This is a genomic window from uncultured Dysosmobacter sp. (assembly GCF_947631635.1).
Classification (GTDB): domain Bacteria; phylum Bacillota; class Clostridia; order Oscillospirales; family Oscillospiraceae; genus Oscillibacter.
The window spans coordinates 1-50,634 of record NZ_CANRMB010000027.1; the positions used below are offsets into that span (position 1 = coordinate 1).

The window sequence follows — 50,634 nt, forward strand, 5'->3', positions numbered from 1 at the left end:
TTTGGTTCGGAATAGTGTAGTGCTGGCGGTCTATCTCTTGTTTTCGGTTGCTTGCTTCCTTACCGTACATGAGCATTCTTTCCGGAAGTTCAAGTGGTCCCAGAGGGTGATTTCCTCTGTTATCGCTGTCCGATATTGGACGCCGAAGCAGATGTCTCCATATTCTCTCAGTTGTTGGCGGACTGCAGGCAGCAGAACCGGCTGGTTTTGGCCAATGAGTGGGAGCAAAATCTGGATGACTCGGTCGGCGCCTTTGAGCGGTCTTTTTTTGAAATTCAAATCTCCCTTTAAAACCGGGACCCGTTTAACGGGTCCCGATTTTATCCTCAAAGCAGCAGGCGTCACTGTAGCGGTAGATGGCGACCCGGCGGGGCTTCGGTCCCAGCTTCTCCATGATCCCGCTCCACTGTCTGGCGAAAATATTACCGTCCTCGTTTAGGTGGTAAGAGGAGCTGGTGCCAAAGTCCGGATACTGTGTGAACACGAAAAAGCGGTTGACATTGGAGGGGATCCGCCATTGTTTGCGGTACATGCAGCCGCCAATGCCGGAGTCTCCCCATTTGCCCCAGACATAGTGGCACGCGCAGCCCTGCGGGGAGTGATAGGAGAGGCAGATATCCCCACCGGGGCGGATGGTCTCCAAAATGCCCATCTGCACAATGGCCACATTGGGTTCTGTGGGCTTGAAATAGTTATTGGCGATCACAAAGTCCACATCCGGAATGTGCCGGGTGGCAAAAAACTGCTGGATTTCATCATAGTGATCCTGTAAGTTGCGCTCGCAGTCGCCCGCATAAAGCCGGGCGATCTCGCCCTTGCCGTTCATCAAAACGTCGATCTTCATATTCAGTCCCAGCATCCGGGCCGCCTCGGTGACCGTGTTGCGGGCGTTGCTGTCCGTGAGCCACATGCCGGAGTCGGTCAAATGCCAGCGCCGAATCGTCTCCAGGGAGGCGATTCCGGGCAGAATAATTTTTCCTCCGCCGCCGGCGCCTGTGGATGAATGGGGGAAGATCGCGCCGATCGCAACCTTAAAGTCCGCATAAACACATTCGGCGTTTAACTCAATGGGGATCTGCTGGCTGGTCTTTCCCAAATAGACGCAGTTGAAGAAGGGATTGTGGGACCAGACACGGAATTCATTGACGATATCTTCGCCCAGCTTCCGCACAAAATCCTCCCGGAACATGGCGCGATGTCCGCCGACTGCGGCCATGAACTCAATTTTGTCCCGAGGGACGCCGGCCTCTTCCAGCTCCGCAATGACCGCCTTGGCAATCGGCTCAATTGGGGTCGCGCGTGTAATATCATCGAAAATAATGACGGCGTTTTTGCAGCCCCGGGCCGCTTTGTGGATTGGCTCCGTGTGCGTCGGATGGCGGATCGCATCCGCGATCTGCTCCTGAGAGAGCGCGGGTTCCTTTTCTCCCTGGAAACTGGACACCTGCACATCCCAGTCATCCGGAAACTCCACAGTGACAGGTGTATTGCCATATAAGCTATGTGCTGGTAAATCAATTCGCATAAAATACTCCTTTTCGCAAAATCATTTTGCGTCTTATTTCTTACATTTTCGGACTATATCATTCGAGCCAAATCAAAGATCAACCCCTATAGAGCAAAAAAGCACTGCCAAAAACGGCAGTGCTTTTTTGTATATTTTATCGTATAAAAACAAGCAGTCCCACTTGGTGGGGCCGCTTGTAAGGGTATGTAGCCGGCAGATCATTCCGCCGCGCCTTAAAGATCGGGCCCTTATGGGTCAGTGCCGGCCGCCCGTTATATGGGGTATATGGGCGGTCCCGGGTAAATAAGCAATGATGCAGGCATATTTGAATGCAAAATGCGTTACAAAACAGAATACAAGAGATCGCATTGCAGCCTTTGCCCTACATCCAACCTTTGCTTTTAACACGTCTCTCCAGAATACAGCTGGGTCCTTTGGATATACGCGCGGACAGAGGGCGGCAGTTCCTCCACTTCCGAAGCGGGGACCGATCGCAGCATGCGGCGGATGCCTGTGGAGGAAACAGGCATCCGCTCACAGTCCAGCCAGAAAACCCTGCACCCCGCTTCCAAAAGCCGCTGCTCCGCCAATTGTGTGATGGCAGGTAAGCAGCCCGGCCGGTGGACCGCCAGAACATTTGACATCGGTGCAAACTCCTGCCAGCGAGACCAGTACGGAAGACTGCATATCTGATCTTCACCCAGCAGCAGCCAGAAGTCGCATACCTGATATTGTTCTGACAATATGCGCAGCGTGTCCGCTGTATAGCAGAGCTTGCGCCGTATTTCCAGGTCGGATACGTTCAGCCACGGATATGGCTCCGCCGCCAAACGGCACATTTGAAGCCGGTCCTCCGCCGAAGCCCGCATGTGCTTATGGCCGGAATCCATTGAGGGCATCAGGATGACCTGTTCCGGCCGCACCGTTTCATATGCCGCGCGGCAAAGCTGTAAATGGCCGGTATGGATGGGGTCAAAAGCCCCGCCGAAAAAAACGATCGTGTTCATCCTTTTCCCCCACCTCTCATTTTGTTTCGCCCTTTAGAAGTATGATAAAGCACCGGATTCGCCGCAGCGTCTCCCCCTGGAAGCCGGATCCCATATCCTGCGCTCAGAGGCTTTCCAGCTGTCGAATCAATCCCGGCAGACTCATCCCGCGGTCCTTCGCGATCTTCGCAAGGTCGTCGTACTCATATTTGGAGCGTGTCACACCGTAGCCTGTGGAATCTTTACGGCGGACAGTTCCGTATGGCGTATCCATGGCTGTGATTTTCCGGTCAAGCACATACCGCTGCGTTTGGCTTTCCCGCACGCCGATCGTCGTTGTGTGCTTGAAGATCAGCGCAATGATTTTTTCTTTATCCTGTTCCCGGCACATCACGCGGATCAGCGTGCCGGGACGAGATTTTTTCATGCCGATGGGGATGGTATAAACCTCAAGGGCGCCGCCCGCGAAGAGCTGTTCCATGGCAAAGCCGATCTCCTCCGCCGTCATGTCATCCACATTACAGGAGAGCTCTGACACCACATCGGCCTTGTCCGCTGTTTCGCCCAATATGGCGCGGACACAGTTGGCGGCCTCAAAGTCCTTTTTCCCCATGCCATAGCCGATCGCCCGCGCCTTCATCACCGGCATGTCACCGAAGCGGGTTGCGAAATGTTTGAGCAGGGCGGCCCCCGTGGGGGTGCAGAGTTCCCCTTTGACGGCACCGCCATAAATCGGCATATCCTTTAGAATATAAGCAGTCGCGGGAGCCGGCACCGGCAAAACGCCGTGGGCGCACCGGACCTGGCCGCTGCCGACGTGAATGGGGGATACGACGACTTCATCCGGAGAGAGCCGGTCCATGAACAGACAGACCGCTGTGATATCGGCAATGGCGTCCATGGTGCCGACCTCGTGAAAATGGATGTCTGTCACCGGAACGCCATGGGCATGGCTCTCCGCCTCCGCGATCAGTCCATAGACCGCCATCACATCCTTTTTGACCCTCTCCGGGAGCAAAAGGTGTCCACACACGATATGCTCGATATCATGCAGGCTGCTGTGGTGGTGATGGTGATGTCCATCGTGATGGCTGTCATGGTGATGGTCTTCATGGTGATGGTCATGGCCGTGTGTGTGGTGGTCCAGGCTCTCCTCCTCTTCCCCATGGACTGTGACGGAGATATGAGTCCCCGTGATGCCGCACTTCACAGAGGGTTCCTTCGTAAAGCGGACCCCGGGGATGCCAAGCGAATTCAGCTCCTGGATAAATGCGTCAGGGTCCGGCAGAAGTTCCACCAGCGCCGCAGTGAGCATATCCCCGGCAGCCCCCATGCCGCAATCCAAATACAGTGTTTTCATCGTTTACAGTTTCTCCTTTGCCGCCATATGGTTGATCATGCTGGCCAGATATCCCGCGCCAAAGCCGTTGTCAATATTCACGACGGATATTCCGCTGGCGCAGGAATTGAGCATGGACAGCAATGCGGACAGTCCGTGGAGGGAAGCGCCGTATCCGACGCTGGTAGGGACCGCGATCACCGGGCAGTCCGCCAAGCCGCCGATCACACTGGCAAGCGCCCCTTCCATCCCGGCAATGGCGATGATAACACTGGCCCCCATGATGTCGTCAAGATGGGCCAGTGTTCTGTGCAGGCCCGCGACGCCTACATCGTAGAGCCGCACGACTTCATTCCCCAGGATCTTCGCGGTCAGTGCCGCTTCCTCCGCCACGGGAATATCACTTGTCCCCCCGGTGGCGACAACGATCTTTCCAAGTCCGTCCGGCTCCGGCGGCGTTCCGACGATCCCAACTCCTGCGTCCCTGTGGTAATCCATCGGGTGAACATGGCCCACAGCGGCGGCGGACTCCTCCGACAGCCGGGTGATCAGGATGGTATCCTGTCCGCTTTTTTTCATCACATCGAGGATCCCGATGATCTGCTCCGGTGTCTTTCCGGCGCCATAGATGACCTCCGCCGCGCCCTGTCTCATCTTTCGGTGCAGATCCACCTTGGCATAGCCGATGTCCTCAAAGGGTTCCACCTTGATTTTCAGCAAAGCATCCTCTACCGACATGTCACCAGCCCGCACCGCTTCCAAAACTCGTTTGATCTCACTGTTCACCGCGCGCCTCCAAATCCAGCAATACTGCCCTGTAGTGTTTTTTGAATGTCTCTAAAATCTCGCTGCGTCTGCTGAGAAGCAGCGGCATGGATTGTTCCGGAACCTGTATCCTCGCGCAGCCGTCCAGCAGCCTTACCCGAAAGTCCGTAAAGCCAAGAGAAAACAGATACTTCTCCGCCGCCTCCGTTTTCTGAAGTTTTTCCGCCGTAATCGTCTCGCCGGCAGGAATTCGGGTGGCAAGACATGCGTAGGCGGGCTTATCCCACGTAAATAAAGCGGCCTCTTTTGACAATTGCCGAATAGCGTCCTTTGTCAATCCACACTCCCGAAGCGGAGACCGGACCGAAAGTTCTTTCAGCGCCCGCATCCCGGGACGGTCATCGACATCATCCGAGGCGTTTGTGCCGTCCATGAGCACCGGAAAGCCGTCCGCCTGCGCTGCCCGCACGATGGCGGAAAAGATCCGTTTTTTGCAGTAATAGCAGCGGTCCGGCGGATTGCCGGCAACCTCTTTTTCCGATAATACATCCAACTGAATGATCCGCATATCGGCCTTTAGCTCCCCTGCGATGCGTCTGGCATCCTCTAGTTCAAATTGGGGCTGAAACGGGGATTTCACATAGTAGGCGCAGACTTCCACTCCATTTTGGATCGCCGCATAAAGCAGGTAGGCGGAGTCCACGCCACCGGAAAATGCCAGGGCCACCTTTGGATGCTCTTTAAAAAATGTGTTCAGTGTCATAAAAACCCCCTGTTTTTAAAATATCCAAACAGTCACAAATTGCTTTGCCTGCAGTTTGTCTGCTTGCGAAGCCAATTTCCAATATTGGTAACACACAGCAGAGTCACCACAAGGAACAGTCCCGGAATGAGGATCATCCACCAGGAACCGGAGAGCAGCGCTTTTTCAGACAGCGACAGCATGCTGCCCCACGAGATAACCTCCCACGGCAGTCCAATCCCCATAAAGCTCAGGGTCGATTCCGCTGCAATCGCATTCCGGACGTTCATAACAACCATAAACATAATGGAGGAGATAAAGTTGGGCATCAAATGTCTCCATAGAATATGGAAAAAACCACCGCCCATGCAGCGTGCGGCCAGAACGTACTCGCTGGATCGCATCTGCCGGACCTCTGTCCGCACGATCTTGGCAATGCCGGTCCAGCTCGTAATGCCGATCGCAAAAGAAATGCTGAGCACATTTGGCTTGCCAAGAATCGCCTGTATCAAAATAATGATCAGCAGGTTCGGAACACTCAGCAAAATCTCCGTGAGACGCATCAGCACTGCATCCAGCCACCGGGGCGCAAGACCGCTGACAGCTCCAAAAACGACAGCAATGGCAGTGGAGATGGCGGTCGCGGAAAATCCGATCAAGAGAGACAGCCTGCCGCCGTACCAAACGATGGAGAAGATGTCCCGCCCCATTGCATCCGTACCGAACAGGAACTCCCTGCCCGGAGCTTCGTCATAGTGAAACAGGTCCATATATGTGGGGTCCTTTGGGATAAACGCGTTACAGAACAGGCACCCCAGAATGATGCCGGCCAGGAGCAGAATGGATACGATCGGTTTTCCCCGATACCACCGCTGCTTTTGGGGGGCAGGCCCATGGGAAAGCGGCCGGATGCCTGCGCAGGCAAAACCCTGGTCATCCAATCTGCTTCACCTCCAACATCTCCGCCGCCTCATTGGCCCGGATTCTCGGATCGATGCGCTCGTTGATAACTTGTGCAAGAAGGTTGCACAGGATGACGACCGCGCCTGTCAGGATGCACAGGAGCATCAAAAGATGATAGTCCTGATACCGTGCGCTCTCATAGGACAGCGCTCCGATCCCAGGATAGGAAAATACCGTTTCAACAATATAGGTGCCCCCCAAAATATGCGGCACAGATATCGCCATGATGCTCAAATAGGACGGCATGACATTGCGCAGGCAGTGACGGAACATGATTTTGCGCCTGCTCATGCCCTTTGATTTTGCAAGCAGCACATAGTCCGCCCGCACTTCCTCCAAAATTTTGTTGCGGATCATATAGGCATAGTACCACAGGTGCTCGACCACCACGATGCTCATGGGAAGGATCAGATGGATGATCCGGTCTGCGATGTCATGGGACTTTCCCGCGGAATACGCGCCGCTGCTGGGCAGCACGCGCAGCCAAACGGCAAATATCAAAATGGCCACCAGCGAGAGCCAAAATTCGGGGATACAGCTGATGATCGTTCCCGCCTTGCAGATAATTCTGTCAAGCCACCGGTCCTCAAACCAGGCGCAGAGGATCCCCAGCAGCAGCGCAAGCCCAAAAATCAGGATAACTCCTGTGCCGCCGAGAAGCAGCGTGTTGACCAGCCTGCCGCGGATCACCTCCAGCACATCCGCTTTGTACTTAAAAGAAATGCCGAAATCGCCATGCAGGGCCCCTGACAGCCAGCGCACATACTGCACATGAATGGGATCGCTGAGTCCCAGCTTTTCCTCTGCCCAAGCCCGCTCTTCCGGGCTCATTTTCTCCACCCTGTCGCTGTAATAGGATACCAGAGGGTCTCCGGGCGCAAGGCGGGCAACATAGAAGACGACGATGGACAAAACCAGAATGCTGGCCGCAAATACAAGCAGTTTTTTCCCATAATATAAAAATTCACGGCGTATCATCAATGCGGCACTCCTTCCACCGGCATCCGCGCAAAATGATCCCGACATATTTCCCGCATCTCTCCGGTATCCTGTAAATCCGAGGGGTCAAAGGTTTGCAGAACGCGCGCCCGTTCCAGCCGGGGATCCGGGATCGGGACCGCGGAGAGGAGCAGTTTTGTATAGGGGTGCGCGGGATGCGCAAACAGCTCCGCAGCCGGTGCGATCTCCACCAGTTTTCCATGGCACATCACGCCAACGCGGTCGCACAGATACTTGACAACGGCCAGATCGTGGGCAATGAACAGAAAGGTAAAGCCGTGCTCCGCCTGTAAATGCTTGAAGAGATTGATGATCTGCGCCTGAATGGACACATCCAGCGAGGCAATCGGTTCGTCAGCCACTATAAAATCCGGTTCCATAGACAGCGCCCGGGCAATGGCCACCCGCTGGCGCATCCCGCCGGAGAGTTCCGGCGGGTATTTGTTCAGATAGGAGGCATCCATCCCCACATCATGGAGCTGACGCTCCGCCTCTGCGCGGAGGGACCCGCCCGGCGGGGCGATATGGTTGATCGCCATCGGTTCCATAATGATATCCGCCACCGTCATGCGCTGGTTGAGGCTTGATGTGGAATCTTGAAAAATCATCTGCCGTGTTGTTTGCAGCATGTTTTTGTGCATCCGGTATTGCTTGGGATCACAGACATTGACCCCCCTGTAAAAAATCCTTCCGCCGGCAGGCCGGTAAAGGTTCATGATGCAGCGGGCAACTGTGGATTTACCGGATCCCGACTCTCCCACAAGGCCAAATATCTCGCCTCGCTGGAGCTGGAAGGATACATCATCTACGGCACGGATGGTCGTATGTTTCGTTAACCGAAATTGATGCGTCAAGTGCTGTACATCCAGAATGGTTTCAGACATTGCGGCCACCTCTCAACGGGGGTGTGACTTTGGGCGCTCTTTCATCAAGAAGCCACGTTGCCGCATAATGGGTATCTGAAACTTTGAACATCGGCGGCATCTCCTCATAATCAATTGCAAGCGCATATGCATTGCGGCAGGCAAACGCGTCTCCCTTTGGCGGATCAAGGAGGTTCGGCGGCATGCCAGGGATGGTGTACAGCGGCTCCCCCGCCTTCGCGTAAGCGGGCAATGCCATCATCAATCCCCAGGTATAGGGATGCCGGGGATCATAATAAATTTCCTCCGCTGTACCGATCTCCACAATCTTTCCGGCATACATGACCGCGATCCTGTCAGCGATACGGGCCACAACGCCAAGATCGTGGGAGACCAGGATGGTCGCTGTGCCAAGCTTCCGCTGGATATCACGGAGCAGGTCCAAAATCTGCGCCTGGATCGTCACATCCAGCGAGGTGGTGGGTTCGTCGGCAAACAGGATCTTAGGAGCAGACGCCAAGGCAATCGCCATCACGCTTCTCTGGCGCATGCCGCCGGAAAAATGATACGGATAGAGTCCATAGCGCTCATCCGGCCGCTCGATCCCCACCAACTCCATAAGCGCAATCACGCGCTGATAAACCGCATCCCTGGACATTCCGGGGTGATGGACCCGTACAGCCTCTGCGATCTGGCTCCCAACCGTCATGGTGGGGTTGAGTGCGGTCATCGGGTCTTGAAACACCATGGAGAACAGTCGTCCCCGCAGCTTCTGCATATCACGCTCTCGATACCTGGTAATATCCACACCATCGACGGTGATACTGCCGCTTTTTATGCGCGCCTTATTGCACAGCAGTTTCATAATGCTTTTGCACAGCACGCTTTTCCCACACCCGGATTCGCCTATGATCGCCAGCACTTCGCCGCTCTTTAGCGAAAAAGATACATCCCGCACCGCCTGAATCTCGCCTTGGGCGGTCTCGAAGCTGACGGAGAGATTCTTTACTTCTAACAGTTCTGCCATGGTCAAATCACCTGATGGGATAACTCAGAAGGGATATACAGCCCTTTCGTCATCGCCTTGCCTCATCTTTCCATTTATCTCTGAAGCGTCCACTCCGTCACATTCCAGAAGATCCCCACGCCATGGTGCCCCATGACCGTGCTTTCACAGATCCCCTCCAAGGCGGATACGGCCACATAGTCTGCATCTACATAGCAAATAAACGCATACGCGGGATCTTTTGCCAATTCCTCCTGGAATTTTCCGTAAGCCTCTTTCCGAACGGCGGGATCATTGGACTGGCGCGCTTCCACCAGATACCGGTCCACCTTCTCGTTGGAGTAGCCGCTGTAATTGGCGCCCTTATCGGTGCCGAACACCTTGTATGTATGATCGTCCGCATCAAAGGGGCTGCCCCAACCGATCAGATAGGCCATCTGTCCGCCCCAGTCCACCTTGGTGGGAACCTCCACGGTAACGTCGATGCCGATCTCCCTGAGCTGCTGTGCCGCAGCCTGGGCAATATCCAGTCGCACCTGGTCGCCGGCCCCCACGCTGATCACAAAGCCGACTTTTTCCCCATTGCGATAGTAGAACCCGTCATCCCCCAGGGTACATCCGGCGGACTCCAGGAGCTCTTTGGCCCTGGCAGGAGAATAATCATAGTGTTCCACATGTTCGTTGTTGTAAATATTTCTCTGCAGCGGGCCATAGGCCACGGCGCCGCTGCCCAGGATCACAGCGTCCACAATCGCCTGACGGTCGATCCCGCAGCAGATCGCGGGGATAAGGTCCCTATTCGCCTGCCAATATTCATTCCAGAAGTTGAAGAGGATGCCCCGATAATCGGAGGTCTCCATCTCATAGACCTGGTAGCCATCCTTCCCCGCAAAGTTCTTTGCGTCTTTGGGCGTCAGCAGAGCCAGGTCCAACTCGCCGGACTGCATCTGCATCGCCTTGGCAGTATCATCCGGCACGATTTTAAAGACGATCCTGTCAATGTTTGCGGGGGCTTTGAAATAGTCCTCGTTCTTGATCAGGGTGATGCTCTGTCCCTCATCCCAGCTCTCCAGTTGATAGGGACCCGTGCCGATCGGATGGCGGAAAAACGAAGAAGTCTGCATGTCTTCCCCCTCCAGCAGGTGCTTGGGGAGGACCGCCATGGTCATATAGTCCAGGAAAGCCACATTGGGCGCTGCCAATTGAAAGGCGATGGTATGCTCGTCAATAATATGGATCTCCTCTATGTCCTCATAGTTCGGCGCATTTTCGGAGCCATTCTCCGGGTCCATGATAGCCTCTATGGTGAACTTCACGTCTTCCGCGGTGAAGGGCTGGCCGTCATGCCATTTCACGCCCTCTTCCAGGTGAAATGTGTAGGTACAAGCTGATTCATCAAATTCCCAGCTCTTTGCCAAGCCGGGGACCACCTGATTTTCGCCGTCATGAGCGGTCAGGCCGTTGAAAATCAGGATATTGATCTCGCCATGCTCGTCCATGGCGGGATTGATCCGCGTATAGTCTCCGCTGGCATAGACCAATGTCACAGGGGTTTCGGAAGGGCCGTCCTCTTCATCTTCCTGCCCGCCGCAGGCCGCAAGGCAGAAGCTCACCGCCAATACCAGCAGGATGGCAAAAAACCTTTTCATCATGTTGAAGATCCTTTCATGATACGCATTCAAGCCCCCGCCGGTCGATACACAGCAAAAAAGGCATACGACTTTCCTTCGGAAAAGTCGTATGCCTTCATAACATACATTTCAGCGGGGATCATCTGTTCTGATAGTGCCAAGTACCTGAAAGGCTTCTGCCATTCCTGTCTGCTTCATGCAGACGCTATGTATAAAATATATGAGATCCCTCTTTTTGTCAAGAGTTTTTACCCGTCAAATCCTTGATCCGCTCCACTGCCTCCCGGATCAGCCCGCGGATATTCAGGTCCGCAACTCCCACAATAATATTGCTGCAGTGGTTGATGGGGATCAAAAGCTTTTTCGCATCGCTCTGCCCAACAGCAAGCGCCATCGCAGGCGTTACCTCCCCCAGCATCGCGTCAGCGATCACAATGCCGACCGGTCCCACAATAATATCCGCGTTCCGGCACCCCACGATCACGGCGTTCTCACCTGTGGCCCCGCAATCTGCCCCGGCCTTCAGCATGGCAGATGTGGCCAGGCTGTTCGTGCCCACCGCTGTGACCGGCAAATCAGGCACAGCCTTTTTTATGGCGGAGACGAGCTGACTGCCAATGCCTCCACCCTGTGCATCTATGACGAGGATATCCATAAAACCACCATCTTACTGATTATTTTTGCTCTATTATAGCATATATCAGGGAACTTTCAAGTAAATAGCCAGGCCGGTCTGCCGAAACGCCTTTCCAATGCAGCAGCCGAAATAATTCCGGCTCCGTTTCGCTGTCATTGGGTCAGCCGCGCTTTCTGTTCACCACGCAGCGCAGAGTCGCAAATTCCACATGGGATTCCGCGGCCTTTCGGGCCACCTCCGGCACGCCGCTTTCAACTCCGTTGCAGATGATGTGATGCTGGGCGGCCAGGATCAACATATTGGATCGGTCTTTTTCGTTATCCCAAAATTCCAAGGCCCGGATCAGCGCGTGTGTGGCCATCTTTTCCAGGCTGGAATAGTAGTCGATGAGGTAATGGTTTTCTGTGGATCTGATCAGCAGATTGTGGAACGCGCGGTCGATGTCAATCCGCCGCCGGCGATTGAGAAGCGAGTAGTCCCCATCGGCAAACTCCTGCCAAAGAGTGCGGTAAATGTCCGCAAGGTGGCGCAGCTCTCTCATATCGATCAGCGCGATGCGCTGGGCGCAGATGTAGGAGGCGCTTCCCTCCAGCATCCGGCGGGCGTCAAATACTTCCGTCAGCATCTTTTCGCTAATATTGAATGCATAGTAGTTTTTGCCGTTCTCGTTTTCGGAGAGCAGTCCTACCGCGGCCAGCTGCCTGATGGCGTTTCGCACAGGTGTGACGCTGACGTTCAAGGCCTCAGCGATATTGGCGGCGTTGATCTTGCTGCCGGGGCTGATCTTGGAGGAGAGAATGGCGGACTCCAAATAGTTATAAACGATATCCGTCACTTTGGCGGTGGGATTCTCCTCCTGGTATTTTGCGATGATTTTGGGATCAAAGAGCATCTCATAATTGTCAACCATTGTCTTCACCTCGTTCAAAATTGGATTCTTTGGCAGGAACAGGCAGCCACAAAATTTCCTGGCGCCCGCAGGAATGGGTACACATGCAGCCAGTCGATCCGCCGCTGCCGTCGCTCACAAAAAGAAATTGGCCCGAAAAAGCTTCGCTCTCCTCCAAGAAAGCGCAGATATCCCTGTGCGTCAGAGGAAGATGGGACAGCATCTGCACAGCGCTTCCGTACAGCCGCCGGCTCTCCGCTTCCAGGCCGGTCATCAGCATGGCGCAGGCCCCAGGCAAGGCAAAGCCAAACACACCTTCGGCCAGCGCGGAAAACATGCCGTCTGCGGAGGTCTCCCTGCAGAGGATATCTCCCGCCACACCGCCGCACAGCTGGGATGCGCATGGCACGAATACGCTGGCAGCCAGAAAGCGGACGCCCGGTGGAGCGGCCTGCTGCAGCAGCTGCCCCAATCGCACGTCGATGACCACACAGTCCCGGGAGGGTCCCAGAGAAAGGTGATTCAACCGCGCCAAATGGCGAAGGCAGGCCTCCTGCTGACGCATGGGACAAAGGCCTCCCGCCAGCAGAGAATAGCCGTCGGCCGTTTCAAAGCAGGCGGCAAAAGGCGCCAATACAGACATGAACTCCGCCCTCCCATCGGATGCTTATCCTAGTATATCATAGATTTCAAAAAAGCGCCAGAAAATGCGCGATGGCCACTGCCCAAATACGGACAGTGGCACGCTCACTGGAAAAGGGGGCCATTTACTTTTCCAGTGTCACAGCGCACATGCGCTGTGACAGGCCGCGGTCCGCGGCCTTGATTGGGATTTCGTGGTCCATCACCGTGCGCTTGACGCACAGTGGTGGACCATATCAAAGCATTTGGGGAAACGGCGGCTGTGCTGTAAGTGCGGAAGGCCTCAGCCGTTCTCTGCCATATTCTTGTACTTGGCGTATCGCTCGGCGCAGTGCTCCTCGGCTTCGGCGAACAGCTTCTCGGCAATCTCGGGGAAGGTGCGGGTCAAGGCAGAGAAGCGGACCTCGCCCATCATGAATTCACGCAATTTGCCGTTGGGCTCTTTGCTGTCCAGCTGGAAGGGATTCTTGCCCTCCGCAGCCAGCTCGGGGCTGTAGCGGAACAGGGGCCAGTAGCCGCAGTCCACAGCCTTCTTCTGTTCGGCTTGGGTCATGCTCATGCTGGCCACGATGCCGTGGTTGATGCAGGGGGCGTAGGCGATGATCAGCGAGGGGCCCTTGTGGGCTTCGGCCTCCTTCAGCGCCTTGACCACCTGGTTCGGGTTGGAACCCATAGCCACCTGGGCCACGTACACATGGCCGTAATTCATGGCGATCATGGCAAGATCCTTCTTGGGGGTATTCTTGCCGCTGGCGGCAAACTGCACCACAGCGCCCAGAGGGGTGGCCTTGGAGGCCTGCCCGCCGGTATTGGCGTACAACTCGTTGTCCACCACCAGGATATTCACGTCAAGGTTGGAGGCCAGAACATGGTCCAGACCGCCGAAGCCGATGTCGTAGGCCCAGCCGTCGCCGCCATACATCCACATGGTCTTCTTGACCAGCTGATCGGCGTTGTTCTTCAGGAAGGCGATATCCGCACTGGTGTCTGCGGTGGCGTCCAGCGCGGCCATCACGTTGTCGGACAGCTTGCGGGTCATGTCGCCGTCGTCGCCGTCCTGCAGCCAGGCTGCCACGGCGGATCTCAGCGCCTCGTCGGCAGTGGACGCAACGACAGCTTGTGCGTGGGCCTTCATCTGTCTGCGCTGCTGCTCCACGGACAAACACATGCCCAAGGAGTACTCGGCGTTGTTCTCAAACAGGGAGTTGGCTAGAGCAGGGCCATGGCCGGCGGAGTCGCGGACCAGGGGGATCGCGGGGACAGACAGGAACATGGCCTGGGCGCATCCGGTGGCGTTGGCAATATACATGCGGTCGCCGAACAGCTGCGTCATCAGCTTCATGTAGGGAGTCTCGCCGCATCCCGCGCAGGCGCCCGAGAACTCCATCAGCGGGCGCTGGAACTGGCTGCCGCGGACGGTAAACTTGTCCATGGGATTTTCTTTCTCGGACAGGGTCAGGCAGCAATCCCAATTGGCCTGCTCGTGCATCTGGGTCTCCAGAGGCTTCATGACCAGCGCGGCGCTCTTGGCAGGGCAGACATTGGCGCAGCTGCCGCAGCCCTGGCAGTCCAACGGATCCACCTGGATACGGAAGGTGTAGTTTTCAAAGCCGCGGCCGTTGACCTTTTTGGTGACCATGCCGCTCTTCTCGGCCTCGTCCGCAGTGAACAGGAAGGGACGGATAGCCGCATGCGGGCATACCAGAGAGCACTGGTTGCAGCCGATACAGTTGTCCGGCAGCCACTCCGGCACGCTGACGGCAATGCCGCGTCTTTCGTACTTGGAGGTCTCCACATCCGTGACGCCGTCGGCAAAATCCAAGAATTTGCTGACGGGGATCTTGTCGCCAGCCTGGGCATTGACGGGTACCAGGATGTCACGGACGTACTTGGGCGCGGAGGCATCCGGTTGGGCGACGATCTCCGCATCGGGCAGGTCGGCCCACGCAGCGGGCACATCCACCTTCACCAGGGACTCCAGGCCGCGGTCCACGGCGGCATAGTTCATGTTCAGGACCTTGTCGCCCTTCTTGAAGTAGCTGTGGGTGATGGCGTCTTTCATGTACTTGACAGCATCATCCACGGGCAGCACATTGGAGAGCTTGAAGAATGCGGCTTGCAGCACCGTGTTGGTGCGGTTGCCCAGTCCCAGCTCCTGGGCGATGGAGATGGCGTCGATGGTGTAGAAGTTGATGCCGTTTTGAGCGATGGTGCGCTTGACGCGGTTGGGCAGGTTGCGCTCCAGTTCCTCACCGGTCCAGCTGGTGTTCAGCAGGAACGTGCCGCCCTTCTTCAGCTCATGAACGATGTCATAGGTGTAGATGTAGCTCTGCTTGTGACAGGCGATGAAGTCGGCCAGGGTGACATAGTAGGCGGAGTGGATGGGGTTTTTGCCAAAGCGCAGATGGCTCTTGGTGACGCCGCCGGACTTTTTGGAGTCGTACTCGAAATAGGCCTGCACGTATTGGTCCGTGTTGTCGCCGATGATCTTGATGGAGTTCTTGTTGGCGCCCACCGTGCCGTCGGAGCCAAGTCCCCAGAACTTGCACTCGATGGTGGCCTTGTCGGCGGTGCTGATAGCGCCGCCCGCAGGCAGGGACAGGTGGGTCACATCGTCCAAAATGCCCACGGTGAAGTGATTTTTCTTCTCGCCGGCCATGTTGTCATAAACGGCCTTCATCTGGGCGGGGGTGGTGTCCTTGGAGGACAGGCCGTAACGGCCGGCCAGCACCTGGATACCGGCGGTACCGCTGTCGATCAGGGCGGCGCAGACGTCCTCGTACAGCGGCTCGCCAATGGCGCCTGGCTCCTTGGTGCGGTCCAGGACGGTGATGGTCTTCACGCTCTTGGGCATGACGGCCAGCAGATGCTTTACAGAGAACGGACGGTACAGGTGGACCTGGATCATGCCCACCTTCTCACCCTGGGCGGTCAGGTAGTCGATCACTTCCTTCAAGGTGCCGCACACGCTGCCCATGGCGATGATGATGCGCTCAGCGTCGGCGGCGCCGTAGTAGTTAAAGAGTTTGTAATCCCGGCCGGTCAGGGCGCTGATCGCCTTCATGGTCTCCTCTACGATACCGGGAACGGCGTCATAGACAGAGTTGCAGGCCTCGCGGTGCTGGAAGAACGTGTCGGGGTTTTGAACCGTGTTGCGGACAGTGGGATGCTCGCTGTTTAAAGCGCGGTTCTTGAAGCGCTTCACAGCATCCCAGTCCACCAGCTTGCTCATATCGTCGTAATCCAGGAGCTCAATCTTCTGAATCTCGTGAGAGGTGCGGAAGCCTTCAAAGAAGTGCTGGAAGGGGATGCTGCTGCGGATGGCGGACAAATGGGCTACGGCGCCCAGATCCATACACTCCTGTACGCTGGAGGAGGCGAGCTGGGCGAAGCCGGTCTGCCGGCAGGCCATGACGTCGGAGTGATCGCCGAAGATGGACAGGCCGTGGGTGGCCACCGTTCTGGCGGAGACATGCATGACGCCGGGCAGCATGGAGCCTGCAATGCGGTACATGGGGGGGATCATCAGCATCAGCCCCTGGGAGGCGGTATATGTAGTGGCCAGAGAGCCGGTCTCCAGGGCTCCGTGCATGGCGCCGCAGGCGCCGGATTCCGCCTGCAATTCCATGAGGCGCACAGGCTGGCCGAAGATATTCTTCTTTCCGTTGGCAGCCCACTCGTCCACATGGTCGGCCATGGGGGAGGAGGGGGTGATGGGATAGATGGTGGCCACCTCCGTGAACGCGTAAGAGATATATGCTGCGGCCTCGTTGCCGTCCATGGTTTTGAATTTCTTTGTTTTCATCGTATTCTCCTTTCTCTGATCGCATTTATCCGTGCAATGATCCTTTGGAACAACATCTTCATGCGGCTTACTGCCGAAAATTATAGGAGGCTGGTTTCCATGTTGTCAAAACACGAACATTTTCGCAAATTCCCGGCAGAATGATTCCGGGAAAAATAACTTTTTCCGGAAAATTTGCGCCGCGGCGAAGCAAAGAAAGCAGCGTGCGCCGGCCTGTTCTTTGAAAGCACAAAAAGCGAAGGATTGCCCAAAAGCACTTGCTGGAAAATAGTCCCATTTACACAGATATATCCATCAATATCCGGCAAAAATAGTCGCTTTGCACAAAGAAAGTGGGGGTATGCTGTTTTCCGCAGGTAATTTTTCCTGCTGATTTCGCCAAATGGTTTTTTGTCTGAATCATTTTCTCAACAAGAAAAAGAGAATTTGCTTCTAATTAGACACCTTATGTTTCCATAGATTAAAATACGATTAACGACCCTGCCAATGCCAGGCGCAACACGGAAGGCCCCGGCGGCAGGAGGGCTTTTGGCAAAAGGTCTTAACCCGCGAAAAAACAGAGGAAAGGAATGCGCAAATCATGTGGATGATGCACACTACACTCCCGGAATTCTTCAGAAAAATGAAAACTGCGGCAGCTACCCAGGGCAAAACGCCCAAAGAATGTGAAGTCCTGGGGCTGGAGCATCTGAAAAGTGCAAAAATGCAGTCCCTTCGCACCGGCCGCATTGAACAGTCCGTTGCCAAGCTGGCAAAGATGGACAACGTGGCCCGCCTGGAGGTCGTGATCATGGACCGCGTGCCCGAGACCATGCACCAGGCCGTGATCCGCGCCTATGACAAGGACGATAAGCCTGTCGAGGCCATTTTGGAGACCATCAATATCCTGCATGAGACTTCGGATGTTCTGATCCACGATTTCCCCGTGGTTGTGGACAACCGGTCTCCCATCGGCAAGCACTAAGGGGGGAATCAATATGAGTCAGCTGAAATACCGCTTTATTCCGGAAGGCAAGTTCCACAACATCGTGGTCCCGGTGTCCATCGCCCTGATCGACTATGAGGATGTTCTGGCCTGCGGCATCACCTGCCGCGAGGCCTGCGAGCGTGTTGCCGCCCAGCATGAGGGGCCTGTGGCCATCAACATTTGGGATCTGAAAACCGCAGTCACCACCACCAGCGACGGCATCATGATCGACGGTTCCATCGTTGCTATGGCCTCCAGCGACTACGGCAAGATCAACAACGAATTTGGCTATGCCGATATGCTGGAGATCCCCTGGGGCTCCGATGAGGCCAAAAAGCTCATCTCCGAAGAGCCCCATCTCAGACAGTGGGTCGAAAATTATCCCGGCCGCCGTCTGCTGATGCATCCCAAGAAGCTGAACCTGCCTGTGCATCAGGCGACCATCACCGGCCGCGCCGGCAACAACAATTCCGCCACTGAAATCATGCACTATATCACCATGCTGGAACTGCTGATGCCTCTGGTGGGCCAGCTGGAAATGATGCGTGACGGCACGGTTGCTCTGGGCAAGACCGGCGGCATCATCTCCGTTGGCATCGGTATGGTGGTGGCCGAGGAATATGGCCGCATCGTTCCCCACCGGCAGTTCCCCACCGGCGACACCGCCCATGGCTCCGGCCAGTATGCCCAGACCCTGAAGGCACATATTCCCATCATCGCTGCCGACAAGTGTGTTTTGGCCAAGTACATCATCCGCGCTCTGGAGATCGGGATGGTCCCCGGCCGCGACATCGGTTCCTCCCCCGCCGTGGTCTCCGTGGCCCGTCACCTGGGCGCCCCTGTGGCCGGCGACCGCATTACCGACCGTGCGTATGACGAGCTGGAATCCGTCGGCTTCACCCGCGACTGGGTCAACGGCAGCGCCGAGAAGATGACCGCCGAGGAGATCATCGCCAATGCCCGGGACATCATCCCCGGCATCGACGGACCTGAGTATCATCACGCGGCCGACATTCTGGCAGTCAAATACGCATAAAGCCGCCTGCGGTTTTCGGACATATACACACTGCCGGCAAGTCGGGGACGCGGATCCCGACGTTCTTTGAAACACCGGCCTTTTTCTCCCGGAGCCGCACTCCTGCGGAAGCAGGAGAGGCCGTGAACCATCGGCTTGCGCCGTGTGTATATCAAGATACAGGACCATCAATGATACCGAATATGGAGAATCAATTGTGAGTCAGGATACCAATATCTTTGTTCAGGTAGACAAAACGGTTGTGAAGATCACCGGCCTTTCCGTAAAGGGCTTGAATATCCAGCAGCTGGAGGACCTTTTACAGAAAAAGCTGAAAACCATGACCCGCATCATCGGTGTCACCGGAACCTCTCTGGAAATGGATGTCTATGGGGTGGAAGAAGCTGAGATCTTGTGGGACGCGGACGGGCTGATCCGCACCGTGGCACTGGCGGAGGGAATCCGGGTCTCAGATGTGACGCAGCTCAGTCAGGTAGAAAAGATCTGCAGCGTGGATTATGACCATATTCCACCTTATAATCCCAACCATTGTCAGGGAGAGAGGTGGCTGATGCATGATTAACTCTGTGGAGATCCTTCCCACCGGCGATGAACTGTGCAGCGGTGTTGTGCTGGATACGGACAGCCCCATGCTGATGCAGCAATTGCTGAAGCTAAACAACAATTGCACGATCCGCCGCAGCGCGGTCACGCAGGATACGCAGGAGGCCATCACACAGCGGATCCGCCAGTGTCTGCTTCAGGAACCCGACCTCATCATTCTGATCGGAGGTTCCGGCAGCGGCCATTTACACAGCGAGGTCCTGGGCAAGGACTATACCCACGCCGGTATGGAATCCCTGATGGATGAATGTAAGGCCACTTCTCTTTACGGAAAAAACGGTCACATGTGGAGCCGTCTGGTGTGCGGCTATATTGGGAAAACCCTGGTGATGAATGTACCGGGCCCCTATGTGGAAGCGCAGGCGGCAATTGAGGCCTTTTGTGAAGTGTGGGAAACAGAGCCAGGGTTGAATGCCCTGAACAGCGCCATGGCAGCGGCCGTGGCAAAGTGCTACGAGCGGTATGACTGTTCGTCAGCGGAGCCGGTGTAATACGAAGCCACATGAAAAAGTGGTGCGAATCGTGTTAAACTGTTATGAGATGCTGCATCGTGCCCTCAGCGCCATGCGAGCGTGCGAAGCACGTGGGACTCTCCATAAAAGGATTTAATCGTGAAGCGTATAAGACCGGCAGAACAACTTTGTGACTAACACGCGTCTGTGTTAGCTAATAAAAAGAAAGAGGGACGAAAAGATGAGTAAAAAGATGACTGGATTGTTGCTTGCTATCGTAATGTGCGTTTCTTTGCTGACCGGCTGCGGCGGCGGCAAGGAAGACACCCCCCCTGCCTCCGGCGACGATTCCCCGGCCCCCGCTGAGAGTGTTACCCTGAAGCTGACCCACTGCCAGCCGGAAGGCAGCCCTGTCGATCTGGCTACCGAAGAGTTCGCAAGACTGGTTGAGGAGCGCACCGAGGGCCGCGTGAAGATTCAGCTCTTCCCCGCCAACATGCTGGGCGCCGAATCTGTCACCCGCGACATGGTCAAGGAAGGCGGCTGCGATATCGTCTGCCTGGGTTCTGCAGCAAACAACTACAATAATGCCATGAACCTGGTCACCGCCTGCTACCTGTTCCAGAACATCGAAGAGGCTGACTACATGCTGTTTGACAGTGAATTCGCTCAGAAGTACATGCATGAGGACTATCTGGCCAACGACAATGTGGTCTATCTGACCAGCTGGGTCCAGTCTCCCCGTCAGACCATGGCTACTAAGGCCTTCACCACTCCCGCTGAGCTGAAGGGCATCAAGCTGCGTGTTCCCGCCGGTATTCCCGTTTGGGAGGCCGCTTGGAACGCCATGGGTGCTCTGACTGTCTCCATGGGTCTGGACGACGCTTTCTCCGCCCTGCAGCAGGGCGCCTGCGACGGCGTTGAGGGCCCCATCGACCAGCTGTACTTCAACTCCTTCCAGGAAGTTGCCAAGGAAATGATCATGACCCAGCACAACTACTATTCTTATCAGATGCTGATGAACAACGACTCCTTCTCCGCCCTGTCTGAGGGTGACCAGCAGATCATCCGGGACACCGCTCTGGAGCTGGATGCCTACCACGATCAGCTGCGTGACGAGAACGTGGACAAGCTGCTGGAAGACCTGAAGAGCCAGGGCGTCCATGTCACCGAGCTGTCCGACGAGCAGCTGGCTGCTTTTGCAGAGCTTTGCGCGCCCGCGATCGATGCCAACATGGATTCCTGGGGCCAGGAGTGCTATGACGAGTTCATGACTGAGCTGGAGGCGTTCCGTGCCAGCCACTGATGTAATGGCTGATCTCTAAAACGAAGATCCTGTGTTTGTCATTCGCGGTTCCGCCCCCACCTCGCGTGGGGGCGGAGCGTGACTTCCAAGGAGGAACTATGCTGAATATTCTGAAAAAAATCGATAAGGCCATCGTAAAGCTGTGTGACATATTCTTGGTTCTTTCCATCATCGCCATGGTCGGCTTTGCGTTTTGGCAAGTCATTGGCCGTTTCCTGCTAAAGCTGTCCACTCCCTATGCCGAGGAATTTGCAAGACTTGCCATCGTTTGGTGCATCATGATCGGCGGCGCTTTGGCTGTCCGCAAAAACGAGCACATCCGTGTGGACTCTCTTACCCGCATTCTGCCAAAAACCGTTCAATTCATTTTGGAATTGTTCTCCTATGTGCTGGTTCTCATCTTCACGGTTTACATCACCAGGTACAGCTACGCCTATGTTCTGGCCACTGCCGAGGACTTTACTACATCCCTGGGATATTGCCGCAACATTTTCTTTGTTCCTGGTATTGTTTTCGGTGTCATCACCATCCTGTATACCATTGTGAACATCATTCTGCTGCTTTATAACAAGATCAACCATACTTCTGTGACCATTGACGGCACCGAGCGTATGAACACGGACGTCGCATAAGGAGGTAACAAATGGTTATTATAATTATGTTTGTGCTGGTGGCACTGGGTGTCCCTGTTACCTTTTCCCTGGGCATTGCGTCTCTGGTGTTCTTCCTTCAAAACAGCGTGCCCATGATAACCTTCGCTCAGAAATTCCTGGTAGCGGCGGACTCCTTCTCCCTGCTGTGCCTGCCCTTCTTCATTTTGGCCGGCAACCTGATGAATACCGGCGGCGTCACCAAGCGCCTGTTCAATTTCTGCGACGCCCTGATGGGCCACATCCGCGGCGGTTTGTCCTATGTTACGGTTGTGTCCTCCGCTATCTTCTCCGCTATTTCCGGTTCCGCTCTGGCAAATGCCGCCGGTCTTGGCTCCATGCAGATCAAGGCCATGACGGAACGCGGTTATCCCAAGAACTTCAGCACCAGCGTGGTGACCACCGCTTCCGTCATGGGACCCATCATCCCTCCCAGCATTCTGATGGTTCTATACGGCATTACCGCCGGTGTTTCCATCCAAAAGCAGTTCATTGGCGGTATCATTCCCGGAATCCTTTATGCCGTCTGCTGCTGCGCAATGTGCTTCTATTACAGCAAAAAGTACAACTTCCCCAAGGGCGATAAATTCAGGATCAAACGTGTTTGGGAGGAACTTAAGTCCTCTATCTGGGCTCTGCTGGCTCCCGTCATCATTCTGGGCGGCATTTTGAGCGGCGTGTTCACCGCTACCGAGTCCGGCGCCGTGGCCTGCGTGTATGTTATCTTGGTTGGCATGTTTGTTTATAAGGAGCTGACCCTGAAGCAGGTTCTGGAGTGCTTCCTGGAGTCTGCCAAGACCACCGGTTCTATCCTGCTGATCGCTGCCACCGCCGCCGTTCTGGGCTTCTGCATGACCTATGATATGATCCCCCAGAAGGTGGCCTCCGCGCTGACCTCCTCTATCAGCACTCCCGTGGTTATGATGCTGATCTTCACCCTGATCTACCTGTTCCTGGGCTGCATCATGGAGGGCTCCGCCATCATCCTGACTACCGTACCCATTTTCGTCGGCATTTGCCAGACCATGAACATCGACCTGGTGTATTTCGGCGTGTTCGTGTCGGTCCTGCTGTCTGTCGCCACCGTCACCCCGCCTGTGGGTACCGTCATGTTTGTTATCTGCAAGAAAAACGATTTGACAATTGGTCAGTATTTCAAAAATATGCTGCCCTGGTTCGGCATGATCATTTTTGTCTGCCTGCTGATTGCCTGCTTCCCCATCATCACCACCTTCCTGCCCACCCTGTTGTACGGTTGATTCGGGAAATTTAGCCAAAAGGAAAAAGAACCGAAGAGCGGTTCTACTGCAACCAGTAGAACCGCTCTTCGGGCATAATTAAATGTAGTAGATATATTTTGCGACTTGGGCACTTTACTTGCGGTTTTGTTTCTTGATCAGGCAGGCAATTGATAAGGTAGGTGAATTCTATTGTCTGAACAGAGCAAACGGTTGGAGCAGATATTTCATCCTGACCGTATCAAAAATGCGCAAAAGGTGAATCCCTTTGCAAAGATCTCAGATATTGTATATGATGTTTTGGCTGAGGCCATTTTATCTGCCACCATATCTCCGGGCAGCAGGTTGAATATTGCCAGCATCGCGGAGATGATGCAGATCAGCCGCACACCGGTCTTTGCTGCTGTTTTGCGTTTAAAGGACAATGGTCTGGTGATCGAATCCTGCGAAACGGAAAAGTACCACAGATATTTTGTGTTGGACATCAGCAACGAGTCGTTGTCAGATTTGTTTATCGCGCGAAAAGCCATTGAGGCCACAGCTGCCGCTATCTGCGCCAACAATGTGGCGCTGCTGAACATCGAGAAGTTGAAAAAACTGGCTCGGGAGTTTCAGACCGTTTGGAGCGCTTACGCCAACGACGATAAGTCTGCGCCCTCTTTTTCCGAGCGGGAAAGTGTGGATAAAGAGTTTCATGAATATCTGGTCATTTCCACGAAAAATAAATACCTGATCGACATGTACCAGTCTCTTCACGAATCTCTAAGTTATCTGTCTGTCCGGACCTGTGAATTCGTAGCGGCGAAAAACGAACGGGAAAACCTGCTGATCCTCAGTTCCCAGCACATGTCTATCTGCCGTGCCATTGAATCCGGATTTCCGGAGGTGGCCCGTCAGGCTATGGAGAAACACATTGATTTTTGTCATCGCCGCTGCTTGATGAATCGCTGATTGCAATCCAATTCCTATGAAGTTGAACGCCCCCGTTTTTCGAACATTGAAAAACGGGGGCGTTACATCTGAAATTTCCTGCAATTACAATAAAAAGCACGCCAGGCTGGTGTGCTTTACCCGGCGGCTGTACGCTTGAAAGGCACCTCTGCGCCTCCTGCCGGTGGACGAAGTGAAAACAGGAGACGGTCTGGAACAATTCCAGACCGTCTCCTGTTTTTAACCTCAAAGTTGGCCGCACGCCGAGAGGCAGCGGTCTCCGGCGAAGAATGCCTCAGAGAATTCTTGTTCCGTTTTCGATATAATAGCGCGGAAGCCGCACGCCCTGCCGGCAGATGAATTCTGTGTCAGAGGTGTTGGCAAAGGCCCCCACCTCGTCCAGCGTAATGGTCTCTCCGCCCTGCGAACCCAGCAAAACGACTTCATCCCCCACTTGCGGGGCCGTGACATTGGTGATGTCGATCATCAGCTGGTCCATGCAGATGTTTCCAATGATCGGGCAGCGGACGCCATGCAGCAGGACGGCGCCGTGATTGGAGGCGATCCTGGAAATGCCGTCTACATAGCCGCAGGGAACAACGCCCACCGTGCTGGGTTTTTGCGCAGCCCATGTGCAGTTGTACCCCACAAACTCGCCCCGGTCAATCTCCCGGACGCAGGCCAGCCTGGAATGTACGGACATTGCCGGATACGCTTCAATATCCGGAAAGGTCACATCGCCGCAATAAGAGCCATACAGCGCACTGCCCGGGCGGACCATTTCCAGATGCATTTCCGGAAAGAGCAGGGTCGCGCCGCTGTCGCAGATATGGCGGTACGGGATATGAATGCCGGCCGCCGACAGCTCCCCGCACAGGTCCATGAAGCGATGAAACTGCATCCAGCAATATGCGGTATCCGGATACTGATCCCCTGTGGAAAACATGGAAAAGATGCCCTCGACATAGAGGTTCGGCATGGCCGCGATCTCCGCGATGCAGGCCGCTGTCCTATCGTTCAGGTCAAGCCCCAGGCGGTGCAGTCCCGTGTCCACACTGACATGGATCGTCAGGCGTTTCTTTCGGCGCGCCGCCATATCGTTCAGCGCCTTGGCCTGCTGTATGGTGAAAACATTTGGGATCAGGTCATAATCAAACAGCAGGTCATAGGAATCATCAAAGGTATATCCAAAAATCAGGATCGGCTGCTTGAAGCCGGCTTCCCGCAGCTCCACGCCCTCCTCCGGAATGGCAACGCCAAAATAGCTGGCGCCCATTTCGGCAAAGACCCTGGCGCACTGGACCGCGCCATGCCCGTATGCGTTCCCCTTCAGAGGCGCCAAAAGTTTCGCGCCCGGCGCCATTCTTTTCATAATGAATGCTGTGTTCTTACGCAGGGCATCCAAATCGATCTCAATCCAAGATGATCTCACTTCTTACCGCTCCTTTCCCGGCTCATTGAACACCCAGATAGCGGAGAACCGCGCGGGACTGCAGCTCCACTGCAATATCCAGTACATCTTCATCCACCCGGAAGTTTTTGTTGTGGTGGGCGGCGACAGAGCCTTTCGCGGGATTGCCCATACCGATCAGATAATAGCACCCAGGGATCCCGGTCCGGAAGAACTCGGCAAGATCATCTCCGCCCATTTCCCGGACGCCTGCCGTTACAACGCTGTCCCCTCCCAGAACCTCGCGGGACACCCCGCAGACAATGTTGTGAAGCGCCTCGTCGTTTGAAAGCAGATTGTTGCCGCAGGTGATCTCCACGCTGCATGTGCAGCGGTAGGCTTTGCACACATCCTCAACGATCTCACGGAACCGGGCATGTACCGCCTTTTCCCTGTTGTGCAGGCAGCGGATCGATCCCTGCATCTCCAGGTCCGCTGGAATATTGATCATATAATTGCCGCCATGGATCATTCCCACGGTGATGAGCGTCGGCTCATCCAGCGTGTTGTATTCCAGCGTCTGCATCGTATCGATGGCGTCCATCACATGGCGGGCGCAATCGATCGGGCTGACCCCCTGCCACGGGGCATACCCGGCGGTATCCTGCCCGTGTATCGTCACTTTGAAATAGTAGCTGGAGGCACACTGGGGGCCTGGGACCACCCCGATCTTCCCCGTGGGAATGGGTGACCACACATGGGAACTGAAAATCGCGTCAGGACGCGGATCAAGCAGTGCGCCGTCCTCGATCATCTGCGGCGCGCCGCAGTCCTCCTCATTAGGCTGGAACAAAAACACCACAGTGCCCGGCAGCTCCCCCCGGTGCGCCGCCAAAATCTTTGCAACGCCGAGCTGGATTGCCGTGTTGCAGTCGTGTCCGCAGGCGTGCATCACGCCGGGATTCTGCGAGCAAAACGGCAGATCGTTTTCCTCTGTGATCGGCAGCGCATCCAGTTCCGCGCGCAGCATAACGGTTTTTCCGGTTTTTGCGCCCTCCAGCACCCCGATCACGCCAGTGCCTGCACAGCGCCGGACCCGGAGCCCCAGCCCATTCAGCTGGTCCTCCACAAGCTGCGCGGTGCGGAATTCCTGGAATCCCAGCTCCGGGTGCGCATGGATATCCCGCCGAATCGCCAGTATTTCTTCAGATATTGCCGCAATCTCGTCCTTCACGTTTATCTTCATGTGTAAAGTCCTCTTTCTTTTTGCCAGACCGTATCATTTTTTCGCCGCAAAGTTTTCAAAATAGTCCTTGGTCGTAGCGCGCAGGGACCCAGCCATCAGCACCAGTCCGGTTATATTGATGAAAATGTTCAGAGCAGTGGACATATCGGTAAACGGCACCACGGCGCCAAAGCCGACCCAGCCTCCGGCGACCATCAGGCCAAGATATACGATCACAAGGACCTTTGCCGCTGTCTTTCCAAAAACGCCACTCACATGGCGCTCCATGAAAATGCCCATGCCAATGGCGGAGGTAATTGCAAAGAGGAACAGGCTCAAGGACAGCACCACGGTGCCGACCACACCAAAGGTCTCCGAGTAGGCCATCAGTGCCAGGGAGCTTCCATCCACGCCGGACTCCCAGACGCCGGTGGAAAGGATGACCAAAGCCGTGAAGGAGCACACCACAATCGTATCCACAAAAACCTCGAACACGCCCCACATTCCCTGCTGCACAGGATGCTCCACGTCGGCCTGCCCGTGCATGATGGACTGGATGCCGGTACCGGCGTCACTGGAATACATGCCGCGGGCGGTGCCCCAGCGGATGGCCTGCGCGATACCGGCGCCGGCAAATCCGCCGACAGCGGCAGTCCCCGTGAAGGCATTTTTAAAAATGCTGACGACTGCGCCCGGAAGATTCCCAATATTGAGAACCACGATCAGCAGGCCAAAGACAATGTAAATAATGGTCATTACGGGGACGATCGCCTCAGAAACCTTGACAAACCGCTTCATCCCGCCGAACATCACAATGCCGACGATCAAAACACAGACAACGATTACAAGGACCTTATTCAGTCCAAACGCTGCGGTCATCACGTCTGTGATGGCAGATGTGTGCTCCGGGCCGGAGAGCAGCAGGCCCCATGTAACCGTGAACGCATAAACCGTGGCCAAAACCTTCCCCAGTGTCTTGAAGGGGACGCCCTTCTTCAGGTACATGGACGGTCCGGCATTCCAAAGGTAGCCTCCGGTATTCGCGGCGGGTTCGCGGTATTTGACCGACGCCAGGGCCTCGCAGTATTTGATACCCATTGCCACGATGCCTACCACCCACATCCAAAACACAGCGCCGGGGCCGCCCATGGCGATTGCTGTGCCGACACCGACAATATTTCCGGTGCCAATTGTGCCCGAAAGGGCCGAGAGCACCGCCTGCAGGCCGGTGATGTTCTCACTGTCCTTTTTGTTGCGCAGGCTGTCGACGATCGTGTGTTTCAGGCAATAGCCGATCCTGCGGATTTGAATGAAGCCGGTGGCGATGGAAAGAACGATACCGCCGCCGACCAGCCAGACCAGCATTGGAACCCCCCACGCCCAGTCGGCAAACGCGCTGATTGCATTGTAAATCACCATAATTCTTTCTCCTTTCTCCCATATGATTTTTTCACCGTTTACAGGCCAATTTCAGGAGGCGCTCGTCAGGGCGTTTCCAATAATTCCCACCATTTGCAAGGCTGGCTGAAACAAAAACTGACCTACTACGGTGATTTTATCATTCCGTTTTCGTGTCAATCAACCTACAAAGCGTAAGTAATTCAACGATAGATAACTATACAGGTTGTACAAATAGGCATTTCAAAATGGGAGATAACCGAGGTGATCCACCATGCCGCAAACATGGTTCCATCTTTCTTCCGCCTGCGAAATACACCGGGCAGGAACAGGGCCGTATCCGCACCTTGCGGCAGGCGTTCTCCGGCGGCTCCCAGTCAATAATTGGAGAAAATGCGGGAGTAGATCTCCAGCAGGAACAGATCCCGATGCTGTGCAAGGTCCATGCCTGTCAGCAGCTGGATCTTCTCCAGACGGTAAAGCAGGGACTGGCGGTGAAGATGGAGTTTGCGGGCAGTGAGGCTGGTGTTGTAATTGTTTGCGATATACTCTGTCAGCGTGTGCATCAGTTCTTTGCCGGAGCTGCTTTTCATCAGGGGGGCCATGATCTCCTCCGCCGCTTCCCTGATCTCAGGATGGTTGGACAATGCGGAGATGACCTGGGCCTCTTTGGTGTCCTGATACGTGAAGCGGTATTGCCGCCCATTCGCGTTGAGGCAATATTGCAGGGCAAGCGAGGCGTTGATATAGAGGCGGTTGAAATCAGAGCGGCTTTCCCGGTTTGTTCCCACCTCGCTGATCCCCCAGAAAAAGTGATAGATCGGGAACCGCTCCGTCAGACGATGATCGATCCTGCCCACGAACTGGTCCAGCAGGTCCGCCGGCCTGTCCCCCAGGTTTTCCACATAGACGGTGAACTGCAGGCTGCGGTCGGCAAACATGACCTCCAGATGCAGTTCTCTGCCGGTCTCGATCAGGAGCGCCTCAATCTCGGCCGCGTCCTCGGCCGCCTTGCCGGAATACTCCACACCGGCGGCATCATCCTCAGCAGGCACCACCTTTAGAATGACACAGGTATAATCCTTATCCAAATTGAAATGCAGGCGCATCCCCTGCAGGGCAAACTCATCAAAGGAATCGTAGTTCTTGTTTGCCAAGTTCCAAACAAAGTCGTTTTTCAGCCGGACTGTGACCATGTCTTCAATATTCTTTCGGTTGAACCACAGTGAGAGGGGGAAGCAGATGTATTTTTCCAGCACTCCCTGCCCCATGTCCTCCGGCAACATGCGGCCCGAACCGCAGGAAGCGGCGCAGGTGCGGATATATCCGGCCGGAATCTGCCCCACCAGGATCTCCGCATCGTGAAATGGCTCCAGCCCCTCCGGGGGCTCCGCGGCCAGCAGCTCCCGCATATTCCGGCTTGCTCCCTGTATCTGGTGGTTTCGGTCCTCAATCGCAATTGGGACGGAAAACAATTCGGCAATGAGTTCCGCGGCGCTGTCCAATGACTTGGATTCAAAATAAAGATTAAACAGCGCAGTTTGAATGTCTCTGTAGATCTTGAGCTTTTCATTTTGAATATTGCGGATCGTTTCAGATTGGATCTCCGAAAAACGGTATTTCCATGGGATGACAAATACCGGCAGAGAGAGGGAATCCGCATAGCGGATCAGCTCCTCTGAAACCTGATACGTCTCATCGCTGAAGGCCAGAAGCATTGCCGCCGCCTTAGCCCGGCTGACCTCGAAGATCAGCTGGCGGAAACGGTCCGGCTCTTCCAGACAGCCCAGAGCCGTAGTGAGCACCAGTTCATTCTTCTGAATAAAATTATCCACTGGTAATTCCTGCACAGAAACCGACTCAATTGGGATCTCATAAAAATTTTTCTCCTGGGTGAGCAGGTGAAATTCAGGCACAATAGAGCTTTTCATAAAGTCAGCCAATGTATACATGGTGCGCGTTCCCCCTTAACCGTCAAATGAATTACAAATCCGACTGGTTCCATCATACGAGAGTTCGTATGATAAATCAACTCGTTTTTGCGACAAAGTGTCCGTCTCCTTCCGACCGCCTTGATACAAGCTGTATGGATAAGTGCCGTGTATTTTCAGATAATCTGTAAGTTGAAGCCCAAGATTTCCCTGTGCTATCATAAAGGCACAACAGAAAGTCCCGCTGCCGTCTTTTCCAGCCGGTTGGATCCGCAGGCGGTTTTCTGTACGCAAATGCTTGAAGAAATGGAAGTGAATATTGTGAAATTCAATACAGATATTTTACACGCTGAGCAGCTGCACGCAAAACTGACTGGAAGCTATCAGCCCACCGCAATGGCCCATGTCAGCCCGATTTATCAGACCAGCACCTATGTTTTGGAGGACTTCGACACGGCTGTCTATTTAAATCAGCATGTGGATGAGGGGTTTGTCTACACACGGTTTGGCAGTCCGAATTGTGACGAACTGGAGAAAAAGATCGCCCATTTGGAGCATGCCGAAGCGGCGTTGGCGCTGGCCAGCGGCCTGGGTGCCATTTCCACTGCGGTGATGAGTATTGTGAAGGCCGGCGACCATGTGGTATTCGGGGATGTCATCTATGGCTGCACCTTTGCCCTGTTCACCAAGGTCCTGGCCAAGCTGGGCATTACCTACACCCGGGTGGATACCACGAATGTTGAAAATGTGGAGAAGGCTATCCAGCCCAACACCTCGCTTGTTTATGTGGAGACTCCCGCCAATCCGACGCTGAAAATCAGCGATATCGCTGCTATCGCAGACTGCGTCCACGCCCATTCCGGCATCACCATGATCGTAGACAGCACCTTTGCCTCGCCCTATCTGCAAAATCCCCTGGATCTGGGGGCCGACCTGGTGGTGCACAGCGCGACCAAGTATCTCAGCGGCCACGGCACTGTCACAGCGGGCGTCATTGCCGGCAGCAAGGCGCGCATCGATGCCTGCCGGATGCCCTATCTCCAGTGCTTCGGCGCGGTGCTCGATCCGTTTGCGGCCTGGCAGCTGATGCAGGGAATGAAAACCCTGGGAATCCGCATGGAGCGCCATTGTTCAAACGCCATGACCATAGCCCGCTATCTGGAGACCCATCCGAAAGTGGACCGCGTGTATTATCCCGGCCTGGAGAGCCACCCCACCCACGAAATCGCCAAAAAGCAGATGCATGGCGGCTATGGCGGCATGATGAGTGTGGATATCAAGGGCGGGATGGACGCTGTGCGCACGGTAATGAATCATATGAAGGTGTTCAGTCTTGCCACCAGCCTGGGCAATGTGGATTCTCTGATCCAGCACTCTCCCTCCATGAGCCATTTCGATATGACGCCGGAGGAGCGCTACGCTTCGGAGATCTTCGATGGACAGGTCCGCCTGTCCATCGGTATCGAAGATGTGGGAGACCTGATCGCGGATCTGGATCAGGCGCTGGCTCTGATTTGATCCATGTTTCCGGCAGCCGCTTTCCTGCGGACACATGTGAAAGCGCCTCCAACTGGTGGGGCGCGTATAAAAGATGAAGCTCCGGGCATAAACGCCCGGAGCTTTTTATATCTGCATGCGCTTGTTTTCCTCCCGCTTCGCGGAGGTGTAAGATAAAGGTGGTCACATGGAAACCCGCCATGTTGTCTATCTTTATCTTACATCTTCACACATGACGGCGGCTTTGACATCCATATAAGAACTATGGGCGAATTAGAACAACAGCAACATCATTGACATTGGTGCCGGTGGGGCCGGTGACGATCAGTCCATCGGCTTTCGCCAGCGCAGGGTACGAGTCGTTGCTCTCCAGGACCTGGTGGATATGCACCCCCTGTCTGGAGAGCTTTTCCGCAGTGTCCCCATCCACAATGCCGCCGGCCGCGTCAGTGGGCCCATCGGTCCCATCCGAGCCCACTGAAAAAATCACCACATTGTCCAGTCCGCTGATCCCGGAAGCAGCGGCAAGCGCCAGCTCCTGATTGCGGCCGCCCTTTCCCTTCCCGTGCAGGTGGACCACAGTCTCCCCTCCGGCGAGAAATGCTGTCTGCCTCCCATCCATTGCATGGCTCCGTGCAATGGACGCCAGAAAGCTCCCCGCTTCTCTGGCCTCGCAGCAAAGCCGGTCTGTCAGAACAAATGATTTATAACCCAGCTGTTCACAAGCGCTCGCTGCTGCTGCACATAATTCCCGGACGCTTCCGGTAATTTGCGTCTCCACATTGTTCAGCGTCTTCGGGGTCTCGTGGCGAAGCAGTTCCAGTGCGCGGTCCGTCAGCCGGAGGCGGTATTTTTCCACAACCCCCAAGGCCTGTTGGCAGGTGGAGCTGTCCGGACAGGCGGGCCCGGAGGCAATCATATCCAATGGATCGCCAAGGATATCACTCAGCACCACGGAAAAGACATGCGCCGGTGCGCACAGCTGCGCAAAGCGGCCGCCCTTCACTGCGGAAAGCCGCTTGCGGATCGTGTTCATCTCCACGATATCCGCGCCGCTGGCCAACAGCTGTTCCGTTATATTTTGCAGTTCAGCCCCAGGGATAAGCGGTTTTTCAAAAAGCGCGCTGCCTCCGCCGGACAGCAGGAACAGCACGGTATCCTTCTCTGTGCATGTCCGAACCAGCTCCAGGGCTGCGCCGGTCCCTTGAAAAGAGTTTTCATCCGGGACCGGGTGTCCGCCCTCATAGCAGGAAATGCCGGGAATCGGTCCCTTGACATGGCCGTATTTCGTGATGACCACGCCGGTTTTGACCTGGTTTCCCAGACAGGAGACAGCGGCGCGGGCCATTTGCCACGCGGCCTTTCCCGCTGCCACCAGCACGACCTGCCCGGAAAGGCCATACCCCTCCAGCGCCCGTTGGACCGCCGCATCCGGCTGGACCGCCCGGATCGCCTGATCGATGATCTTCCGCGCATCCTCCCGCAATAGCTGATTCATGGAATCGCCGCCTTTCGTCTTTTCTGTCAAAAATACGGATGGACTGCCCTGTTACGGATTGACCACATTTTGCGGGGTCCCAGCAAGGAAAGCGCTGACATTGGCCACAGTGCAGTCCATGATGCGCTGGCGGCTCTCCTTTGCCCCCCAGGACATATGCGGCGTAATGATACAATTTTTGGCGGTCAGAAGCGGGTTGTCTCCCCGAATGGGTTCCGTCGATACCACGTCCAGGCCGGCAGCCGCCACTTTGCCGGAATTCAACGCATCCGCCAGGTCCTGCTCCACCACCATCTGCCCGCGGCTGTTATTGATGATGATAACGCCATCCTTCATTTTAGCGATATTCTCTTTGTTGATGATGCCGGTGTTGAAGGGAAAAAGCGGCATCTGAAGTCCCAAAATGTCGGATTCCGCAAAGAGCGTATCCAGATCCACATACTCCGCGACCTTTCGGCCAGCCTCCGTGGGGCGGGCGTCATAGGTGATGACCCGCATTCCCAATGCGTGGGCGATCTCGGCAGTGTGGATGCCAATATTGCCGCAGCCCAGGAGTCCATAGGTTTTTCCGGCCAGTTCCATCTGGGGATAGTCCCAATAACACCAATCCGCGCAGTTCTCCCATTTCCCCGCATGAACCGTTTGGTCATGATGGCCGATGCGGTGGCAAACTTCCAGCAGCAGCGCAATGGCGAATTGACTCACCGAGCGGGTGCCGTACACAGGGACATTCGACACGGGGATATGCTTCTCCTTGGCATAGGCCACATCCACCACATTGTACCCGGTGGCCAGCACCGCAATGTATTTGATGCTGGGGCAGGAATCCATCATATGCCGGGTGATCGGCGTTTTGTTTGTGAGGATGATCTCGGCGCTGCCAATGCGGTCGATGATTTCCGCTTCATCCGTCAGACTGGTGCGGTCATAGACCGTCAGGTCTCCCAGCCGATGCAAAGCGTCCCAACTGAGATCGCCGGGATTTTCCGTATAGCCATCCAAAATTACCATCTTCATCGTTGCGGCCTCCTTGTGGTCCCAAAATTTTGTTTTGCCAATATAAATTGTAATGGCCCGGTTATTGTAATATTTTAAAAAATATTCTATAATTATTGTAAAAATCACAAGGTTGGTGAGGGCTATATACATCAGCAGACAACATGCGCAGAGTATCGTCAATGAGATGAAGGCAGCGATTCACCGGGATATCAATATCATGGACGGAGACGGTGTCATCCTCGCCAGCACCAATCCTGCCCGCCAGGGGCAGCTCCACCAGGGGGCGCTGCGGATCATCCGGGAGGGGCTTCCCTCCCTGGTCATCAGGCACGATATCCCGGAGCAGGGCGTTCAGCAGGGCATCAACCTGCCCATCACGATCAACGGCAGGCTGGAGGGCGTGATCGGCATCACGGGAGACCCGGAGGAGGTCTCTGCTTTTGGCGATATCATCAAGCGGATGACGGAAATCATGCTGGAAAGCATTCAGCGGCAGGAACAGCAGGAGCTGTTGGAAAAGGCCAAGAGCCTCTTTGTGGAAAACTGGTTGTTTTCTGATGCCCCTGACTGGGGGGAGTTGGAGACCCGCGGCCGCCTGCTGGGTCTGGACATCAATGCGCCTTATGCGGTAGCACTTCTGGGGCTGGAGGAGGCTGATACTGGAAAAAAGTCCCGGACAGAGGAGCTGAGTGAGATGCGCAGCGGGCTGATCCTGGGAATGATCCGAAGCCGCATGCAGGGACAGCCGGCCAATTTCTGCGCGGTGATCCGCAGCAAGATCATTGTGCTTCTGTGCGGCGCCAGCCGGAATGAAGCCTTTATGACGGTCAGGGATATCTGTCAAAATATCGAAAGCTACCATGGGCTTCGGACAAACGCCGGCATCAGCGACAGCTCCATGGCTCCGGTGGACATCCGGCGCTGCTACCTGGAGGCAAAGACCGCCCAGGCGGTGGCGGCCCAATCCTCTGACAGGCGGGTGGTATTTTATGACCAGGTATCCCTGGAATTTATCGTTCAGAGCATACCGCCCTCCATCCGGCAGGACTTAAACAAATTGATTTTTTCCGCCTGTACGCCGCAGGAACAGAGGGAATTCACCCAGACGATATGGACGTATTTTGAGTGGGACGGCGACATTCAAAAATGTGCCGGGCACCTGTTTATTCACCGCAACACCTTTCAGTATCGAATGGACCGCATCAAAAGAAAGACTGGTTATGATCTGAAAGTCCCCAAGGATGCGCTGCTGCTCTATCTAACGCTGAACAACTGAACAGCCTTTCCGGAAATCCCCTTCCATGCCGCCGCTTCTTTGTGCAGATCCGCTGCGGGTTTGCGGACGCCGCCTGCGCAAAAGCATTTCGGAACCAGCCTTCCAAAATGCTTTTCACGGTCGTCATGATGATATGATTTGCGGCAATTCCCATCCGGATTGTTCGCCTATATTCAGGAAACAGCGCAGATAAGACGTTCTCTGTCTCTCCAACGCAAAACGGGGTCCGCCCTGATGGGTGCGAATCTCGCCTTTCGTCTATGCGGCGCAGTGCCTACTCTTCCGCGGCAGCGCCAATATGCATCCCCATGTAATGAAAACCGCTTTCCGTCACGAAGATGATATGATATACTGCAGCTACTCAAGCGGCCGCTCCCCGCGGCTCTGAACATCTGGAGAAAATCGCCTTGCGGATGATCTCCCTGCCTTGGCGGTGGATTCCGCCGATTTTCCAAAAGGATGCAGGTCCCAGCAGCGGCGGGCCGTCTGTCCCTCTGTTCACGCGGACCTCCATCTTTGTGCGTTAAAAGCAAACAGGGACAACGCGGAGTCCCTGAATTTCCATAACCCCATGACAATGGCAAGCCTTGTCTCTTTAAGCGCGCTCCTTGCGGAGTAACATCGCAATATCACGCGGGACCATAGGAGCGCAAACAGAAATAGGAGGTATTCGGAATGGGACAGGTCACATTCATTCTGAATGGCAGGGAGACCACGGCCGTTTATGCGGACCGGCAAACCTTATTGAAGTATCTGCGCAATGTGGAGTGCCTGAAGGGCAGCAAGGAGGCCTGCGGTACCGGGCACTGCGGCGCGTGCAGTGTGATCATCGACGGAAAACTGGCGCGTTCCTGCGTCACGATGATGAAAACGCTTGCGGGCAAACAGGTGGAGACCATTGAACATGCAGCCCAGGACGGCGAACTGTCTGTGATCCAACGGTCCTTTCTGGATGCCGGCGCGGTCCAATGCGGGTTTTGCACGCCGGGTATGGTCATGGCCGCGAAGGTCCTGCTGTCCAAAACCCTGGAGCCAACCGAAGACGAGATCTATGAGGGGCTGAAGCACAATTACTGCCGCTGCACCGGCTATGTCAAGATCATAGAGGCGGTGAAGCTGGCCGCGGCCCGCCTACGGGGAGAGGCGGCCGGGATCGACGATTTTCGCAGTCATGAAAAGACCTCTATCGTGATCGGAAAGGACCAGGTCGTTCCCCCTATCAAGGGTACGGCTGTTGGAAAACCGGCTTGGGATGTGGATGGCTTTGAAAAGGTCACCGGCGCTTTAAAATTCTGCGACGATTACGATGCCTCCGAATTCGGAGAGGACGAGATGCTCCACGGCGCTTTTGTCTGGGCGCCGGTGCCCCATGCCAGGATCAGCCGGGTGGATTACAGTGACGCGGAAAAAGCCGCGGGCGTCGTTCGCGTCATCACTTATCAAGACGTGCCGGGGCTGAACAAGATCGGCACATGGACGCCGGAGCAGCCGGTCTTCTGCGCGGATGAGGTGCGCTTTCTCGGAGATTACATCGCTTTGGTAGTGGCTGACACGGAGGCCCACGCCCGGGCGGCGGCCAAATTGGCAAAGATCCACTATGAGGTGCTGCCGGGACTTTATTCCATGGCGGAAGGCGTAAAAGCGGGAAGCTATATCGTGCAGACCCGCCGCGAGAGCGGGGATGTGGATGCGGCGAAACAGAATCCCGATCTGGTGAGGGTCCGTGTTTCCAAAGAGATCCAGCCCCAGGAGCACGCCTGCATGGAGCCTGTCTCCGCCATCGGGTATGGCCACGGGGGACGGGTGACTGTATATTCCTGCACGCAGGCCCCCTTTGAGGTCCGGGCCATGCTGGCGAAAAATCTGGACATGCCGGAGGAGCGGATCCGCGTGGTCGCCACGCCGCTGGGCGGCGGATTCGGAAAGAAGTGCGACTCCTTTCTGGAAGCGCCGGCCGCCGTGGCTGGATACGTCTGCCAGAAACCCGTGAAGGTCACCCTGACGCGGCAGGAGGACCTCATCGTGACGACCAAGCGCCACGGGTATCACACGGATTATGAGATCGGCTTTACAAAGGACGGCAAGTTCCAGTACCTGGACAGCCATATGTTCTCCGACGGAGGCCCGTATCAATGCGAGAGCTACGGCACATTGATGACCGGGTGCCTGATGTCCGGCGGTCCCTATATCATAGAAAACGTCCGGGTGGACGCCCGCTGCATCCGGAACAACAGCCTGCAGGGCGGCGCGTTCCGCGGCTACGGCATCAATCAGGCGGCCATCTCCATTGAGACCGCCATGGATATGATGGCGGAGAAGCTGCACATCGACCCCTTTGAGCTGCGGCGGTGGAACGCTGTATATCCCGGCTCTTACTCCGTCGGCGGCGAGCTGCTGGAGAGCAGCATGGGGATGCATGATACCATCGACCAGTGCGAAAAGCGGCTGAAGGAGGCCCTGCGGGAATACGAGGGGCTGTATCCCAACGGCACCAAGGTCCTGGGCTGGGGCATGGCCTCCGGCTTTAAAAACTCCGGCGTCGGCAAGGGGATCTTCATCGACGACGGTGCCTGTAAGCTGACCATGATGGAAGATGGCCGGCTGCAAATGATCGTCTCCGGCACTGATATGGGGCAGGGGTTCCGCACCGCTATGGTCCAGATCGCGGCGGAGACATTGGATATGGACATGAAGGATATCGACATCATCGTCGGCGACACGGATATCACGATCCCCACCGGCGAATCCGTATCCGAGCGCCAGACGCTGTGCGATGGCCGGGCGGTCTATGAGGCCTGCGTGAAGCTGCGGGAGGAACTGGCGGCAGACCCCTGGAAGCCAGGCGAAACCCGGCGCGCCGAGTATTATTTCCAGGCCCCGGAGTGCTTTGCGGTGGGCGATTTTGAAGGGGCTGAAGCCAAGGGCCTGCGCTATCGAAATTTCCCGGCCTACGCATATGCCACCCAAGCCGCTATCGTGGAGGTGGATAAGGCCACCGGCAAGGTCCGGGTGCTGAAGATCATTGCCGCCCACGATGTGGGCAGGGCCATCAACCCCCGCATCATAGAGGGGCAGATGGAGGGCTCCTGTTCCATGGGCCAGGGCTATGCGCTGACGGAGGGGTATCCCGCCAAAGACGGCTATCCTGTTAAGCGATTCTACAAGGATCTGGGCCTCCCCAAAGCGGAGGATACCCCCGACTACGAATTGATCCTCATCGAGGACCCGGAGCCCATCGGGCCCTATGGGGCGAAGGGCATCTCCGAAGTCGCCACTGTGCCGGTCACCCCGGCCATTCTGAACGCCATCTACAACGCCATCGGTGTGCGGATCGACCGGGTCCCAGCATCTCCCGAGGTGATTTTGGAGGCCATTCGGACCGGCAGGTGTGATGTTCCCACCATGGCGGAGATGGTGGAGCGCTTGAACGGGTAAGAAATGGGCGGCGTCACCCCCTCCTTCGGCAGCAGGGGGCGGAGGCGGGCACAATAAAAAACGGGTCAGGCTCTGACTGGGCCTGACCCCGTTTCTTTTATTGCGGATATTGGTGTCCATAGGGTGTGTTAGCGGATAGCCCGCTTGACGGATGTTGAATAAAGCTTTGTGTCACTGCCACCGTCTTTGGCGGCATAGCAATAAACGTCGGCATAATAGTAGTAGCCAACTTCGCCCGAATGTACCACCGGACTATCATAATATGTGGTTGTTTTCGATTTCAGCATCTCGGGGTAATCATCACTCTTGTATGTTGCAACTCGTGTAAAATTCTTGCCATCCGTAGATTCATAGATATAAATCTTGCTGGCCCCAATCTCATCCATAGAACCAACACCAGCGACATCAACTGTAACAGCTATCTCTCCACCTCTTAAAGGTGTTATAGTCGCACTGTATCCGTCAAGATAAGCACTAGACCGGGCTAAAGCAAATGTGCATAAAAAACTTGACAGTATGCAAACTGCAATGATCCCATAGGAAAAAATTCTTTTGAAGTGTTTCAATTTTTGTCATTCTCCTTCATAAATAGAGTTAATAATCATTTTTATCTCCTTTTCAGAAACCATTCCAGATATGCGACATTCTAATTCACCATTTTTCCAGAACGCCTTTTGGCGTCCCAAGTCAGATAGTAAATAGTGCTTTATTCCACCTTCAAAATATGTCTTTACATCAGGATCATCTATTTCGAGGCTGCTAAAATCCTCGTTCCCTACTTCTTTATATCTAATCTGCAATACTTCATCATTACTTACATAGTCTGCTCGAATCAAAATTTTCCCATACTCATTAGCAGCCACTACTTCTGTAAGCTCAAACTGTTCTGGTATCTCATGCGGAACAATAGGCGCATCAATCCCAAAAGCATCCACAGCCTCCTGCAAAGTATCATAAGATGCCTGTTCCCCCTCTTCCAGGGGATTCGTACGGATTATGGCATAGTCCGCGGAACTTCCGCCGATTTGGAATATTTCAGAGGTAATACGAACAACAATATTCCAGATACCCCAGTCTGCATGAGCTGTCACAGCGCCAAAAAGCACGACCACCACTGCGGCAATGGGCAAAAACTTGAGAAATTTCCGTTTGGAACGTTTCTTTTCAGGAGATGAAACAGGTGTCCCGGCAGATTCGGCCTCCATGGCCGCAAACAGGTCCGCGTGCCTCCGATGGAACTGCTCCAGACTCTCCTGCGGATCAGGGGGCTCGGGCAGAGGGTCCGCTTCATCCAGCTTCTCCAGCAGGGCGTCCAGCTGGTCTGTATCCACGTCTCCATCCGGGTCCTGGAACAGAAGGTCTGCCAGCTCGTCCAGCAGCTGCTCCCGGGTATCGTTCAGATGACTTTGAATTTGCGTAGAATCGTCGCCGGCTCTGCCGAGCACCGGGTCCATTCCGGCATCAGGCATCTCTTGCACCTCCTAACCTTTCTATTTGTCGAGACCCGTCGAAAGTAACGGATCATCCGGAAGAATTTTCTATCAATTCTTGATAGTGGACCTTGGCCCGGTGGAGCCGCATCTTGCTGGCACTTGCGGTACAGCCCAGTTCTTTGGCGATCTCCGTATGCTTAAAGCCCACTGCATAGTGCAGATACAGCATCCGCTTCTCTTCTTCGCTCAGCTCCCGCGGCAGCGCCTCAAGGAAATTGTCATGCTCGTATGGATCATCGGCGGCCAGCTTATACATCGTTTCAATGCTGACCTCCCGTCTGTTGCAGGCCCTGTTGATCTCGTTCTTCGACTTGTTGGTCACCGTCTTGAGCAGCCATCCCCATATATTCTCGTAGTTCCGGACCTTATCATAGTTCAGCAAAAGTGTCTCGAACGTACTCTGTACGATATCCTCCGCAAGCTGGCGGTCCCACACGATACGCATGGCGGCATTGAACATTTTGGGGTAATATTTCAAATAGATCTTGTCAAACCAATCCTGCCCAGAGTCCATACAGCATCCTCCTTTCCTTGCGTTCTCCCTTAACAGGGGCAGAGGCCGGATCACGCCAGGGTTGGCATGGCTTATTTGCTGGGATAGTCCGCACAGGCCCGGAGGATCTCCTCCACCCATGCCAGGTAATCTTTGGAGCGGCCTTCCAGCATCACCTGGATATTATGGATGCCGGCGTTGTGCTCCGGCCCCCGGAGCAGCGCGTCATAGCTCACGTGAAAGGTCTCCGCCAGCGCCTGCAAAACTTTGATGCTCACGAATTTTTCACCGCGCTCCACCCGGGAGATAAAGGTCGTTCCAACGTTGATCCTCTCCGCCAGCTGGGCTTGCGTCAGGTGGGCGGCCTTCCGAAAATGCAGGATGTTCTGTCCCATCAAAACCGCCAGTGGATCTCTTTCCATAGTCTTATCCCTCACTAGTCCTGATAGTAAAATTATATTTCCCTCAAGTAAAAATGGGAATATCCTGACAGCACGAAAAAAATTTATTCCAGGTCATTTTTTTGTAAAATATCGCCAAAAATAATGTAAAGATTTGGGCGTTTGGGAAAATTTGGCAGACCACGTTACCTTTTCCCTTTTTCTAAAAATCATGTATTAGGGGAAGTTTTTCTATGTGGGTTTTCTGCCAACTTGGACGCCCAAAGCGAAAAGCATCCGCCAAGCCACTGGGGCGCCAAGTGATCCTTGCTGCCCCGGTGATTTTTCAGAAAGGAGGTTTGATTCGCGGCTGGCCCGCGGATATCTTTGACTGCGCCAGGAGGTACGCCTCGTGGTGCAGACCGGCAGCGCTCATTAAAATTTCCCCGTAAATTGTCGAAAAAAGGGGAAATTTTTCAATGAACGAACTGCGTGAACTCTACAGGGAAGCCTCGAAAAACTTTATGGCCGATAGGATCAAGCAATTCCGCAGGAGCAAAGACCTGTCCCAGGAGGCCATGGCCGAACAGCTCCGGATCGATCCCCGCTCCTATTCCGATCTGGAACGCAAGGTTTACAGCTGTTCTCTGCTGACGTTTTTCTTTTTCACAAGGCAGCTGTCGGACGAAGCCATTCTCCAGCTTCTGAAAGCGATCGGCGCTGCGCTGGAAAGGATCGACGGCCATGATGTTGCTTGAAAACGAGAACCTGACGGTGGAGATTTACAGCCTTTTGTACCAGCTGGGCGCATCGGCCACCTCCACCAGCTTTTTTCAGACTGCCTACGCGGTGCGCCTTGCCGTGGAACAGCCTCAGGCCCTGCTGATGGTGACCAAATGGCTGTATCCCGAGGTGGCCCGGCAGTACCGCACCAACTGGAAAGCTGTGGAGCGCAACATCCGGCGGCTGGTAGCGGCCGTGTGGGACAAGCATCCGGACCTGCTCTGTGAGATCGCCCGGAGGCGGCTTCTCCATGCGCCAACCGTGACGCAATTCCTCTCCATTCTCGCCGCGCATATCGCCCCGACCTCCGCCGCCTGACCCGGCCGCCCAGTTACATCCGGTTTAAAAGTCCCCCGCAGAGCCTTCATGGCCTGCGGGGGACTTATGTATACGGTCTTTCCAGCCACGGGACTCCTCCAGAAACACACGGAGTCGGAGATACCGGCAGAGCGGAGGTATGAAACGCTCAGAGCCAGGGGTGCTGGTAGGGTCCGGGTTCCTCGCCGCAATAGAGGCCGTAGGCGTCGCAGATCCAGTAGCTGCCGCCGATATTCACCCGGCACCACTGGTGGCCCCACTGGTTCTCATTCACATGTTCGTACGGGATGCCCAAAATGTTCAGGCACAGGCCCGTCGCCCAGGTGCAGCCTGCGCAGGAAGCGGTCTTCAGCACAAAATAGCCATAGGGGTCATTGTAATGGGGCGTGTCGGTGGAATAGGACATGCCGCTGTCAAACAGCCTGCGGAGCTCCCGGGCGATTCCATACAGCTGCTCTTCCGTGGACTTTTTCGTCAGCGGCGTGACGATCTCCAGCGCAGCGTCATAAGCGGCTTGCAGCTCGGCGTCCGTACATTTCTTTTGGATGCTTTTCAGATTTGCCAGTTCCTTCATGGGCACCGGCTCAAACGGGGCCTTTTCCAGTGTGATGGCCTTTCTGAGAAATCGTTTGATCTTGCGGACCTCGATCTTCGGAAAATGAGGACACTCAGTCCACAAAAATTGGCTTTGAAATGGACACCATATTCCGGTCGTAGAAAATACTCTTTCCTGAGACCGACAGAGGAATACCATAGGCCAGTGTGATCTTCCGCTGGAAGAAGTTTCCCCGGATGGCTGCCTTACCGACGCTGAACATAATCCGATTATCCACCCGGCAACCTGCAGCGATGCTCACTGCAGATCCCAGAGCGATACCGAGGTTGACCCCGGAAAAGGCGCAGGTCACGCCGTTTGCTCTGGCTTCGCCGCAGTTTTTCATACCACAATAGCTGCAGTGAGGTGTTGCCATATAGGATGCAATGGCGCCGGCCAGTACCACACACTGGGCTTTGCGTACATTCTCCGCGTCCCGACTATAAAAATCCATGCCGGTTTCCTTGGCCAGGACGCACATGATTTCAGCAAGCCTCTCCTTGTCCTCACCATCTACGACGACGGTTTCTAAGGTGTCCGCTCCACAGGATTTCGGAGCGGTCCGGATGGCCGCCGCCATCATGGCGGCAGTCTGGTCAATGGCCTTCTCATCCAATTGTGTTCCGTAATATTTCATAAATATTTCCTTTCTAATTAAACGCAGTTTACAGCGCTTCGTCATCCAGGATCGCGCCCATATTGGCAGAGGTGACCATAGCGCGGTAGCGCTTGAGGTAGCCGGAGACCTGCTTGGGGGGCTGGGGAACGGTCTTGGCCTTGCGGGCCTCGATCTCCTCGTCGGAGACCAGCAGCTGGATGGAGTGGTTGGGAATGTCGATGGCGATCTGGTCGCCGTCCTGGATGTACGCCATCAAGCCGCCCGCCGCCGCCTCGGGAGAGACGTGGCCGATGGACGCGCCCCGGCTCACGCCGGAGAACCGGCCGTCCGTCACCAGTGCGCAGGTGGAGTCCAGGCCCATGCCTGCCAGCGCTGCAGTGGGAGACAGCATCTCCCGCATGCCGGGGCCGCCCTTGGGACCCTCATAGCGGACCACCACCACATCTCCGGAAACTACCTTGCCCGCATACAGGCCCTCACAGCAGGCCTCCTCGCTGTCAAAACACTTGGCAGGGCCGGTGTGGACCATCATCTCCGGCAGCACCGCGCCCTTCTTCACCACAGCGCCGTCGGGCGCCAGGTTGCCGTACAGCACCGCCAGGCCGCCGGTCTGGGAGTAGGCGTGCTCCCGGTCGCGGATCACGTCCTCGTCCATGATCTCCGCCCTGGCGATACGGTCCGCCCAGGTGCCGTCCACGGTCCTGGCAGTGGGGTCGATGAGGCCCATATCGTGCAGGCGTTTCATCACGGCGCTCAGGCCGCCGGCGCTGTTCAGATCAACCAGGCAGTGCACTCCGGCGGGATTCAGCTTTACCAGATGGGGAACATTGTCACTGACATCGTTGACGCCGTTCAGATCGAAGGCCACACCGGCCTCATGAGCGATGGCGGGCAGGTGCAGCATGGTGTTGGTGGAGCAGCCCAGGGCCATATCGGCGGCCAGACCGTTCTTGATGGCCTTCTCCGTCACGATATCCCGGGGGCAGATGTTGTCCCGGACCAGATCCAGGATCTTCATGCCCGCGTGCTTGGCCAGCAAAATGCGCTGACTTTCCACGGCGGGAATGGTGCCGTTGCCGGGTAGGCCCAGGCCCAGGATCTCCGTCATGCAGTTCATGGAGTTGGCGGTGAACATGCCCGCGCAGGAGCCGCAGCCGGGGCAGGAGTGCTCGACCAGCTCCTGTGCCTCGCGCCCCGTCATCTTGCCGGTGCGCACGGCGCCGGGAGCCTCAAAGGCATCCGTCAGCGCCACCTTTTTGCCGTTGGCCCTGCCGGGCATCATGGGGCCGCCGGAGCAGAAGATGGCAGGCACATTCACCCGTAGGGCGGCCATGATCATGCCGGGCACGATCTTGTCGCAGTTGGGGATGAACACCAGACCGTCAAAGGGGTGGGCGTTGGCCATGATCTCTACAGAGTCCGCGATGTGCTCCCGGCTGGGCAGGGAGAAGAACATGCCCTCGTGGTTCATGGCGATGCCGTCGCACACGCCGATGGCGGGGAACTCGATGGGGGTGCCGCCGGCCATGCGGATGCCGGCCTTCACCGCCTCGGCGATCTTGTCCAGATGCATATGGCCGGGGATGATCTCATTCTTGGCGCTGACCACGCCGATGATGGGGCGGGACAGCTCCTCGTCCGTCAGACCCAGGGCACGAAATAATGCCCGATGGGGAATGCGGTCCACACCGCTCTTCATCAAATCACTACGCATGCTTCTCCTCCTTACTTCTTCTTGTTGAAATACAGGACCTTGGCCAGCTCGATGTACATGCGGTCCCGCTCCCGGATGGCCTCGTCGGCCTTATCGCCGGAGTAGTCGTAGAAGCCCTTTCCGCTCTTCACACCCAGCTTGCCTTCCTCCACCATCTTCTTCAGAACAGGGCTCTCCACCTTGTCGTCGGCCAGATCCGCGTTCAGATAGCTGGAGATATGGTCAAAGGTATGGATGCCGCCGTGGTCCGCCACGCCGAAGGGGCCCAGAACCGCGTAACGCAGGCCCATGCCCGCCTTCAGAACGGTGTCCACGTCCTCATAGGTGGCGGCGCCGATCTCCACGATGTGGAGGGCCTCCCGCAGGACGGCGAACTGGATGCGGTTGATGATGAAGCCGTTGATGTCGCCGACGACGACAGGCTGCTTGCCCAGGCCCTCCACCAGCTTGCGCATCTTCTGGACGTTCTCGGGACTGGTCTTCTCTCCGGCGATGATCTCGCACAGGGGCAGCAGGTGAGGCGGATTGAGCCAGTGCTGGCCCATGAACCGCTCAGGGTATTTGCAGGCCTCGGCGATCTCGGTGATGTGCAGGCCGGAGGTATTGGTGGCCAGCAGGGCCTCCTTGGGGGTGATCTCGGAGATCTCCCGGAAGAAGCCTTGCTTGATGTCCATGCGTTCCACCGTGCTCTCCACCACCAGGCAGCAGTCCCGGAACACCTCTTTGTCCTGGGTGAAGTGGATGCGGGCAACAGCCGCCTCGGACTCTTCCTTGGTGATGAGTCCCTCCTTGACCATGGTCTCCTGGTTCAGCGCGATGAGGTGCTTGCCATTTTCGATACCGGCCTCAAACGCGTCATAGCCCCAGGTCTCGTATCCGGCCAGGGCGTACACCTGGCAGAGAGACGCGCCCATGATGCCCGTCCCCGCCATCACCACTTTGTTTGTGTTCATTGCATATATCCTCCCAATATGAAGATTGGGCTGTATCGACCAAACGCCAAATCGATACAGCCCATCATTGATTAGCTGCGCTTTTCTTTTTAATCGATCAGCGAAGGCAGCCAGGTCGTCATAAACGGCGCATATGTGACCAGAAGCAGAACCACAACGCCAATTGCGATCAGCGGCAGGGCCGACTTCAGGGTCTTGATGAAATTTGCGCCCGCAGTCTGGTTGGTCATCAGCAGGCACATGCCGACAGGAGGCGTTACCAAGCCGATGCAGAGGTTGAAGCTCATCATGATGCCAAAGGTCAGCGGGTCGATCCCATAGGCTGTCAGCAGCGGGAGCAGCAGCGGCGTCATCATGACAATGGCCGCATTGGCTTCCATCAGCATGCCGATCACCAGGAACAGGACATTCAGCAGCAGAAGGATGACGATCTTACTGTCTGTAATACTGCGGAACAGCGTGAGGATCTGCTGCGGCAGCCCAGAGGTCGTTACCACATAGCTTGTCACTTTGGAAAGCCCCATCAGCATCAGGATCGTCGTAGAACCCAGGGCGCTGTCCACCAGGACTTCATAAAACTCTTTTAGGGACATATCCCTGTAGATGAAGAAACTGACGATCAGCGCATAGGCCACTGCCACCGCAGCGGATTCGGATGCCGTAAAAATGCCGCCGAAAATGCCGCCCAGAATGATCACAGGCATCAACAGTGCCCAGATACTCGCTTTGAATGTTTTCAGCACTTCCTTGCCGCCCATCCGTTTGTGAGACGGCAATTTGTGGCGCTTGCCATAGATCATGCAGTATATGATCAGAGACGCGGCCAGCACAATCCCGGGAAGCGCGGAACCAATAAACAGTTTGGAAACAGAGAGGTTTGTCACACAGTTTGCATATACGATCAGGGTGATAGACGGCGGAATGATCGGTCCTAAGCAGGCCGCCATACCGGAAACCGCAGCCGCGAAGTGGTCAGGATAGTCGTCTCCCTTCATTGCGGGGATCATCATGCCGCCAATTGCTGAAGCCGTGGCAACTCCGGAACCTGAAATCGCGCCAAACAGAGCGGACGCCGCAACTGTAACAACAGCCAAACTCCCTCGTACCTGTCCAAATACCGCATTTGCCACATCCACCAATTTCTTTGTGATCGTTCGGGACATGATGTTTCCCGCCAAAATGAACAGAGGGATCGCCAGCAGAGATGCCGAGTTCATCCCGCCAAACAGCTTTTGCGGCAACACGATCAGCGGCATGTCCGCAATATTTAGAGAGATCAGCGCGCCAATGCCTAACGCCAGATAGATCGGCAGTCCCAGAAACGAAAGCACCAGCAGGCAGATGATCACAATCAAGCCTGGATTCATTCGCGCGTCCCCCCCTCCGCCTTCAGTTTTTTGAGTTGGTCAATATTCTTCAGCACCACCTCAATGGACGCCAGCAGCATCAAAATGGACCCGATGGGAATGCATGTATACGGGACCATCATGGACACGCCCAGGCCCGCGGACATATTCGCGGAGGATGCCGTGCACAGCGTCAGCGAGTAGGAAAACAGGAACACCAAAAATACCATGCCGATCAGCGTCGATATGATGTTGGAGATGCAGCGCGCCTTGGGCTTCAGAGTATTGATCAGGAAATCCACCTGCAAATGTGTATTCTTTTGAATCGCCAGTGCGGATGCGATCAATGCGTCATAGATAAAAATGTACCGTGCAAGTTCCTCAGACCAAGCATTTGCCGCAGTAAAGCAATACCGCAGGATCACCTGGTACAAAACCACCGCGACTAACAGAACGCCTGTGACCGCAAGGAACACTTTTTCGATTTTCGCAATGACATCCATAAACTTGCTGTATATCTGCAATATCATGTTGTCACCTCAACTCATGTGAACCAGGTTTCCCCGTTTCAGGAAGCGTATTTTTTATGCATTGGGGTCCAGGGCTTTGATCTGGTTGGCCCAATCCACCAGGTCGGGGAAATTCGCCTCAGCAAATCCGTCAAAATATTCGATAAAGGCCGGGGTATCGATCTCAATGACCGTGCATCCCTCTTCAACAAGAGCCTTTTCCGTCTCAGACGCGAGATCCAGCGCGGCATTTGTAACAACCTCACTGGCATAATCCGCAGCTTCCACACAGGCATCCTGAATGTCTGCAGGCAGTGAGTTGAAATAGTCCTGAGACATAATCACCACGTTCGTACCATACGCATGATTCGTCTTGATCCAATATTTGCAGACCTCGTCGAACGCATAGTTTTTAGAGTCCTGAATGGGATTTTCCTGGCCGTCAACGGTTTTCTGCTGCAAAGCGGTATACACTTCGTTCATTGCCATGGGGGTAGGAGCCGCCTTCAGCCATTCCCAGGTCTTGATATAAGCGGGCTGGTTGGGGACACGGATTTTAAAGCCCGCAAAGTCTTTGATATCCTTCATTTCATAGGTTGCACAGACGATACGGGGGTTCCGGTATGTAGCTCCCAGCAGCTTGAACCCAGACTCCTCGCCGACGGCATCCTTGATCTCCTGCCCTAAATCGCCGCTCCAGACGGCTTTCCAGTGGTCAAATCCAGAGTAAATGAAGGGGAACACGTCAATATTGGCCTTTGGGCTGAAGGACGCCATGATAGAAACTGACTCCACCATGCAGTCCGCCACGCCATAGCTCATCCCCTCCAGGACTTCGGAAGTAGATCCCAATGCCGCGCCGCCGTACAGTTCAACTTTTACTTTGCCGCCTGTCAGCTCTGTGATCTTTTCCGCAAACGCGGCACCCATATCATAGGCATTGTCGCCTTCTGAAGAGTTCAGCGCCATCTTCCAGACATATTCAGCTTCTCCAGCAGTCGGTTGAGGATCAGAGGGATTCGGAGTATCAGCAGAGGTCTTTCCGCCGCAGCCGGCCAGGATGGTCATCAGCATCAACGTGGATAGGATCAGCGAAAACATCTTTTTCATAATTCTACCTTCCTTTTCTATTTATCCTCAATGTATGTCCTCAAATCTCAGCAGCTATGGATGTTTATTTCACCAGTTCAGCCATTTCCCGCCTGAGCTGCATGGTCAAGCAGTTCTGATCATATTCAACATCGTTATACGTAAGGAATTCACCGGCCTTGATATCCCGCAGCACACGTTTATTCGCACTGAAATTCAAAGGCAGCAGGGCATTCTGGACAGAGGTTTTTGCAGGAACCGCCTCGCCATATACATAATAGCCGCCCTCTCCATCCAAAATCGTACCTGCCGGGATGTCAAACTTTGCAACAGCGACCACATCTGCGTTAAAGGCCCTGGGGCAGCCGGTAGGCTCGCGCCGCGTGCCGATAGATGCAACAGAAATATTCAGTTCGAGACCGATCATATGGTTTGGCCGGTAAAGGCTGGTGTACTCGCCCGTCTCATCGGTGACCATGCCGTATTCCCGATAGCAGTCCTGCATGTATTCAGAGTCGCCCTTTAAGGTCACATAGATTCCGAAACGTAAATCACGGAAAACCGGACGGCCATCACGCTCCTCGCTGGCAACGACTTCAACCATACCGCTGTGGTCCAAAATACCGCCATCAGCTTTTGGCTTAAGCAGGCGCGGCAGATGGTCTGCACCGCAAGCAGGGAATTTCAAACCATCCACAGGTGGAAGCAGGCCAGTGCAGTTCGATACACACGCCATTTCGATAGCGGACTTCGTGCCATCCAGGAAAGAGTTAAACAGTTTTGGATTCATGCCGCTTTTCTCGGCGTGTTCGGCCGGAATCCCATAGTAACCCCAGATCGTTTCCGGTGTGGACTGATGGTACTGCGGCTGGAAACGCGTGCCCTTTCCTGCACAAACAACCTCAAATCCCGCAGTCCTAGCCCAGTCGACCATTTCGCAGATCTCGGCGGGCTGATCACCATATGCCAGTGAATAGACAACTCCAGCCTCTTTTGCGCGCTTCGCCAAAATGGGACCAGCCAGAATATCTGCCTCCACATTCACATTTACGATATGCTTTCCGTATTTGAAGCAGTTTAAGGAGGTCTGCACGCCCAGTTCTGCAATGCCCGTGCAGTCGATGATCACCTCTGTGAACGGCGATGCGATCAATTCGTCGGCACTGTTGATCACACAGGTTTTTCCTGTCTTGTACGCCTCCTCCAGTGACTTTGCATTGACTTGACTATCCGGCCATTTCGTCCGCTTCAGGCTGGCAAATGCACGGGGGATATTCAGCTCCGCAATGCCTACCAGGTGGATGCCCGGTACTTTTCGGACCTGGGAGAGGTACATTGTTCCAAACTTGCCTGCGCCGATCAGGCCTACCCGAACAGGTGCCCCCACTTCTTGCTTCTTCTGCAGCATAGTGTAAAAATTCATAGCATCCTCCTTATTGATACTGGGTATCAGTAAACTCCAAGGGCATATACGGAGCTTCTCTGTGCAACATGTCCAATATTGTCGGGTATTTTACAGGTTCTATTGTCGTATCCGCCCTTTCTGTTTTTAGCTTAGCAAAGCTGGCGGCCTGTCCGCAATGTTCCAGCCAACCAGCATTTCAGGCAGAACCCTGTATATTCTGCACACCATCTCCCCTTTGCCCCATGTTTGCAAAATGCTGTTAGCGCCGGGCGAAAATCGCCATTCCGGGCCGGGCGAAAATCGCCAATTTTGGCCGGATGAAAATCGCCAAT

Annotated in this window: 46 protein-coding genes; 13 read left to right on the forward strand and 33 right to left on the reverse strand. The window is 55.3% G+C overall.

The genetic code is table 11. The features are described from left to right. Positions 1-304: 304 nt before the first annotated feature. The 14 genes from Q0Z71_RS12660 to nifJ all read right to left on the reverse strand — a co-directional run bounded on the left by Q0Z71_RS12660 (position 305) and on the right by nifJ (position 16,774). The gene (locus Q0Z71_RS12660) at positions 305-1,525 is read right to left on the reverse strand and encodes a lactate racemase domain-containing protein (protein ID WP_298023269.1); all 1,221 of its coding nucleotides are present in this window, start codon (positions 1,523-1,525) and stop codon (positions 305-307) included. A gap of 383 nt (positions 1,526-1,908) precedes the next feature. After that, complete coding sequence (gene nadD, locus Q0Z71_RS12665) at positions 1,909-2,514, reverse strand: nicotinate (nicotinamide) nucleotide adenylyltransferase (protein ID WP_298023272.1); 606 nt, start codon at positions 2,512-2,514, stop codon at positions 1,909-1,911. A gap of 103 nt (positions 2,515-2,617) precedes the next feature. After that, a complete protein-coding gene (gene larC / locus Q0Z71_RS12670) occupies positions 2,618-3,853 on the reverse strand; it encodes a nickel pincer cofactor biosynthesis protein LarC (RefSeq protein ID WP_298023275.1) in 1,236 nt (411 codons plus the stop codon). A 3-nt stretch (positions 3,854-3,856) separates the two neighbouring features. After that, positions 3,857-4,570, reverse strand: a complete 714-nt coding sequence (gene larB / locus Q0Z71_RS12675) for a nickel pincer cofactor biosynthesis protein LarB (RefSeq protein ID WP_298023400.1) — start codon at positions 4,568-4,570, stop codon at positions 3,857-3,859. A gap of 37 nt (positions 4,571-4,607) precedes the next feature. After that, positions 4,608-5,360, reverse strand: coding sequence for an ATP-dependent sacrificial sulfur transferase LarE (larE, locus tag Q0Z71_RS12680; RefSeq protein WP_298023277.1), 753 nt, complete (start codon positions 5,358-5,360; stop codon positions 4,608-4,610). A 32-nt stretch (positions 5,361-5,392) separates the two neighbouring features. Continuing rightward, the gene (locus Q0Z71_RS12685) at positions 5,393-6,280 is read right to left on the reverse strand and encodes an ABC transporter permease (RefSeq protein ID WP_363316717.1); all 888 of its coding nucleotides are present in this window, start codon (positions 6,278-6,280) and stop codon (positions 5,393-5,395) included. Continuing rightward, a complete protein-coding gene (locus Q0Z71_RS12690) occupies positions 6,273-7,280 on the reverse strand; it encodes an ABC transporter permease (protein WP_298023280.1) in 1,008 nt (335 codons plus the stop codon). The genes Q0Z71_RS12685 and Q0Z71_RS12690 overlap by 8 nt, the downstream gene beginning before the upstream one ends. Then, positions 7,280-8,185 carry an ABC transporter ATP-binding protein gene (locus tag Q0Z71_RS12695; RefSeq protein WP_298023283.1) on the reverse strand — a complete coding sequence of 302 codons (906 nt, stop codon included), beginning with the start codon at positions 8,183-8,185 and terminating at the stop codon, positions 7,280-7,282. The genes Q0Z71_RS12690 and Q0Z71_RS12695 overlap by 1 nt, the downstream gene beginning before the upstream one ends. After that, positions 8,178-9,191, reverse strand: a complete 1,014-nt coding sequence (locus Q0Z71_RS12700; protein WP_298023286.1) for an ABC transporter ATP-binding protein — start codon at positions 9,189-9,191, stop codon at positions 8,178-8,180. Before Q0Z71_RS12700 ends, Q0Z71_RS12695 begins: the two co-directional genes overlap by 8 nt. Positions 9,192-9,265: 74 nt before the next feature. Beyond that, positions 9,266-10,822, reverse strand: coding sequence for an ABC transporter substrate-binding protein (locus Q0Z71_RS12705; RefSeq protein WP_298023289.1), 1,557 nt, complete (start codon positions 10,820-10,822; stop codon positions 9,266-9,268). Positions 10,823-11,039: 217 nt separating this feature from the next. Beyond that, positions 11,040-11,456, reverse strand: a complete 417-nt coding sequence (locus Q0Z71_RS12710; protein ID WP_298023291.1) for a DUF3842 family protein — start codon at positions 11,454-11,456, stop codon at positions 11,040-11,042. 142 nt (positions 11,457-11,598) lie between these two features. Further along, the gene (locus Q0Z71_RS12715) at positions 11,599-12,348 is read right to left on the reverse strand and encodes a GntR family transcriptional regulator (protein WP_298023293.1); all 750 of its coding nucleotides are present in this window, start codon (positions 12,346-12,348) and stop codon (positions 11,599-11,601) included. After that, a complete protein-coding gene (locus Q0Z71_RS12720; RefSeq protein ID WP_298023296.1) occupies positions 12,341-12,970 on the reverse strand; it encodes a hypothetical protein in 630 nt (209 codons plus the stop codon). The genes Q0Z71_RS12715 and Q0Z71_RS12720 overlap by 8 nt, the downstream gene beginning before the upstream one ends. A 282-nt stretch (positions 12,971-13,252) precedes the next feature. Then, complete coding sequence (gene nifJ / locus Q0Z71_RS12725; protein WP_298023299.1) at positions 13,253-16,774, reverse strand: pyruvate:ferredoxin (flavodoxin) oxidoreductase; 3,522 nt, start codon at positions 16,772-16,774, stop codon at positions 13,253-13,255. Between the two features lie 622 nt (positions 16,775-17,396). Here nifJ and Q0Z71_RS12730 point away from each other — a divergent pair. From Q0Z71_RS12730 to Q0Z71_RS12765, 8 genes are all read left to right on the forward strand, one after another. Next, on the forward strand, positions 17,397-17,738 hold the full coding sequence (locus Q0Z71_RS12730; RefSeq protein ID WP_298023302.1) for a hypothetical protein: 342 nt from the start codon (positions 17,397-17,399) through the stop codon (positions 17,736-17,738). A gap of 13 nt (positions 17,739-17,751) precedes the next feature. Further along, positions 17,752-18,777, forward strand: a complete 1,026-nt coding sequence (locus Q0Z71_RS12735; RefSeq protein ID WP_298023305.1) for a hypothetical protein — start codon at positions 17,752-17,754, stop codon at positions 18,775-18,777. Positions 18,778-18,973: 196 nt separating this feature from the next. Then, positions 18,974-19,339 (forward strand): hypothetical protein, encoded by a 366-nt coding sequence (locus tag Q0Z71_RS12740; protein ID WP_298023307.1) that lies wholly within the window; start codon positions 18,974-18,976, stop codon positions 19,337-19,339. Further along, the gene (locus Q0Z71_RS12745) at positions 19,332-19,871 is read left to right on the forward strand and encodes a molybdopterin-binding protein (protein WP_298023310.1); all 540 of its coding nucleotides are present in this window, start codon (positions 19,332-19,334) and stop codon (positions 19,869-19,871) included. The genes Q0Z71_RS12740 and Q0Z71_RS12745 overlap by 8 nt, the downstream gene beginning before the upstream one ends. 202 nt (positions 19,872-20,073) lie before the next feature. After that, positions 20,074-21,138, forward strand: a complete 1,065-nt coding sequence (locus Q0Z71_RS12750; protein ID WP_298023313.1) for a TRAP transporter substrate-binding protein — start codon at positions 20,074-20,076, stop codon at positions 21,136-21,138. 98 nt (positions 21,139-21,236) lie between these two features. Then, positions 21,237-21,770 carry a TRAP transporter small permease gene (locus tag Q0Z71_RS12755; RefSeq protein ID WP_298023316.1) on the forward strand — a complete coding sequence of 178 codons (534 nt, stop codon included), beginning with the start codon at positions 21,237-21,239 and terminating at the stop codon, positions 21,768-21,770. 11 nt (positions 21,771-21,781) lie between these two features. Beyond that, positions 21,782-23,047, forward strand: coding sequence for a TRAP transporter large permease (locus tag Q0Z71_RS12760; protein ID WP_298023320.1), 1,266 nt, complete (start codon positions 21,782-21,784; stop codon positions 23,045-23,047). A gap of 171 nt (positions 23,048-23,218) precedes the next feature. Next, positions 23,219-23,977, forward strand: coding sequence for a GntR family transcriptional regulator (locus tag Q0Z71_RS12765; protein WP_298023323.1), 759 nt, complete (start codon positions 23,219-23,221; stop codon positions 23,975-23,977). A 274-nt stretch (positions 23,978-24,251) separates the two neighbouring features. Here Q0Z71_RS12765 and alr read toward each other — a convergent pair whose 3' ends face one another. From alr to Q0Z71_RS12785, 4 genes are all read right to left on the reverse strand, one after another. After that, the gene (alr, locus tag Q0Z71_RS12770; protein ID WP_298023326.1) at positions 24,252-25,388 is read right to left on the reverse strand and encodes an alanine racemase; all 1,137 of its coding nucleotides are present in this window, start codon (positions 25,386-25,388) and stop codon (positions 24,252-24,254) included. 22 nt (positions 25,389-25,410) lie between these two features. Next, positions 25,411-26,592: a M20 family metallopeptidase gene (locus tag Q0Z71_RS12775; RefSeq protein WP_298023329.1), complete on the reverse strand. Its 1,182-nt coding sequence runs from the start codon at positions 26,590-26,592 to the stop codon at positions 25,411-25,413. 33 nt (positions 26,593-26,625) lie between these two features. Continuing rightward, positions 26,626-27,990, reverse strand: coding sequence for a sodium:alanine symporter family protein (locus Q0Z71_RS12780; protein ID WP_298023332.1), 1,365 nt, complete (start codon positions 27,988-27,990; stop codon positions 26,626-26,628). A gap of 356 nt (positions 27,991-28,346) precedes the next feature. Continuing rightward, the gene (locus Q0Z71_RS12785; RefSeq protein ID WP_298023335.1) at positions 28,347-29,921 is read right to left on the reverse strand and encodes a PucR family transcriptional regulator; all 1,575 of its coding nucleotides are present in this window, start codon (positions 29,919-29,921) and stop codon (positions 28,347-28,349) included. 300 nt (positions 29,922-30,221) lie between these two features. Between Q0Z71_RS12785 and Q0Z71_RS12790 the strand changes: the two genes are divergently transcribed. Beyond that, positions 30,222-31,418: a PLP-dependent aspartate aminotransferase family protein gene (locus Q0Z71_RS12790; RefSeq protein ID WP_298023338.1), complete on the forward strand. Its 1,197-nt coding sequence runs from the start codon at positions 30,222-30,224 to the stop codon at positions 31,416-31,418. A gap of 241 nt (positions 31,419-31,659) precedes the next feature. Here the strand turns inward: Q0Z71_RS12790 and Q0Z71_RS12795 are convergent, their stop codons facing one another. Further along, entirely contained in the window at positions 31,660-32,895 is a 1,236-nt protein-coding gene (locus Q0Z71_RS12795; protein ID WP_298023341.1) for a glycerate kinase, read from the reverse strand. 51 nt (positions 32,896-32,946) lie between these two features. Continuing rightward, on the reverse strand, positions 32,947-33,912 hold the full coding sequence (locus Q0Z71_RS12800) for a D-2-hydroxyacid dehydrogenase (RefSeq protein WP_298023344.1): 966 nt from the start codon (positions 33,910-33,912) through the stop codon (positions 32,947-32,949). 115 nt (positions 33,913-34,027) lie between these two features. Between Q0Z71_RS12800 and Q0Z71_RS12805 the strand changes: the two genes are divergently transcribed. Then, positions 34,028-35,170 carry a sugar diacid recognition domain-containing protein gene (locus Q0Z71_RS12805; RefSeq protein ID WP_298023347.1) on the forward strand — a complete coding sequence of 381 codons (1,143 nt, stop codon included), beginning with the start codon at positions 34,028-34,030 and terminating at the stop codon, positions 35,168-35,170. 675 nt (positions 35,171-35,845) lie between these two features. Next, positions 35,846-38,605 carry a molybdopterin cofactor-binding domain-containing protein gene (locus Q0Z71_RS12810; RefSeq protein ID WP_298023351.1) on the forward strand — a complete coding sequence of 920 codons (2,760 nt, stop codon included), beginning with the start codon at positions 35,846-35,848 and terminating at the stop codon, positions 38,603-38,605. Positions 38,606-38,733: 128 nt separating this feature from the next. Here Q0Z71_RS12810 and Q0Z71_RS12815 read toward each other — a convergent pair whose 3' ends face one another. From Q0Z71_RS12815 to Q0Z71_RS12830, 4 genes are all read right to left on the reverse strand, one after another. Then, positions 38,734-39,171: a hypothetical protein gene (locus tag Q0Z71_RS12815; protein ID WP_298023354.1), complete on the reverse strand. Its 438-nt coding sequence runs from the start codon at positions 39,169-39,171 to the stop codon at positions 38,734-38,736. A 6-nt stretch (positions 39,172-39,177) separates the two neighbouring features. Continuing rightward, positions 39,178-40,074, reverse strand: a complete 897-nt coding sequence (locus tag Q0Z71_RS12820; RefSeq protein WP_298023357.1) for a DUF4367 domain-containing protein — start codon at positions 40,072-40,074, stop codon at positions 39,178-39,180. Between the two features lie 52 nt (positions 40,075-40,126). Beyond that, positions 40,127-40,612 (reverse strand): RNA polymerase sigma factor, encoded by a 486-nt coding sequence (locus Q0Z71_RS12825; RefSeq protein ID WP_298023360.1) that lies wholly within the window; start codon positions 40,610-40,612, stop codon positions 40,127-40,129. Positions 40,613-40,683: 71 nt separating this feature from the next. After that, positions 40,684-41,013 carry a helix-turn-helix domain-containing protein gene (locus Q0Z71_RS12830; protein WP_298023363.1) on the reverse strand — a complete coding sequence of 110 codons (330 nt, stop codon included), beginning with the start codon at positions 41,011-41,013 and terminating at the stop codon, positions 40,684-40,686. A gap of 437 nt (positions 41,014-41,450) precedes the next feature. On the opposite strand from Q0Z71_RS12830, the gene Q0Z71_RS12835 reads away from it, so the two are divergent. Together Q0Z71_RS12835 and Q0Z71_RS12840 are read left to right on the forward strand one after the other, a co-directional pair. Next, the gene (locus Q0Z71_RS12835) at positions 41,451-41,729 is read left to right on the forward strand and encodes a helix-turn-helix transcriptional regulator (RefSeq protein WP_298023366.1); all 279 of its coding nucleotides are present in this window, start codon (positions 41,451-41,453) and stop codon (positions 41,727-41,729) included. After that, positions 41,716-42,072, forward strand: coding sequence for a sporulation initiation factor Spo0A C-terminal domain-containing protein (locus Q0Z71_RS12840; RefSeq protein WP_298023369.1), 357 nt, complete (start codon positions 41,716-41,718; stop codon positions 42,070-42,072). The genes Q0Z71_RS12835 and Q0Z71_RS12840 overlap by 14 nt, the downstream gene beginning before the upstream one ends. 148 nt (positions 42,073-42,220) lie before the next feature. Here the strand turns inward: Q0Z71_RS12840 and Q0Z71_RS12845 are convergent, their stop codons facing one another. From Q0Z71_RS12845 to Q0Z71_RS12885, 9 genes are all read right to left on the reverse strand, one after another. Beyond that, positions 42,221-42,646 (reverse strand): hypothetical protein, encoded by a 426-nt coding sequence (locus Q0Z71_RS12845; protein WP_298023372.1) that lies wholly within the window; start codon positions 42,644-42,646, stop codon positions 42,221-42,223. Positions 42,647-42,740: 94 nt separating this feature from the next. Beyond that, entirely contained in the window at positions 42,741-43,349 is a 609-nt protein-coding gene (locus Q0Z71_RS12850) for a ferredoxin domain-containing protein (RefSeq protein ID WP_298023375.1), read from the reverse strand. Next, a complete protein-coding gene (ilvD, locus tag Q0Z71_RS12855) occupies positions 43,333-45,000 on the reverse strand; it encodes a dihydroxy-acid dehydratase (protein WP_298023378.1) in 1,668 nt (555 codons plus the stop codon). Before ilvD ends, Q0Z71_RS12850 begins: the two co-directional genes overlap by 17 nt. Before the next feature lie 11 nt (positions 45,001-45,011). Further along, positions 45,012-45,953 carry a 3-hydroxyacyl-CoA dehydrogenase family protein gene (locus Q0Z71_RS12860; protein ID WP_298023381.1) on the reverse strand — a complete coding sequence of 314 codons (942 nt, stop codon included), beginning with the start codon at positions 45,951-45,953 and terminating at the stop codon, positions 45,012-45,014. 89 nt (positions 45,954-46,042) lie between these two features. Further along, positions 46,043-47,320 carry a TRAP transporter large permease gene (locus tag Q0Z71_RS12865; RefSeq protein WP_298023384.1) on the reverse strand — a complete coding sequence of 426 codons (1,278 nt, stop codon included), beginning with the start codon at positions 47,318-47,320 and terminating at the stop codon, positions 46,043-46,045. Next, on the reverse strand, positions 47,317-47,829 hold the full coding sequence (locus Q0Z71_RS12870; RefSeq protein ID WP_298023387.1) for a TRAP transporter small permease: 513 nt from the start codon (positions 47,827-47,829) through the stop codon (positions 47,317-47,319). The genes Q0Z71_RS12865 and Q0Z71_RS12870 overlap by 4 nt, the downstream gene beginning before the upstream one ends. Before the next feature lie 54 nt (positions 47,830-47,883). After that, positions 47,884-48,918 carry a TRAP transporter substrate-binding protein gene (locus Q0Z71_RS12875; RefSeq protein ID WP_298023390.1) on the reverse strand — a complete coding sequence of 345 codons (1,035 nt, stop codon included), beginning with the start codon at positions 48,916-48,918 and terminating at the stop codon, positions 47,884-47,886. Positions 48,919-48,982: 64 nt separating this feature from the next. Beyond that, positions 48,983-50,320: an NAD(P)H-dependent oxidoreductase gene (locus Q0Z71_RS12880; RefSeq protein WP_298023393.1), complete on the reverse strand. Its 1,338-nt coding sequence runs from the start codon at positions 50,318-50,320 to the stop codon at positions 48,983-48,985. 131 nt (positions 50,321-50,451) lie between these two features. Next, the coding region (locus Q0Z71_RS12885) for a hypothetical protein (protein WP_298023397.1) at positions 50,452-50,634 on the reverse strand (183 nt) is incomplete at its 5' end.

What these genes read in the sequence shown, in the direction of transcription:
- Q0Z71_RS12760 (WP_298023320.1), top strand. Translation starts at nt 21,782, where the DNA reads ATGGTTATTATAATTATGTTTGTGCTGGTGGCACTGGGTGTCCCTGTT.
- Q0Z71_RS12860 (WP_298023381.1), bottom strand. Translation starts at nt 45,953, where the DNA reads ATGAACACAAACAAAGTGGTGATGGCGGGGACGGGCATCATGGGCGCG.
- Q0Z71_RS12820 (WP_298023357.1), bottom strand. Translation starts at nt 40,074, where the DNA reads ATGCCTGATGCCGGAATGGACCCGGTGCTCGGCAGAGCCGGCGACGAT.
- nadD (WP_298023272.1), bottom strand. Translation starts at nt 2,514, where the DNA reads ATGAACACGATCGTTTTTTTCGGCGGGGCTTTTGACCCCATCCATACC.
- Q0Z71_RS12695 (WP_298023283.1), bottom strand. Translation starts at nt 8,185, where the DNA reads ATGTCTGAAACCATTCTGGATGTACAGCACTTGACGCATCAATTTCGG.
- Q0Z71_RS12715 (WP_298023293.1), bottom strand. Translation starts at nt 12,348, where the DNA reads ATGGTTGACAATTATGAGATGCTCTTTGATCCCAAAATCATCGCAAAA.
- Q0Z71_RS12875 (WP_298023390.1), bottom strand. Translation starts at nt 48,918, where the DNA reads ATGAAAAAGATGTTTTCGCTGATCCTATCCACGTTGATGCTGATGACC.
- Q0Z71_RS12840 (WP_298023369.1), top strand. Translation starts at nt 41,716, where the DNA reads ATGATGTTGCTTGAAAACGAGAACCTGACGGTGGAGATTTACAGCCTT.
- nifJ (WP_298023299.1), bottom strand. Translation starts at nt 16,774, where the DNA reads ATGAAAACAAAGAAATTCAAAACCATGGACGGCAACGAGGCCGCAGCA.
- Q0Z71_RS12660 (WP_298023269.1), bottom strand. Translation starts at nt 1,525, where the DNA reads ATGCGAATTGATTTACCAGCACATAGCTTATATGGCAATACACCTGTC.
- Q0Z71_RS12880 (WP_298023393.1), bottom strand. Translation starts at nt 50,320, where the DNA reads ATGAATTTTTACACTATGCTGCAGAAGAAGCAAGAAGTGGGGGCACCT.
- Q0Z71_RS12690 (WP_298023280.1), bottom strand. Translation starts at nt 7,280, where the DNA reads ATGATACGCCGTGAATTTTTATATTATGGGAAAAAACTGCTTGTATTT.
- Q0Z71_RS12705 (WP_298023289.1), bottom strand. Translation starts at nt 10,822, where the DNA reads ATGATGAAAAGGTTTTTTGCCATCCTGCTGGTATTGGCGGTGAGCTTC.
- larC (WP_298023275.1), bottom strand. Translation starts at nt 3,853, where the DNA reads ATGAAAACACTGTATTTGGATTGCGGCATGGGGGCTGCCGGGGATATG.
- larE (WP_298023277.1), bottom strand. Translation starts at nt 5,360, where the DNA reads ATGACACTGAACACATTTTTTAAAGAGCATCCAAAGGTGGCCCTGGCA.
- Q0Z71_RS12700 (WP_298023286.1), bottom strand. Translation starts at nt 9,191, where the DNA reads ATGGCAGAACTGTTAGAAGTAAAGAATCTCTCCGTCAGCTTCGAGACC.
- Q0Z71_RS12775 (WP_298023329.1), bottom strand. Translation starts at nt 26,592, where the DNA reads ATGAAGATAAACGTGAAGGACGAGATTGCGGCAATATCTGAAGAAATA.
- Q0Z71_RS12710 (WP_298023291.1), bottom strand. Translation starts at nt 11,456, where the DNA reads ATGGATATCCTCGTCATAGATGCACAGGGTGGAGGCATTGGCAGTCAG.
- Q0Z71_RS12795 (WP_298023341.1), bottom strand. Translation starts at nt 32,895, where the DNA reads ATGAATCAGCTATTGCGGGAGGATGCGCGGAAGATCATCGATCAGGCG.
- Q0Z71_RS12755 (WP_298023316.1), top strand. Translation starts at nt 21,237, where the DNA reads ATGCTGAATATTCTGAAAAAAATCGATAAGGCCATCGTAAAGCTGTGT.
- Q0Z71_RS12720 (WP_298023296.1), bottom strand. Translation starts at nt 12,970, where the DNA reads ATGTCTGTATTGGCGCCTTTTGCCGCCTGCTTTGAAACGGCCGACGGC.
- Q0Z71_RS12750 (WP_298023313.1), top strand. Translation starts at nt 20,074, where the DNA reads ATGAGTAAAAAGATGACTGGATTGTTGCTTGCTATCGTAATGTGCGTT.
- Q0Z71_RS12850 (WP_298023375.1), bottom strand. Translation starts at nt 43,349, where the DNA reads ATGACGAAGCGCTGTAAACTGCGTTTAATTAGAAAGGAAATATTTATG.
- ilvD (WP_298023378.1), bottom strand. Translation starts at nt 45,000, where the DNA reads ATGCGTAGTGATTTGATGAAGAGCGGTGTGGACCGCATTCCCCATCGG.
- Q0Z71_RS12825 (WP_298023360.1), bottom strand. Translation starts at nt 40,612, where the DNA reads ATGGACTCTGGGCAGGATTGGTTTGACAAGATCTATTTGAAATATTAC.
- Q0Z71_RS12735 (WP_298023305.1), top strand. Translation starts at nt 17,752, where the DNA reads ATGAGTCAGCTGAAATACCGCTTTATTCCGGAAGGCAAGTTCCACAAC.
- Q0Z71_RS12835 (WP_298023366.1), top strand. Translation starts at nt 41,451, where the DNA reads ATGAACGAACTGCGTGAACTCTACAGGGAAGCCTCGAAAAACTTTATG.
- Q0Z71_RS12730 (WP_298023302.1), top strand. Translation starts at nt 17,397, where the DNA reads ATGAAAACTGCGGCAGCTACCCAGGGCAAAACGCCCAAAGAATGTGAA.
- Q0Z71_RS12745 (WP_298023310.1), top strand. Translation starts at nt 19,332, where the DNA reads ATGATTAACTCTGTGGAGATCCTTCCCACCGGCGATGAACTGTGCAGC.
- Q0Z71_RS12810 (WP_298023351.1), top strand. Translation starts at nt 35,846, where the DNA reads ATGGGACAGGTCACATTCATTCTGAATGGCAGGGAGACCACGGCCGTT.
- Q0Z71_RS12845 (WP_298023372.1), bottom strand. Translation starts at nt 42,646, where the DNA reads ATGAAGGAACTGGCAAATCTGAAAAGCATCCAAAAGAAATGTACGGAC.
- Q0Z71_RS12865 (WP_298023384.1), bottom strand. Translation starts at nt 47,320, where the DNA reads ATGAATCCAGGCTTGATTGTGATCATCTGCCTGCTGGTGCTTTCGTTT.
- Q0Z71_RS12780 (WP_298023332.1), bottom strand. Translation starts at nt 27,990, where the DNA reads ATGGTGATTTACAATGCAATCAGCGCGTTTGCCGACTGGGCGTGGGGG.
- Q0Z71_RS12870 (WP_298023387.1), bottom strand. Translation starts at nt 47,829, where the DNA reads ATGATATTGCAGATATACAGCAAGTTTATGGATGTCATTGCGAAAATC.
- larB (WP_298023400.1), bottom strand. Translation starts at nt 4,570, where the DNA reads ATGTCGGTAGAGGATGCTTTGCTGAAAATCAAGGTGGAACCCTTTGAG.
- Q0Z71_RS12785 (WP_298023335.1), bottom strand. Translation starts at nt 29,921, where the DNA reads ATGTATACATTGGCTGACTTTATGAAAAGCTCTATTGTGCCTGAATTT.
- Q0Z71_RS12830 (WP_298023363.1), bottom strand. Translation starts at nt 41,013, where the DNA reads ATGGAAAGAGATCCACTGGCGGTTTTGATGGGACAGAACATCCTGCAT.
- Q0Z71_RS12800 (WP_298023344.1), bottom strand. Translation starts at nt 33,912, where the DNA reads ATGAAGATGGTAATTTTGGATGGCTATACGGAAAATCCCGGCGATCTC.